The organism is Methylovulum psychrotolerans (assembly GCF_002923755.1).
Taxonomy (GTDB): domain Bacteria; phylum Pseudomonadota; class Gammaproteobacteria; order Methylococcales; family Methylomonadaceae; genus Methylovulum; species Methylovulum psychrotolerans.
Window position 1 is genome coordinate 57,672 of the sequence record NZ_PGFZ01000003.1, and the last position, 56,221, is coordinate 113,892.

General features: G+C 51.5%; 59 protein-coding genes (2 of these 59 only partly in view). 41 read left to right on the top strand and 18 right to left on the bottom strand.

The annotated features are described in order from the left end of the window. A protein-coding gene (locus AADEFJLK_RS08240) for a glycoside hydrolase family 3 N-terminal domain-containing protein (protein ID WP_249028005.1) crosses the window boundary here: on the bottom strand, window positions 1-900 show its beginning. The gene continues 1,341 nt to the left of window position 1, outside the view; only the first 900 of its 2,241 coding nucleotides appear in the window; its start codon is at window positions 898-900; its stop codon lies beyond the left edge, outside the window. 558 nt (window positions 901-1,458) lie between these two features. Here AADEFJLK_RS08240 and AADEFJLK_RS08245 point away from each other — a divergent pair. The 5 genes from AADEFJLK_RS08245 (at window position 1,459) to AADEFJLK_RS08265 (ending at window position 4,888) form a co-directional block, all read left to right on the top strand. Then, window positions 1,459-3,162, top strand: coding sequence for a glycoside hydrolase family 17 protein (locus AADEFJLK_RS08245; RefSeq protein WP_249028006.1), 1,704 nt, complete (start codon window positions 1,459-1,461; stop codon window positions 3,160-3,162). Between the two features lie 227 nt (window positions 3,163-3,389). Further along, complete coding sequence (locus AADEFJLK_RS08250) at window positions 3,390-3,848, top strand: hypothetical protein (RefSeq protein ID WP_088620119.1); 459 nt, start codon at window positions 3,390-3,392, stop codon at window positions 3,846-3,848. 2 nt (window positions 3,849-3,850) lie between these two features. After that, window positions 3,851-4,141 (top strand): type II toxin-antitoxin system RelE/ParE family toxin, encoded by a 291-nt coding sequence (locus tag AADEFJLK_RS08255; protein WP_088620118.1) that lies wholly within the window; start codon window positions 3,851-3,853, stop codon window positions 4,139-4,141. A gap of 193 nt (window positions 4,142-4,334) precedes the next feature. Beyond that, entirely contained in the window at window positions 4,335-4,598 is a 264-nt protein-coding gene (locus tag AADEFJLK_RS08260) for a type II toxin-antitoxin system ParD family antitoxin (RefSeq protein ID WP_103973925.1), read from the top strand. After that, the gene (locus AADEFJLK_RS08265) at window positions 4,598-4,888 is read left to right on the top strand and encodes a type II toxin-antitoxin system RelE/ParE family toxin (RefSeq protein WP_103973926.1); all 291 of its coding nucleotides are present in this window, start codon (window positions 4,598-4,600) and stop codon (window positions 4,886-4,888) included. The genes AADEFJLK_RS08260 and AADEFJLK_RS08265 overlap by 1 nt, the downstream gene beginning before the upstream one ends. A 147-nt stretch (window positions 4,889-5,035) precedes the next feature. Here AADEFJLK_RS08265 and AADEFJLK_RS08270 read toward each other — a convergent pair whose 3' ends face one another. Further along, complete coding sequence (locus AADEFJLK_RS08270) at window positions 5,036-7,486, bottom strand: FtsX-like permease family protein (RefSeq protein ID WP_103973927.1); 2,451 nt, start codon at window positions 7,484-7,486, stop codon at window positions 5,036-5,038. Continuing rightward, window positions 7,477-8,190, bottom strand: coding sequence for an ABC transporter ATP-binding protein (locus AADEFJLK_RS08275; RefSeq protein WP_088620112.1), 714 nt, complete (start codon window positions 8,188-8,190; stop codon window positions 7,477-7,479). The genes AADEFJLK_RS08270 and AADEFJLK_RS08275 overlap by 10 nt, the downstream gene beginning before the upstream one ends. A 545-nt stretch (window positions 8,191-8,735) precedes the next feature. On the opposite strand from AADEFJLK_RS08275, the gene AADEFJLK_RS08285 reads away from it, so the two are divergent. From AADEFJLK_RS08285 to queA, 7 genes are all read left to right on the top strand, one after another. Then, entirely contained in the window at window positions 8,736-9,245 is a 510-nt protein-coding gene (locus tag AADEFJLK_RS08285) for a methyltransferase family protein (RefSeq protein ID WP_146054540.1), read from the top strand. 70 nt (window positions 9,246-9,315) lie between these two features. After that, entirely contained in the window at window positions 9,316-10,821 is a 1,506-nt protein-coding gene (locus AADEFJLK_RS08290; RefSeq protein ID WP_088620110.1) for a phytoene desaturase family protein, read from the top strand. Then, a complete protein-coding gene (locus AADEFJLK_RS08295) occupies window positions 10,818-12,410 on the top strand; it encodes an aldehyde dehydrogenase family protein (RefSeq protein WP_103973930.1) in 1,593 nt (530 codons plus the stop codon). Before AADEFJLK_RS08290 ends, AADEFJLK_RS08295 begins: the two co-directional genes overlap by 4 nt. A gap of 616 nt (window positions 12,411-13,026) precedes the next feature. Continuing rightward, window positions 13,027-13,398, top strand: a complete 372-nt coding sequence (locus AADEFJLK_RS08305; protein ID WP_103973932.1) for a hypothetical protein — start codon at window positions 13,027-13,029, stop codon at window positions 13,396-13,398. 27 nt (window positions 13,399-13,425) lie between these two features. After that, window positions 13,426-13,821 (top strand): transposase, encoded by a 396-nt coding sequence (locus AADEFJLK_RS08310; protein ID WP_170065062.1) that lies wholly within the window; start codon window positions 13,426-13,428, stop codon window positions 13,819-13,821. A 165-nt stretch (window positions 13,822-13,986) separates the two neighbouring features. Then, window positions 13,987-14,970 carry a hydrolase gene (locus AADEFJLK_RS08315; protein ID WP_103973934.1) on the top strand — a complete coding sequence of 328 codons (984 nt, stop codon included), beginning with the start codon at window positions 13,987-13,989 and terminating at the stop codon, window positions 14,968-14,970. Between the two features lie 82 nt (window positions 14,971-15,052). Further along, window positions 15,053-16,069: a tRNA preQ1(34) S-adenosylmethionine ribosyltransferase-isomerase QueA gene (queA, locus tag AADEFJLK_RS08320; RefSeq protein ID WP_103973935.1), complete on the top strand. Its 1,017-nt coding sequence runs from the start codon at window positions 15,053-15,055 to the stop codon at window positions 16,067-16,069. Window positions 16,070-16,109: 40 nt separating this feature from the next. Here queA and AADEFJLK_RS25045 read toward each other — a convergent pair whose 3' ends face one another. The 11 genes from AADEFJLK_RS25045 to rpmH all read right to left on the bottom strand — a co-directional run bounded on the left by AADEFJLK_RS25045 (window position 16,110) and on the right by rpmH (window position 21,592). Beyond that, window positions 16,110-16,301 carry a helix-turn-helix transcriptional regulator gene (locus tag AADEFJLK_RS25045; RefSeq protein ID WP_249028007.1) on the bottom strand — a complete coding sequence of 64 codons (192 nt, stop codon included), beginning with the start codon at window positions 16,299-16,301 and terminating at the stop codon, window positions 16,110-16,112. Between the two features lie 41 nt (window positions 16,302-16,342). Then, complete coding sequence (locus AADEFJLK_RS23895; RefSeq protein ID WP_146054541.1) at window positions 16,343-16,516, bottom strand: PIN domain-containing protein; 174 nt, start codon at window positions 16,514-16,516, stop codon at window positions 16,343-16,345. Between the two features lies 1 nt (window position 16,517). Further along, window positions 16,518-16,787 carry a PIN domain-containing protein gene (locus AADEFJLK_RS08330; protein ID WP_103973936.1) on the bottom strand — a complete coding sequence of 90 codons (270 nt, stop codon included), beginning with the start codon at window positions 16,785-16,787 and terminating at the stop codon, window positions 16,518-16,520. Then, window positions 16,777-17,073: a hypothetical protein gene (locus tag AADEFJLK_RS08335; protein ID WP_103973937.1), complete on the bottom strand. Its 297-nt coding sequence runs from the start codon at window positions 17,071-17,073 to the stop codon at window positions 16,777-16,779. Before AADEFJLK_RS08335 ends, AADEFJLK_RS08330 begins: the two co-directional genes overlap by 11 nt. A 68-nt stretch (window positions 17,074-17,141) precedes the next feature. Further along, window positions 17,142-17,408, bottom strand: a complete 267-nt coding sequence (locus AADEFJLK_RS26050) for a helix-turn-helix transcriptional regulator (protein ID WP_428839024.1) — start codon at window positions 17,406-17,408, stop codon at window positions 17,142-17,144. A gap of 150 nt (window positions 17,409-17,558) precedes the next feature. Next, a complete protein-coding gene (locus AADEFJLK_RS24435; RefSeq protein WP_170065063.1) occupies window positions 17,559-17,711 on the bottom strand; it encodes a hypothetical protein in 153 nt (50 codons plus the stop codon). A 121-nt stretch (window positions 17,712-17,832) separates the two neighbouring features. Next, on the bottom strand, window positions 17,833-19,176 hold the full coding sequence (mnmE, locus tag AADEFJLK_RS08355; protein ID WP_103973939.1) for a tRNA uridine-5-carboxymethylaminomethyl(34) synthesis GTPase MnmE: 1,344 nt from the start codon (window positions 19,174-19,176) through the stop codon (window positions 17,833-17,835). Between the two features lie 8 nt (window positions 19,177-19,184). Then, window positions 19,185-20,876 carry a membrane protein insertase YidC gene (gene yidC / locus AADEFJLK_RS08360; protein ID WP_103973940.1) on the bottom strand — a complete coding sequence of 564 codons (1,692 nt, stop codon included), beginning with the start codon at window positions 20,874-20,876 and terminating at the stop codon, window positions 19,185-19,187. Further along, the gene (yidD, locus tag AADEFJLK_RS08365; RefSeq protein ID WP_088618261.1) at window positions 20,869-21,102 is read right to left on the bottom strand and encodes a membrane protein insertion efficiency factor YidD; all 234 of its coding nucleotides are present in this window, start codon (window positions 21,100-21,102) and stop codon (window positions 20,869-20,871) included. The genes yidC and yidD overlap by 8 nt, the downstream gene beginning before the upstream one ends. After that, window positions 21,084-21,449, bottom strand: coding sequence for a ribonuclease P protein component (rnpA, locus tag AADEFJLK_RS08370; RefSeq protein WP_103974159.1), 366 nt, complete (start codon window positions 21,447-21,449; stop codon window positions 21,084-21,086). The genes yidD and rnpA overlap by 19 nt, the downstream gene beginning before the upstream one ends. An 8-nt stretch (window positions 21,450-21,457) precedes the next feature. Beyond that, window positions 21,458-21,592 (bottom strand): 50S ribosomal protein L34, encoded by a 135-nt coding sequence (gene rpmH / locus AADEFJLK_RS08375; protein ID WP_088618262.1) that lies wholly within the window; start codon window positions 21,590-21,592, stop codon window positions 21,458-21,460. A gap of 167 nt (window positions 21,593-21,759) precedes the next feature. Here rpmH and dnaA point away from each other — a divergent pair, with 167 nt between their 5' ends. From dnaA to ccmB, 15 genes are all read left to right on the top strand, one after another. Then, window positions 21,760-23,076 carry a chromosomal replication initiator protein DnaA gene (gene dnaA, locus AADEFJLK_RS08380; protein ID WP_088618263.1) on the top strand — a complete coding sequence of 439 codons (1,317 nt, stop codon included), beginning with the start codon at window positions 21,760-21,762 and terminating at the stop codon, window positions 23,074-23,076. Between the two features lie 637 nt (window positions 23,077-23,713). Next, window positions 23,714-24,814, top strand: coding sequence for a DNA polymerase III subunit beta (dnaN, locus tag AADEFJLK_RS08385; protein WP_088618264.1), 1,101 nt, complete (start codon window positions 23,714-23,716; stop codon window positions 24,812-24,814). Between the two features lie 10 nt (window positions 24,815-24,824). Then, on the top strand, window positions 24,825-25,904 hold the full coding sequence (recF, locus tag AADEFJLK_RS08390) for a DNA replication/repair protein RecF (protein WP_103973941.1): 1,080 nt from the start codon (window positions 24,825-24,827) through the stop codon (window positions 25,902-25,904). A gap of 500 nt (window positions 25,905-26,404) precedes the next feature. Further along, a complete protein-coding gene (gyrB, locus tag AADEFJLK_RS08395) occupies window positions 26,405-28,819 on the top strand; it encodes a DNA topoisomerase (ATP-hydrolyzing) subunit B (RefSeq protein ID WP_103973942.1) in 2,415 nt (804 codons plus the stop codon). Window positions 28,820-28,821: 2 nt separating this feature from the next. After that, window positions 28,822-29,604, top strand: a complete 783-nt coding sequence (gene lgt / locus AADEFJLK_RS08400) for a prolipoprotein diacylglyceryl transferase (protein ID WP_103973943.1) — start codon at window positions 28,822-28,824, stop codon at window positions 29,602-29,604. 314 nt (window positions 29,605-29,918) lie between these two features. Beyond that, on the top strand, window positions 29,919-30,008 hold the full coding sequence (gene kdpF / locus AADEFJLK_RS08405; protein WP_088618268.1) for a K(+)-transporting ATPase subunit F: 90 nt from the start codon (window positions 29,919-29,921) through the stop codon (window positions 30,006-30,008). Then, window positions 30,008-31,825: a potassium-transporting ATPase subunit KdpA gene (kdpA, locus tag AADEFJLK_RS08410; RefSeq protein WP_103973944.1), complete on the top strand. Its 1,818-nt coding sequence runs from the start codon at window positions 30,008-30,010 to the stop codon at window positions 31,823-31,825. The genes kdpF and kdpA overlap by 1 nt, the downstream gene beginning before the upstream one ends. A 58-nt stretch (window positions 31,826-31,883) precedes the next feature. Further along, on the top strand, window positions 31,884-33,956 hold the full coding sequence (gene kdpB / locus AADEFJLK_RS08415; RefSeq protein WP_088618270.1) for a potassium-transporting ATPase subunit KdpB: 2,073 nt from the start codon (window positions 31,884-31,886) through the stop codon (window positions 33,954-33,956). A gap of 10 nt (window positions 33,957-33,966) precedes the next feature. After that, window positions 33,967-34,542: a potassium-transporting ATPase subunit KdpC gene (gene kdpC, locus AADEFJLK_RS08420; RefSeq protein WP_103973945.1), complete on the top strand. Its 576-nt coding sequence runs from the start codon at window positions 33,967-33,969 to the stop codon at window positions 34,540-34,542. Window positions 34,543-34,553: 11 nt separating this feature from the next. Then, complete coding sequence (locus AADEFJLK_RS08425) at window positions 34,554-34,847, top strand: hypothetical protein (protein ID WP_103973946.1); 294 nt, start codon at window positions 34,554-34,556, stop codon at window positions 34,845-34,847. A 103-nt stretch (window positions 34,848-34,950) separates the two neighbouring features. After that, window positions 34,951-37,701, top strand: coding sequence for a sensor histidine kinase (locus tag AADEFJLK_RS08430; protein ID WP_103974160.1), 2,751 nt, complete (start codon window positions 34,951-34,953; stop codon window positions 37,699-37,701). 2 nt (window positions 37,702-37,703) lie between these two features. After that, window positions 37,704-38,399 carry a response regulator gene (locus tag AADEFJLK_RS08435; protein ID WP_088618273.1) on the top strand — a complete coding sequence of 232 codons (696 nt, stop codon included), beginning with the start codon at window positions 37,704-37,706 and terminating at the stop codon, window positions 38,397-38,399. Between the two features lie 842 nt (window positions 38,400-39,241). Next, entirely contained in the window at window positions 39,242-39,985 is a 744-nt protein-coding gene (rlmB, locus tag AADEFJLK_RS08440) for a 23S rRNA (guanosine(2251)-2'-O)-methyltransferase RlmB (RefSeq protein ID WP_103973947.1), read from the top strand. Continuing rightward, window positions 39,982-40,605: a cytochrome c biogenesis heme-transporting ATPase CcmA gene (gene ccmA, locus AADEFJLK_RS08445; protein WP_088618275.1), complete on the top strand. Its 624-nt coding sequence runs from the start codon at window positions 39,982-39,984 to the stop codon at window positions 40,603-40,605. Before rlmB ends, ccmA begins: the two co-directional genes overlap by 4 nt. After that, on the top strand, window positions 40,605-41,279 hold the full coding sequence (gene ccmB / locus AADEFJLK_RS08450; RefSeq protein ID WP_103973948.1) for a heme exporter protein CcmB: 675 nt from the start codon (window positions 40,605-40,607) through the stop codon (window positions 41,277-41,279). Before ccmA ends, ccmB begins: the two co-directional genes overlap by 1 nt. Window positions 41,280-41,328: 49 nt before the next feature. On the opposite strand, the gene AADEFJLK_RS08455 is transcribed toward ccmB, so the two are convergent. Beyond that, window positions 41,329-42,078, bottom strand: a complete 750-nt coding sequence (locus AADEFJLK_RS08455; protein WP_103973949.1) for a hypothetical protein — start codon at window positions 42,076-42,078, stop codon at window positions 41,329-41,331. Window positions 42,079-42,412: 334 nt separating this feature from the next. Between AADEFJLK_RS08455 and AADEFJLK_RS08460 the strand changes: the two genes are divergently transcribed. From AADEFJLK_RS08460 to AADEFJLK_RS08495, 8 genes are all read left to right on the top strand, one after another. After that, window positions 42,413-43,306, top strand: coding sequence for a hypothetical protein (locus AADEFJLK_RS08460; RefSeq protein WP_103973950.1), 894 nt, complete (start codon window positions 42,413-42,415; stop codon window positions 43,304-43,306). 122 nt (window positions 43,307-43,428) lie between these two features. Then, window positions 43,429-44,193: a heme ABC transporter permease gene (locus AADEFJLK_RS08465; RefSeq protein ID WP_088618279.1), complete on the top strand. Its 765-nt coding sequence runs from the start codon at window positions 43,429-43,431 to the stop codon at window positions 44,191-44,193. Then, entirely contained in the window at window positions 44,190-44,354 is a 165-nt protein-coding gene (gene ccmD / locus AADEFJLK_RS08470) for a heme exporter protein CcmD (protein WP_103973951.1), read from the top strand. The genes AADEFJLK_RS08465 and ccmD overlap by 4 nt, the downstream gene beginning before the upstream one ends. Before the next feature lie 7 nt (window positions 44,355-44,361). Further along, the gene (gene ccmE / locus AADEFJLK_RS08475; protein ID WP_103973952.1) at window positions 44,362-44,802 is read left to right on the top strand and encodes a cytochrome c maturation protein CcmE; all 441 of its coding nucleotides are present in this window, start codon (window positions 44,362-44,364) and stop codon (window positions 44,800-44,802) included. A 29-nt stretch (window positions 44,803-44,831) separates the two neighbouring features. Further along, entirely contained in the window at window positions 44,832-46,202 is a 1,371-nt protein-coding gene (locus AADEFJLK_RS08480; protein ID WP_103973953.1) for a DUF3696 domain-containing protein, read from the top strand. A 3-nt stretch (window positions 46,203-46,205) separates the two neighbouring features. Continuing rightward, window positions 46,206-46,679, top strand: a complete 474-nt coding sequence (locus tag AADEFJLK_RS08485) for a hypothetical protein (RefSeq protein WP_103973954.1) — start codon at window positions 46,206-46,208, stop codon at window positions 46,677-46,679. Between the two features lie 40 nt (window positions 46,680-46,719). Further along, entirely contained in the window at window positions 46,720-47,085 is a 366-nt protein-coding gene (locus AADEFJLK_RS23900; protein ID WP_146054542.1) for a hypothetical protein, read from the top strand. Window positions 47,086-47,216: 131 nt separating this feature from the next. Continuing rightward, the gene (locus tag AADEFJLK_RS08495) at window positions 47,217-49,154 is read left to right on the top strand and encodes a heme lyase CcmF/NrfE family subunit (RefSeq protein ID WP_103973956.1); all 1,938 of its coding nucleotides are present in this window, start codon (window positions 47,217-47,219) and stop codon (window positions 49,152-49,154) included. A gap of 194 nt (window positions 49,155-49,348) precedes the next feature. On the opposite strand, the gene AADEFJLK_RS08500 is transcribed toward AADEFJLK_RS08495, so the two are convergent. The 3 genes from AADEFJLK_RS08500 to dxs form a co-directional block, all read right to left on the bottom strand. Further along, entirely contained in the window at window positions 49,349-49,552 is a 204-nt protein-coding gene (locus tag AADEFJLK_RS08500) for a hypothetical protein (protein WP_103973957.1), read from the bottom strand. A gap of 15 nt (window positions 49,553-49,567) precedes the next feature. After that, entirely contained in the window at window positions 49,568-50,005 is a 438-nt protein-coding gene (locus tag AADEFJLK_RS08505) for a hypothetical protein (RefSeq protein WP_103973958.1), read from the bottom strand. 84 nt (window positions 50,006-50,089) lie between these two features. Then, window positions 50,090-51,952, bottom strand: a complete 1,863-nt coding sequence (gene dxs / locus AADEFJLK_RS08510; RefSeq protein ID WP_103973959.1) for a 1-deoxy-D-xylulose-5-phosphate synthase — start codon at window positions 51,950-51,952, stop codon at window positions 50,090-50,092. 136 nt (window positions 51,953-52,088) lie between these two features. Here dxs and AADEFJLK_RS25050 point away from each other — a divergent pair, with 136 nt between their 5' ends. From AADEFJLK_RS25050 to AADEFJLK_RS08535, 6 genes are all read left to right on the top strand, one after another. Further along, window positions 52,089-52,355 carry a hypothetical protein gene (locus AADEFJLK_RS25050; protein WP_211299176.1) on the top strand — a complete coding sequence of 89 codons (267 nt, stop codon included), beginning with the start codon at window positions 52,089-52,091 and terminating at the stop codon, window positions 52,353-52,355. Next, complete coding sequence (locus tag AADEFJLK_RS08515; protein ID WP_249028008.1) at window positions 52,297-53,265, top strand: polysaccharide deacetylase family protein; 969 nt, start codon at window positions 52,297-52,299, stop codon at window positions 53,263-53,265. Before AADEFJLK_RS25050 ends, AADEFJLK_RS08515 begins: the two co-directional genes overlap by 59 nt. Before the next feature lie 47 nt (window positions 53,266-53,312). Continuing rightward, window positions 53,313-54,005 (top strand): tetratricopeptide repeat protein, encoded by a 693-nt coding sequence (locus AADEFJLK_RS08520; RefSeq protein ID WP_103973960.1) that lies wholly within the window; start codon window positions 53,313-53,315, stop codon window positions 54,003-54,005. A gap of 2 nt (window positions 54,006-54,007) precedes the next feature. After that, window positions 54,008-55,342: a putative O-glycosylation ligase, exosortase A system-associated gene (locus AADEFJLK_RS08525; protein WP_088618242.1), complete on the top strand. Its 1,335-nt coding sequence runs from the start codon at window positions 54,008-54,010 to the stop codon at window positions 55,340-55,342. A 191-nt stretch (window positions 55,343-55,533) separates the two neighbouring features. Beyond that, window positions 55,534-55,779 (top strand): acyl carrier protein, encoded by a 246-nt coding sequence (locus AADEFJLK_RS08530; protein ID WP_088618243.1) that lies wholly within the window; start codon window positions 55,534-55,536, stop codon window positions 55,777-55,779. A gap of 31 nt (window positions 55,780-55,810) precedes the next feature. Then, window positions 55,811-56,221: the 5' end (the start) of a hydrolase 2, exosortase A system-associated gene (locus AADEFJLK_RS08535; protein WP_088618244.1), read on the top strand. It continues 432 nt past the right edge of the window; the window shows 411 of its 843 coding nt (coding positions 1-411); it begins with the start codon at window positions 55,811-55,813; the stop codon falls past the right edge of the window.

Here is a 56,221-nt window from a genome sequence, read left to right on the forward strand (position 1 = left end):
AAAGCCCATTTCTTCGCGTAAAATCGTGGTTAGGTAACGGTAGTTGGCGTGGCCGGGAATACCGTCCACTTCGCCGGAATTGACCATCACGGTCGGCGACCCGGCTTTAATCCCAGCGGCAAACGTCGGCAGGAAATACTCGCGCAGCATCCGCTCGCCCAACCACGCGGGGGTGCGGTCGCGGCCAGTGATAGGGAAGCTATAACCGACAAAATGCTTAAGGCACGTCGCCGCCTTATCGGGGGCGGCAAAATCATTACCCTGATGGCCTTTTATATAGGCGCTGCCTAAGATACTGGCTAACTGCACATCTTCGCCGTAGGTCTCCCACAGGCGCGGCCATAAGGGTTGGCGGCCAATATCCATTACCGGGGAAAAATTCCATAGCAAACCCGCCGTGCGCAGTTCGCGGGCGGTGATTTCGCCTTCCTGAAAGCTTAGTTCAGGGTTAAAAGTCGCCGCCATATTAATGGCTTGCGGAAACAGGGTCGCCCCTTTTAGGTATGTCGCGCCATGAATGGCATCAATGCCATAAATGACCGGAATTTTTAGGCGGCTTTGGGCGGTGGTTTGCTGTACTGCCAGGCTGATTTGCCGCCAAGTCGCCAAGGGCTGGGCTTGGTCGTAAGGCGTGTTTAAAATAGAGCCGACATGGTACTTAAGGATGGCGGTTTCTAACTTTGCCGTATCAACCGGGTAGTCGGCCAGCTTATCTTTCGGCGCGGCGACCAAAGCAAAATCGACTTGGGTCATTTGCCCGACTTTTTCCGCCACGGTCATTTGCGCCAACAATTGGCTGACTTTAATGCTGACCGCATCTTCGGCGGGGGTTTTGGTCTTCAAAGCGCACGATGACAGGGCAAAGGCGGCAATGGCTAACAAGACACTCTTGATGTTCAACTTATTTTCCTTCAATTACAGGGTAATACAGGGTATGGGCATTCAGGTAGGTCGGGCAAGCGGTTCTGCCCGACATAAACTGTCGGGTTTATTGCACCTTTTGCCTGTGTAAGGTCTAATTAAGGCGAATAGGGTAAGTGGGAGTGCATATATCTTTTAACATTTAACATTTAACATTGGTATCTCTGTAACCCCCTCCCAGCCTCCCCCTTGCCAGGGGGAGGGGCTTTTCCCCCCCATTTTCGCCTGTTCGACGGGGAAGATACTCCCTCCTCTGTGAAGGGGAGGGCTGGGGTGGGGTTTAATTCGCGAATGTTAAAAGATATATGCACACCTACTTAATTCGGTGGCGGCGCTAAAACGTCGGGCAGAACCGCTTGCCCGACCTACCACGGCTAAAGCCCAAATAGGGCCCAAAATTATGCACACTGACTTATTGCTAAACAGGGGCAAAAGTATACACGATATTTGCCGTGCTAAAGCGTTCAAACCGCCCGCCTGTATAATTCCCCCATCTGCATCTTACCGTTAATCCGTCCCGCTATCTTTATGGAATCAATGAAAATCTGGCTATGTTTGCTGTTCATCACCCTTGTCTACGGCGGGGCGGCTTGGTTTACCAACCAGCCCCAAGAAGTCGGTGCCGATGTGCCGGCGGGTAAGCTGAAAAGCCTGTCTTTTGCCCCCTATCATGACGGTTATAGCCCGATAGACAATACCTTCCCTTTGCCCGAGCATATTGAAGGCGATGTGCGCTTATTGGCCGACAAAACCCACACCATCCGTACCTACTCGATTCTGGGCGGCTTAGAACCTACGCCCGGCTTTGCCCGCCAATACGGCGTAGAAATGATCCAAGGCGGCTGGTTAGGCGACGGCCCCGACGGCAACCGCAAAGAGATTACCGCCTTGATCCAATCGGTTAATGCCAATGCCGATGTCGTGAAGCGGGTCATTGTCGGCAACGAAGTCCTGTTGCGTAATGATATGACGGTGGAGCGGTTGGTCGCTTATATCCGGGAAGTCAAACAAGCCATCAAGCAGCCGGTATCGTATGCCGACGTGTGGTCCATTTATCTGAAATACCCGCAATTAATTAAAGAAGTGGATTTTATCACCCTACACATCCTGCCTTACTGGGAAGACGAGCCAGTAGCGATAGAAAACGCTTTGGCGCATATTGATAAAATCATCCTACAAGTCCAAGCGCAAATGCGCCGTATGGGTGAAAACAAGCCTATCCTGATCGGCGAGTCGGGTTGGCCTGCGGTAGGCCGCCAACGCGGCTTGGCCGTGCCCAGCGTCATTAACGAAGCCACCTTCATCCGTGGCCTGATCCGGCTCGCTGAGCACCGCCAGTTAGATTACAACATCGTCGAAGCCTTTAACCAAGCCTGGAAAAGCCATCATGAAGGGGTGGTGGGGGCTAACTGGGGCTTGTTCTCAACCTCGCGCCAAGCCGTCTTCCCGTTAACGGGCCCGGTCAGCGAACACCCGCATTGGCCGTTCAGTTTTGCCGCGGCCGTCTTATTGTGCGCCGTAGTGGTGGCTTTCAACCTGCACAAACTGGCCGTTTTACCGCTACCGCGCTTAGCGGCCTTGTTAGCCCTGCTGTTGCTTATGAGCTTGTGCTTGAGCCACTTGGCGGAATTTCTCTGGCGTACCAGCTACAATACTTGGCAGCACAGCTATGCGGTGTCGGTGGTGCTGGCGAATGCCGCCTTAGCGGCGGGGGTGGGCAGACGTTGTTACGATATACTGGCCAAACAGCCCCCAGCCCCCGTCTTGGCAGGCGGGTTACGGCTAGGTTATCTGGCCTTTATGGGCTTGGCGCTATATCAGTCTTATATCTTGGCGTTTAATGGCCGCTATATCAGCTTTCCGGTCGAGCAATTCACCATCCCTGCGTTAGGGATAGCCGCGCTCTGGCTCTGCCAACAGCTAAACCGCCCCGGCCTTAGCGGGCATAAGCTGGCATTTGCGCCCCTGCTGGGCATGGTCGCCCGTCACCCTTATGACGGCAACATCGCCATGTTATTGGCCTTAGGCATTCCGGCCTTAATCTTCGGCGAAACCGCCAATTTTATGAGCGGCGGCGACTTCATCCAAGCCCACCCCCAGTTTTGGCAAGCCCTACCCGTTGCTTTAGGCTACACGCTGTATAATCAGCAATTGCAACTTTGGCTGCTGTGTGTGCTTAGCTTGATTGTGCCTTTTTTGCCTTGGCGGTGGCAAACGGCTTTGGCGTTACCGCGTGCTTAAGTTTTTTGGGGGGACTAGCCTTAATATGATTTTACCCAGCTCTTCATGGCCTCTTTTGTCCTTAATTTATGACACAAATAAGCCATTGATTTATTGGGGCTGCTAACTTATGTCAAATATCTTGATTTGTGGCACAAAGAAAAACATTATCCAAAAGATTCCTATTGCATTTTATTATTAAATGCGGTAAAAATTATAAATCAGCAAACAATATCCGGGCTCTTCTTATGACCAGCAAAACAATAGACCACAGCACCCTATCCCGTTTAGTTGAAATTGGGGCAATCCATGCCGCCCATGTTATCGGTCAAGCGGGCGGCTGGGCGTTGTCGGTAAAATATGGTATGGCAGACACCTTTCTTGCCGCACAGCGTAGCGGAAAATTACGCCTGTTCCGCAAATTGGAAACTGTCATGCTCTATTTGCAAAAATTAGGCATTAGCCATTTTGATGTTGATGCCAGCGCCTACACTGCCGAAACAGACCGCAAACGCCCCGACCGTGCCGAATCCCTTAAACGGGTACATGAAGCCGCTGAACATGATGCTTGGTTTTGTGAGCAGGTGGAACAAGCCATTATTGAAGCGGATGCACCAAACGCGGTGTTTATTCCCCATGATGTGGTTATGGGCAACCTTAAAGCCAGATTGGATAAGATAGCCGCCCAAGCGAATAAGGATAGCTGATTTTGCTTATTCACTGGAAAGAACGGGCGGAAATAGAAATAGGCGATGTATTGGAATATATCGCACAGGACAGTATTACCGCAGCATACAGCGTTTATGACGCAATCCGTAATCAAGTCGGTTTGCTTAGTCAATACCCAGAAATAGGGCGGACAGGGCGAGTAAAAGGAACAAGGGAGCTTATCATTACGGCAACACCTTACATTGTCGCCTATAGGATTAAAAAAGATAGGGTGGAAATTCTACGTGTCCTGCATGGTTCACGAAAATGGAATAAACGCTTTCCAAAATAACCATAACCCATTTTAAGTCTGCCGACGGCCAACCGTTTTTTGTGTTGGCGGTTCCCAATGCCCGTCCCCGTAACACTTCCGACCCGAACAGCCAACACAAAAACGGTTCTCATTTTTATAGACTTTTATTGAAGAGCAGGCTATAACAGTAAATGCTATTTATTGTTATACGTCTGAATTGGAGTTTACATTTATGAACATTTCCCTGACCCCTCATTTTGAAGAGCTTGTTAAAAATAAGCTTGAAAGCGGCCATTATCATTCGGCAAGCGAGGTTATTCGTGACGCTTTGCGACTTTTGGAGGAACGGGACCAGATGCGTGAGTTACGCATGGGGGAGCTACGAAAAGAGATACAAAGGGGGATAGATAGCGGAGATTCCACCCCCCTTGACATTGAAGCTATCAAGGCACGGGGACGGCAACGGCTCGCAGAAAGAGAAAGCGGGGCATCTTAATGCCCCGTTTGTTGAAAAGCCCCCAAGCCGAAATAGACCTTGATAATATCTGGTTTTATATCGCCCAAGACAGCCCTAAAAATGCCGATAGGTTTCTTGATTTGATCCAAGAAAAATGCGAACTGATTGCCGACTTTCCAAGCTTAGGCGAAAGCTGTGCAGAACTCGTTGACGGTTTGCGAAGTTTTCCCGTTGGCAATTATCTGATTTTCTATTTTCCGCTGGAAGACGGGGCAGATATTGTCAGGGTTATGCACGGCTCCCGTGATGTAGACACCCTATTTCACTAAGCATTTTTATTGAATTTTAGCACAGAACGACGTTTTTAACCGCCCTGTTTTAAAAAGGCATAACGGACGCTAACCAGCAATTTTGGTAGGAATAAAAACTATTCCCACCCAAAATTGGACTTAAAAAAACACATAGACTTCAAACGGTCAATAATTCAAACTTTCCCGCACTACAATACGGGTGGCGGTGCGGGCGGGTAAGTAAGCGGCCACTACCGCCAGCAGCAACACCGCCCCCAGCCACAACGCCACCGCTGGCCACGCGAAGACAAAATCCAAATGGATGCCCAGCATGGTGATGCCGAGTTGTTTGGCTAAGGGTTCGGCGAGCAGGTAGGCGAGCGGGATGCTGAGCAGCCATGCTAATACGCCATGACATAGCCCTTCGAGCATAAATAATTTAAAAATAGCCGAAGACTTGGCCCCGATGGCGCGGAGTACGCCAATCTCACGCGTACGCTGCAAGACACCAATCGCCAAGGTGCCGGACAAGCCAATCGCCCCCACAGCGGCGATCAGTACCGCCAAGCCCAATAACATGGCGGTCATCGGGCGGAATTGGTTTTGCGCAAATTGGCGTTGTTCCAGCTTGGCGAAGGTGGTGTAAACATCCAGCTTAATCTGCGCTTGCCGGAAGGCGGCTTTTACGGTGTCGGCGTAGGCGGTTTCTGCCGCTAAGTCCTTGATGTCGGTCGCCCATAAGGCGAAAGAATGCCGCTGGCTGGTGTGGGTTTGCGCCTGTATGGTGCTTAACGGGGCATATACGGGTTCGACCGTATAGCCCGCCCCGGCAAACCAGCGGTACAGGCCTATCACTTGCCAATCTTGGGCGGGGGCGACTTTGCCGTTAATGGCGGGCGGCAGTAGCGTACCTTGCACCCAATCACCGACCTGAATGCCGTTCAGTTCGGCGGTGGCGGCGTTTAGCACCAGATGGTTTTGCTGTTCGTCACTGGCGTTAAACCACCGCCCTGCGGTAATCAGCGGCTGGTATAAGGTGGTGTCGGTGGGCAGGGCGAGCATTTGCACCCCCAAGCTGCCGGATTGGCGCAGCAATACGCCATTGCGGGAAAATTCGGCGGGCAGGCGGTTCCAGAATTCGACGGGGCTAGCGGGGCTTAGGCGATGGACAATATCCGTGACCGTGGCGGCTTCTTGGTCTTGGCTAAAGCCTAGGCGCAAGGTGTAGCGGCTACGCGCCAACTCCTTATCTAAGGTCAGGTTAACCGATGCGGCTAAGCTCATGATGACGATAAACAGCACCCCGGCAATGGTTAAGACGCTTTGTGTCCACAGTAACCGGGCTTTACGGCGTAGCAGATTAGCCAAGGCAACGGCGTACAGGGTCGGCAACCAACGGGTTGCCCACGCTTCCAAACGCCGCGCCAGCCCGCCTGTGCCGACAAAATCCGCTCCTAAGCCGTAACTGGCAAGGGCTTGCCGCACAGGCAAGGCCGCACCGCGCCATACCGGCCATAACGCCGCCGCCAGCGGGGCGAGCAAGCCACCCGCTAAGGTGAGGCCTAAGGCGCGGGGCGAATAGGCGAACCCGTCCAGGCTGATATTAAACAAACCTAACAGCCAGCGGCTGCTATAAAAAGCCCCTGCCCAACTGAGCGGCAAGGCAATGGCTAGGGCGCATAAGGCCAAGATCAGCACTTGCGCCAGATAGATTTTGGCGATGGTCCAGCGCCGCGCCCCTATCGCCTTCATAATGCCGATTTGCTCGGTTTGTTGGGTAATCAATGCCGCCACGGTGTTTAAAATCAGCACCGAACTTAACAGCAACGAGGCCCATGCCATAACGGTCAACACCAAATGGATGCCGGAAAAAATGCCCCGCCCCCAATGCTGTTCGGGGTCTTGTAATAAGGTGGCGTTGACGGCGATACCGTGCGCCGCCAAGGTGGTGCGGAGTTGCGCGGCGACCGTGCGGGCTTTTTCTATGCTATAAGGGGCTTGGATTTGCACCAGCACTTGCCGGAAAGTATGCGCCGGAATACCAAACAGTGGCCCCAATTCGGGGTCGAGGAAAAAATACAATTGCCCGCCAAAGGCGGGCGGTTTAACGAAAGGGTGGCGGATAATGCCATGCAGCGCGAAATCTTGCGACCCTGTTGCGGTAGCTAAGCTTATCTTATCGCCGCTATGCAGCCCCGCCGCTTGGGCGCTTAGGCGTTCGGCGGCAATGTCTTGGCCGCTGGGGAAAGCCCCCGACACTAAGGTCATGCGGTCATAACGTTGCGCAGCGTAGTCGGGGCGGAATAAAGCGGTGCCGGTTTGCCATTGCTCGGCATTTGGCAGTTTATATTGGACGGTAAACGGGGTCAGCACATCAATATCGGCCACCCCTTCGACGTGCTTGAGGGTGTCGGCAAGGGCGTTGTCGGCATCTTGGCGCAATATCAGGCTGATATGCGACGGCTGCGATTGGCGGTGGGCGCTGTCCATCTGGCTAAGCTGCAAATCCATCATGCCCAGCAACGTGCCGATAATAAATGCGCCTATGGCAATGCTGGTGATGGCTAAAGCAGTGCGGGATTTATGTATCAATAAATCGGCGGCAACTTTTTGCCAAAGATAAGTGCTTAAGAACATGGCGGCCCCATCGCCGGGGTTTGCTGGCCGTCGGTTTGGATACGTCCGTCCTGTAAGCAGATACGCCGCGTCGCCGCCTGCGCCAGCTCATCATTATGCGTCACCATCACCAAGGTTTTGCCCTCATGGCGCAAATCGGCAAATAAACGGAACACCGCTTCGGCGGTGTGGCTGTCAAGATTGCCGGTCGGTTCGTCGGCAATAATCAACGCCGGATCATTCGCCAAGGCGCGGGCTAAGGCCGCCCGTTGCTGTTGCCCGCCGGACACTTGCCCCGGCAAATGCTGGGCATGGGCTTCTAAGCCGACTAAGGCCAATAAATACCGCGCCCGTGCCAGCCGCTCACGCTTGGGTAACAGGCCGACAAAATCCATCGGCAATAACACGTTTTGCAATAAGGTCAAGGACGGCAATAATTGGAAAAACTGGAAGACAATGCCGACATTCAGACCGCGCCATACGGACAAGCGCTCTTCGCTCAAGCCTTCCAAGGCGCTGCCGTTAACAGTGACTTGGCCTGAGCAGGGGCGGTCTATGCCCGTCAGGATATTCAGCAAGGTCGATTTGCCATTACCCGAAGGGCCGACGATAGCGACAAACTCCCCCGCCGCCACCGTTAAGGAAATGTCATTTAACACAGGCCGTTTGAACTGCCCAAGCGCGTAAGCTTTATGGACATGGCTAAGCTGGATAAGGTCGGGCATAAATTAAACTGGTGTTCTCAAAAAAAACAGGTACATTCTAACATGCCTTGGCTATGATGCTGACTCATTACCCGAATGACCTTAACTGACGTTACGCAGTAACATGCTTTACCCCCGTTTGCCGCGCCGAGCATCGCAGGTTTTGTCGGGATTAGCCCGAATACCCATAGGGCATAAAGGGGCGCGGCATGGATGCCGCGCGTCGGTAAATGTACCCAAGGGCATAAAGGCAGGAAGCCCATTTTACCGACCCCCGACAAAACCGAGAAGCGCAGGAAGAAGCGGCAATCGGGCCGCCTTTTCTTTGGATACTTTCTTTTCGACTGCAAGGATGCAGGAGGTAGAGCAATGCAGGAGCAATTGCCGAGGCGGAGCAAAAGAAAGTATCTCGCCTTCGGGTGCGAGAACCCGATTAAAAAAACCGTCGCGATAGCGACTCAATATTTGTTTTTCAAATCGTAGAATATGTCTGCGTAACATCAGTGACCTTAATACAAACTTTTTGGCTGCTGCTAGGCAGCGCTTGGGCTGCGGCGGAAACCGTTATGGCCCTAAAAACCCGCATTCCCGATTTGTCGGTCAATCCAGCCCGTTTCCGTTCCGCTAGAGGGATATGGTGGGTTATACTAGGCGCATTAGCGCTAGCCTTGACCTTTAAGCACCTGCATTGGCTACCCTTACCGCTGGCTTACTTGCCGCGCCAAGCCTTGGCTTTAGGGCTAATGCTCATGGCCTTGGGCTTACGGTATTATGCCATTATCCGCTTAGGGCAATGGTTCAGTACCCAAGCCGTCATCCAACCCCAGCACTGCTTGATTGAGCAAGGCCCTTACCGTTACATCCGCCATCCGGCCTATACCGGGCTATTGGGTGCGTTTATTGCGGCGGGCATAGCAATGGGTGACGGTTTGGCGTTACTCGCCCTCGCCTGTCCATTGGCGTGGGCGCTAGAGCGGCGCATGGCTTATGAAGAAAACTTGTTAAACGGCCATTTTGGCCCCGCTTATAGTGCCTACCGCCAACGGACGAAAAAATGGCTTCCTTGGCTTTATTAACCCCTGATCCGCCGCCGCTTACCCCTTCATCAGCCAATACCCGTTTATTAATAGCCCTTACCTTGCCCCTATGCCAGAAAAAAAACATATCGTCATCATCGGTGCCGGCCCAGGCGGCTTGTGCGCCGGAATGCTGTTAAGCCATCATGGCTTTAACGTCACCCTTTTGGATAAAAATGCCGAAGTCGGCGGGCGTAACCGTCCGATCCGGTTGGGGGAGTTTGTCTTTGACACCGGTCCGACTTTTTTGCTGATGAAACATGTCTTAGATGATATGTTCGCCTTATGCGGACGGCGTAGCGATGCTTATCTGGATTTTATCAAGCTTGATCCGATGTACCGCCTGTTGTTTGCCGACCGCGCCGTCAATGTCTACTCCGACCGTGCCAAAATGCGCGAAGAACTGGCGCAAAGCTTTGCCGAAGGCAGTGATGGCTATGACCAATACCTGCAACGCGAAGGCCAGCGTTTTAAAAAACTCTATCCCTGCATCAAACGCGACTATAGCAGCCTGAAAGCCTTTTTCTCTTGGGATTTGCTCCGCGCCGTACCTAGCTTGGCGCTCAACCACAGCGTGTTTACTAATCTGGGCAAGTATTTCCAAGAAGAGAAAATGCGCCTGGTGTTCTCTTTCCAATCCAAATATCTGGGCATGTCGCCTTGGGATTGTCCGGCCTTATTTACCATGCTGTCTTATCTGGAGCATGAGTACGGCATTTACCATGTCAAAGGCGGCTTAAATAAAATCGCCGCCGCTATGGCGCAAGTCATCACCGAGCAAGGCGGGGTCATCCGCACCAATACCGCTGTGCAGTCCTTAATTATTAAAGACAAGGTGGTGCAAGGGGTGCGTTTGGAAGACGGCAGCGAGTTATTCGCCGATGAAGTGATTGTGAACGCCGATTTTGCCTACGCCATGACCCAACTCGTACCGCACGGGACACTGCGCCAGTACAGCCCAGAAAAAATCCAAGCCCTCGATTATTCCTGCTCGACGTTTATGCTGTATTTAGGTCTGGACACTTATTACGACCTGCCTCACCATACCATTGCCTTTGCTGACGATTACACCACCAATATCGATAATATTTTCCATAACAAAACCCTCAGCAGCGATTTTTCGTTTTATGTGCAGAACGCCTGCGCCAGTGACGACAGTCTGGCCCCGGCAGGCAAATCCGCCCTGTATATCTTAGTGCCTATGCCTAATAACGACAGCGGCTTAGACTGGCCTAGCTTATGTGCAGAAAAACGCGGGCAGATTTTAACGGTGTTGGAAGAACGTTTAGGCTTAGTCGGCATCCGCGACCATATCGAATGTGAAAAAATCATCACCCCGCAAACCTGGGCCAGCGATGAGAATGTTTATAAAGGCGCGACCTTTAGCTTGGCGCATAAGTTTAGCCAGTTGCTCTATTGGCGGCCACACAACCAATTTCAAGAATTGGGGCAATGTTATCTGGTCGGCGGCGGCACGCATCCTGGCAGCGGCTTGCCGACGATTTACGAATCGGCGCATATTTCCGCCAAACTGATTTGCCGTAAGCATCGGGTGAAGTTCGGGTCTGGGTTATGAGCGGTGTTATCACGGCTTACTCGGTCTTAGACGGGCAAGCCCAGCAAAATTACCCGATCAGCAGCCCCGCCGACATTGCTGCCGCCATGAATGCCGCCCGCCAAGCGGCGTTGGTGTGGGCGCAAATTGACGCTAAACAGCGTAGCCAACGCGTGGCGCGGCTGATTGCGGTGATGATGGCGGAGTTGGATGATATTATCGCCGTGCTGATGGCGGCGACCGGGAAAGTCAAAACCGAGGCCTTGCTGGGGGAAGTCTACCCGGTGTTGGAATTGTTGCGTTATTATCAGCGCCATGCCGCCGCCAGCCTTGCCCCTTGCCCTGTCCACACCGCGCCGTTGGCCTTTCCGCAAGCCCAAGCGGTTTATGAGCGCCGCCCTTATGGCGTAGTGGCGGTGATTTCGCCGTGGAATTTTCCCTTACAATTGACCTTAGCCCCATTAGTGACCGCCTTGGTCAGCGGCAATGCCTGTGTGTTTAAAATGTCCGAATTAAGCTTGCCCGTCGGTGCCTTGCTGATGCGCTTGCTGGGGCAACTGGATTTGCCCGACGGCTTGGTGCAACAAGTGATTGGCGCGGCACCTGAGGGGATGGCCTTAGTAGATGCGCGGCCTGATTTGGTGTTTTTTACCGGCAGTGTCGCCGCAGGCCGTGCCGTTATGGCGCGGGCGGCACAACACCCCATCCCGGTGCTTTTGGAATTGGGCGGTAAAGATGCCATGCTGGTGTTCGCCGATGCCGATCTGGAGCGGGCAGCTAATGCCGCCCTGTACGGCGCGTTCAGCAATAGCGGGCAAGTCTGTGTGGCAGTTGAGCGCTGTTATGTGGAAGCCGCCTGTTATGCCGATTTTGTCGCCCGGCTGGTGGCGGCCACGGCACAGCTTAACGTCGGTCACGGCCCGGTCGGTGATTTGGGTGCTGTAACCAGCCTAGCCCAAGTCGCCATTATCGAAGCCCATTATAATGATGCCATTGCCAAAGGTGCGCAAGCGTCCGGCCCCTTACGCTTGCAAGGCCGTTACCTGCATCCGGTTGTCCTTTGGGATGTCAACCACACCATGCTGCTGATGCAGGCCGAAACCTTCGGGCCGTTGTTGCCGATTATGGCCTTTAGCGACGGGCAAGAAGCCGTGCGCTTGGCGAACGCCAGCGATTATGGCTTAAATGCCAGCGTCTGGAGCCGCGATATAAACAAAGCCGAACGGATTGCCCGGCAATTGCAGGTCGGCAATTGGGCGGTGAATGATGTCATTAAGAATATCGGCCATGCGGGTTTGCCGTTCGGCGGGGTAAAAAACAGCGGCTTTGGCCGCTACCACGGTAGCGAAGGCCTACGCCAGTTTACCTACACCGTCGCTGGCCTTACCAGCCATAGCCGTTTACCGAAAGAGCCGAATTGGTTTCCTTATTCCGATAAGGGCTATCTGGACATGCGCGGTTTTGTCGATATGCTGTTCGGTGCGGGTAGCCTAAAGCAACGGCTGTTTAGGAATTGGTCGGCCTTACAGGCTTTTAGGGGCTATGCGTCGTTGAACCTGGCCCAGCATTGGCGTAATGGCTGGATTTTTATCCGGTGCTATCCGCGCTAAACGGGGTATGCTGTGCCGCGCTGCCGTCAAATTAAGGAACGTGCATAAACTTAACAACCACCTACTGAAAGTAGGTGGGTTAGCGCGGGACACAGAGGACTAAAGTCCACCCACATTGTGTCCCGCGCTGTCGAGTTGTTTTTTTGAACCTTAATGCTAAAGCTAACCGGCTAAAGCCGGTGGTTTTAACCTTAAATATTGAAATAAAATCTGTTGTAACTACAACCCGCTCCCAACCTCCACCTTACTGTATAGACCGGAGATATACTCCAAACGGTCAACTTTTCGGTTTCCCATTTTGCAAAAATATTGTAAAAAGGCCGGAAACTACCGCACTGGATGCCCATGATCACCCTAGAATTGACCGCACAACAACTGGACAAACTATATGACGGGCTGTCGTCAAACAGCAACCCGTCCGCCCGAAAAAAATGCCTGACCGTCTACCTCAGGGCGAAAGCTTACCCGCGCGAGGCGATTGCGGACATCACCCGGATCGCCCCCGGCACCGTGACCCATTATGTCAAAAGTTACTCCGAAGGCGACCTGGAAGGCTTGCTTAAAGACCGCTACCGCCAGCCGGAAAGCCAATTGGGACCCCATGCGGCGGAACTGAATGCGTTGTTTAAAAAAAGCCCCGCACACGGTCAACCAAGCGATAGAAATCATCTTCGAACAGACGGGCATCCGCGTGAAGCGCTCCGCTTGCCAAGCATTCCTGAAAAAGCTCGGCCTAAAATTCCGGCGGTGCGGACTGATACCCGGCAAGGTCTTGGACGAAGCCACGCAGCGGCAAGCACAGCAAACCTTCCACGACACCCAGTTGCAGCCCCGCCTGGAAGAGGCCAAACAAGGACGGCGCACCGTGTTGTTTGTGGATGCGGCACACTTTGTGATGGGGGCGTTCCTCGGCATGGTATGGTGTTTCGCCAGGGTGTTGCTGCCCTCCGCCAGCGGGCGGCAACGCCACAACGTCTTGGGCGCTTAAGACCCCATCCGCCACGAGGCCATCACCGTGACCAACGGAACCTACATCAACCAAGGGGTATTTTGTGAATTCCTTGACAAGATCGCGGCAGCTTACGCCGATACAGGACGGCCTATCACAGTGGTGCTGGACAATGCCCGTTACCAAAAATGCCGCTCGGTTGCCGACAAGGCCGCAGAACTGGGCATCGAACTCCTTTACCTGCCGCCTTACTCGCCCAACCTGAACCTGATCGAAAGGCTATGGCGCTTTGTCAAAAAAGAAGTGCTGTATAGCACCCACTATGACAAATTCCAAGTGTTTAAGGATAACATCGACTCTTGTATTGCCGGGCTTTATACTAGTTTCAAGGACAAAATGCAAACTTTAATGACCATGAATTTTCAACTGTTTTCTGAAAAAACCGAAAACTTGACCGTTTGAAGTATATATGGGAGGGAGCGCGGTCAGGATGACCGCGCTCCAAAAACTGAAAACCTGACCATTCAGAGTATACCAAGGAGAAGGCTGGGGGCGGACACGCTGAAGCGCAATGAACGCTTACTTAATTTCCTGCCCGTTCCTTAGTTTTTGCCCAAACCCTAGCCTATGCTGATTAAATCCACTTTTAAACCCGCCGGATGGTTGCGTAACGGCCACCTGCAAACCCTTTATCCGGCCTTATTACGCCGCCAACCCGTCGTGCCACAAGTAGAGCGCGAACGCCTGACCACGCCCGACGGCGACTTTTTGGACGTAGACCATTGCGGGCATACCGGGCCACGGGTGCTGATGCTGCACGGCCTGACCGGCAACTCGCAATCGGGTTATATTAAAGGCTTGCAAATCGCCTTCTTACAGCGGGGCTGGTGCAGCACGGTGATGAATTTTCGTGGTTGTAGCGGCCAGCCCAATAACAAAGCCCGCAGCTACCACTCCGGCGAAACCGAAGACATCCACTTTGTTTACCAAACCTTACGCCAACGCCACCCCGATACCCCCTGTGCCGCCATCGGTTTTTCCTTGGGCGGCAATGTGTTATTAAAATGGCTGGGCGAACAAGGCGATAAATTAACGCTAACGGCAGCAGTCGCTGTCTCTGTACCCTTGCTGTTAAACCTGTGTGCCAGCAAGCTCGATAAGGGTTTCTCGCAGCTTTACCGGGCCAATTTATTGGCCGAATTGAAAACCTATATGCACGTCAAACAACGCCATCTGGAACAAAATGGCTTTGCTGACGAAGCCGAAAAAATCCGCCGACTAGGCGATTGTTCCGCCATCCGCTCGTTCTGGCAATATGATGATATTGTCGTCGCAGGCTTGCACGGTTTTACAGATGTCCACGACTACTACCGCCGCTCCAGTTCCCGGCAATACCTCCAACATATCACCGTCCCCACCCTCATCATCCAAGCCGACGATGACCCGTTTATGACCCCCGCCGTACTGCCCACCGCCGCCGAATTATCCCCTGCCGTGCGTTTGGAAATCACCCACGGCGGTGGCCATGTCGGCTTCGTCGGCCACCAAGGCCTAAAGCCTGTGTATTGGTTGGAACAACGGATTCCGGCATTTTTGTCGGGGTATTTTTAAGGACTGAGCCTGTTTATGGGCTGGCAACCCAAACGCAGGATTTTTTTGCCGAATTGCCCCAAACTGGGTAATATGGCGAGCTATGAAAAAAAGTGACTTTTACTACGATTTACCCGACGCGCTGATTGCCCAGCATCCCTTAGCCGAACGTACTGCCAGCCGTTTATTGTGCATGGGGCGTGACACGGGGGAACTGTGCGATAGGCAATTTAATGATTTTATCGACTTGATCCATGCCGATGATTTGCTGGTGTTTAACGACACGCGGGTGATTCCCGCACGGCTATGGGGACATAAGGCCAGTGGCGGCAAGGTTGAGATCCTGATCGAACGGCTGCTCGACGAACACCATGCCATTGCCCATGTCCGTGCCAGCAAAGCCCCTAAGCCAGGGACGCTGGTCGAACTGCCTGAAGGCTTAGCCTGCACCGTCACGGGGCGCGATAATGACCTGTTCCACCTAGCCTTTCCCCAGCCTATCTTGGCCGTGTTGGCGCAAATAGGCCATATCCCCTTGCCGCCGTATATCACCCGTGCCGACGACAGCGGGGATTATAGCCGCTACCAAACGGTATTTGCCAAAACCGCCGGAGCGGTGGCGGCACCGACAGCCGGACTGCATTTCGACGAAGCCTTGCTGGATAAGCTGAAAGCTAAAGGGGTGCGGAGTGCGTTTGTGACCTTGCATGTCGGCAGCGGCACTTTTCAGCCTGTCAGGGTAGAAGACTTGGCGGCGCATATTATGCACAAGGAGTATTTCAGCGTCACTGAAGAGACCGTCACAGCGGTAGCGCAAACCCACGCCCGGGGCGGGCGGGTGGTGGCGGTCGGCACAACGGCGGTGCGGGCTTTGGAATCGGCGGCACGTTCGGGAAGCTTAACCGCCTCATTCGGCGACACCCAGTTGTTCATCACGCCCGGTTATACCTTCAAGGTGGTCGATGCCTTATTGACCAATTTCCATTTACCCGAATCGACTTTGCTGATGCTGGTCAGCGCGTTTGCGGGCTACCAGCCGATCATGGCGGCTTACCGCCATGCGGTAGCCGAAGGGTACCGTTTTTTCAGTTATGGCGATGCGATGTTTTTAAGCCGCTAGCTCGGCCTAAACGTTTACTGTTGCAATCATAATTCATCTGTCATTCGGCTGTTAACTTCGGAACACTTGCCCGCCGCACAGTGGACGGCATACCCGCTTGCCTAGCTTGCCAAAGGTCATAAGCGGCTTGCTGGCTGATCCATAAATCTGCCCTGCCACCGTTTTCTATGCCTAACCAACTTTCAAGCCCTAGGGCCATTTCTGGCGATAGTGCACCCTTAGCATTTAACACCCTAAAAATCCATAAACTTGTATTAATACCAGACCGGACAACTAAAAAACAGATTGCCAATCCTTCAACAAGACAACATGTCCGAACTGAGCCGTTTTTGATACATGCCTGTTGTCAGCGGTAATGAAGGTGCAGTCATTGGCGATAGCCAAGGCATGGTAGCTGGCATCGTAAAAGGACGGGAAACCCGATTTTGGATGGCCTGTTTCGCACATTTCAATGTGCCTTCAAAATACACGGCAGATCCAAGTCAACCAGCTTTAAATTGGCTTTTTGGTATAGCCCAATCAATTCATAAGCCTGTTGAGTCGGGAAATTGCTCACGCTGGCAATGGTCAGCACTTCGTAAAGAAACAAGCTAGGAACAATGACTTGATAATTTCTCTTACTGATTTCCGTTATAAGCTGGACAGCCTGTTCTTTGTCGTCTTCCTCTAAAAAGAGCTTATTGAAAACACAGGAGTCTAAAACGACCTTATTTTGCACGTTTCATTTTGTTATCAAGTAATTCCTGCTCTTTCCCTTCCCTGAGCATCCTGACCATTTGTTCAGATGAATACTCTGTTTTTACAGGCTGGATGGTGGCAAGCATTTTTAAAAATTTCTGTGCGTTCTCTTCGCGTTCAATTTCTTCAAGGGCATTAGCGATGGCCTTGTTCATTAAGGCCGTTTTTTGGCCTCTTGGGATACGGTCAAGCCGTTCCCTATTTTCTTGGGTAAGGTACAAAGTCGTCCTGACCTTGCCTTGTTCCGGTGCTGTTAGGGTAGCCATAATGGTGTCATTAAAAGTTAATAGCTGATAACACCATTATATGACACCTATTAAATTATCAACTATTTTTATAAAAAACCCGTTGCGCTAGTTCGGGGTAGTTTTTCATAATGGAACACTCTGCACATGACAAAAAATGCCCGTTGAAAATAGGGCAAAATACAGTTTTTTCTAGGTCGGACAATGCGGAATACTCGCCCGTTGCACGGTGGATGGCACACCCGTCTGTCTGGCTTGCCATTAAGGACACGGGATAAGGCGGTGCGGGTTACGCCAAGCTGCTTGGCGGCTTCGGTGATGGTTAGGCCAAGTGCGGGCAAAACGTCTTCGCGCAAAACTTCACCGGGATGTTAGGGAGTTAGGCTGTTAGTCTGTGGTTGCATCATCCAGCTTATCTTGAGCAATATAATTGTAAATATCCTGTAACCATTGCTCGGCTTCCGCCGTCCAATTTATTTCTGCCATATACGGATTCGCCGCGCCATTTATTCATTAGAAACCGTCCGGCCTTGGCGGGAATCCTCCAATCCACGTTCCACCCTGCGCGAAAAAGCCAATTCCTGCAAAATCTCATCAAAACTGCTATCGTCAGGTTGGGCACGAACAATATTAGCAACTTTTTCTTTAATTGCTGGCATATAAAACTCTCTCATGCTATTGATTATATTAAAAATATACATCAAAACACGGGTAACGCCTAGCTGTTCGACAAATTATTTAATCGTAATTTAATAAAGATAAGTAAAAAGCCCAGCCATTTCACTTCCCAATACAAAAACTAGAAAAAATCCTCCCCAATAAATCATCGGAAGTAAATTGTCCGGTAATCTCCGCCAAGCTGTGTTGGGCGGTGCGTAAGTCTTCGGCGACGAGTTCGCCGGCTTGGTTGATTTGTAATTGGCTTAAGGCGGTTTCGACGGCTTCGTAGGCGCGGGCCAGGGCCTCTAGGTGGCGGCGGCGGGCGATGAAGACGTTGTCGGTGGCTTCGTTAAAGCCTACGCTTTGTTTGAGGTGGCGGGCCAGCATGTCCATGCCGGCACCGGTTTTGACAGAGAGGTAGATGCGGGTATCCGCCGCGTTTTGCTCTAGGGTAGGGGGGATGTTAAGCAAATCTATTTTGTTGTAGATACGGGTGATTTCGACGTTATCCGGCAGGGTTTCCAGCAGGGCTTCGTCGTCGGGGTCGCGGGCATCGATCAGCAAGAGGATTTTGTCGGCTTTGCGCATTTCTTCCCGCGCCCGGCGGATGCCTTCTTGCTCGACGGGGTTGTCGCTATCGCGCAGGCCTGCGGTGTCGATGATATGCAGAGGCATTCCGTCAAGCTGGATGCGCTCCCTCAAGACATCGCGGGTGGTACCGGCTATAGCAGTGACGATGGCGGCCTCATGTCCGGCCAAGGCGTTCAGTAGGCTGGATTTTCCGGCATTGGGCTTACCTGCCAGGACGATGGTCATGCCTTCGCGCAACAGGCGGCCTTGTTGGGCGGTTTTTTGGATTTGCGCCAGCCGCCCTAATAAGCTGACGACGCGCTTTTCGACCACGCCGTCGGTGAGGAAATCGATTTCTTCATCGACAAAGTCAATGGCGGCTTCGACGTAGATGCGCAGTTCGGTCAGCTCTTCAACCAGTTGGTTGATTTGCTCGGAAAATACGCCCTGCATGGAGTTTTGCGCCGAGCGCACCGATTGTTCGGTACTGCTGGCGATCAAGTCGGCAACAGCTTCGGCTTGCGCCAAATCCAGTTTGTTGTTTAGGAAAGCGCGTTCGGTAAATTCGCCGGGCCGGGCCAGACGGCAACCTAAGGCGAGGACGCGCCGCAACAGCATATCCAAGACCACTGCACCGCCGTGGCCTTGCAGTTCGAGAATGTTTTCGCCCGTGTAGGAGGCAGGGGCAGGAAAGTACAGGCCTATGCCGGAGTCGATAACAGTGCCGTCGGCTTCTTTAAAGTTGCCGTAGGTGGCGTGGCGTGGCGCGAGGGGTTTGCCGAACAGGTGTTGGGCGATGGCAGGGGCAGTTGCCCCTGAGATGCGGATGATGCCGACACCGCCGTTACCCGGCGGTGTCGCAATCGCGGCGATGGTATCAGGATCAATAACCACGCGGGCGGTTAGGGTTCATTGGCAATGGTTTTGGTGATATACCATTGTTGGAGGATGGACAGGGTGTTGTTAACGACCCAGTACAGCACCAAACCTGCGGGGAAGAACAGGAAGAACACAGTGAACACCAGCGGGAACATTTTCATGACCCGTGCCTGGATAGGGTCTATCGGCGCGGGGTTCAGGCCTTGTTGGATTTTCATGGTGATGCCCATGATAATCGGCAAGATGTAGAACGGATCTTCGACCGATAAATCCTGTATCCATAACATGAACGGGGCTTGGCGGAACTCGACAGTTTCGCTCAGTACCCAATACAAGCACATAAAGACGGGAATTTGGATCAGTACCGGGAAACAGCCGCCTAAGGGGTTGGCTTTTTCTTTTTTGTACAGAGCCATCATTTCGGTGTTGAAGCGTTGGCGGTCGTCTTTAAAGCGCTCTTGCAGTTCTTTCAGACGCGGCTGGATTTTGCGCATTTTCGCCATGGACTTAAAGCTGGCTTGCGACAGCGGGAAGAACAGCAGCTTGATACACAAGGTCACGCCCATAATCGCCACACCCCAGTTACCCGTCAGGTCGTGGATTTGGTTCAGCAACCAGTAGATGGGTTTGCCGATAAAGGTCAGGACGCTGTAGTCAACGGTCAGTTCCAGGCCTTTGGCGACTTTTTCCATAACAGGCTGGACTTTGGGCCCGGCGTACAGTTGTGAGGTAAAGTCGGCGGCAGTGTTGTTGTCGACGGTAACCAGCGGCGAGTAAGAGCCGATAACGTAATGTTCGCTAGCCAAGCTTTTGGTGTAAAAATGGTTTTCTTGGTCAGCGGGCGGAATCCACGCGGAGGCGAAGTAATGTTTGATAAAGGCTGTCCAACCGCCTTGGGTGCCGACATCCAAGTTACCTTCTTGCATATCGTCATAGCTGATTTTTTTATACTTGTCTTTTTCGGTGTAAATCACTCCACCGTCATAAGCCCGCATACCGCCCATCATAAAATTGCCTTTGTTGCTATGGTCAGGCACACGCAACAGTTGGCTATATTGGCGGATCACCCAAGGTTTGCCGCTGGCGTTGTCGATATGTTGGTTAAGGGCAATGTCGTAGCTGCCGCGTTTGAAGGTGAACGATTTAGTGACGCTCAGGCCGCTGTTGTCCGTCCAGATCATCGGTACGGTCAGGGTGTCTTGGCCCGCGTCTAAGTGGTAGCTGTCTTGGCTGGTGGTAAAAATGCTGTAATGGTTAGCGATAGCACCGTTATCGGCGATTAAGCCGCTTTGGGCTATAAACTGTTTTTCCGGTTCGTTGTTGAACAGGCGCACAGGGGCGTGGTTTTTTTCGGAAACGGGCAGGCCGATCAAAGCACGGGCTTTATTGACGACGCTGTTGTCTTGTTCGGTGGGGTATTGCAGCAAGTCCATGCTGCGGATGGTGCCGCCTTGTAAATCAATTTCCAGGTCGATGACATCCGTTTTGACTGTTATTATTTTGCCGGATGTGCTGAGGCCGGGAACTGGGCTGGCGGTGCTGGCGACAGCAGGCGCACCAGTTGCGGGCAAGTCTTCGTGGCTGGCTTCCAAGTTGGGGGTGGTGACGGCGGCGACAGTAGCCGGCTTGGGGCCGTAATCTATCTGCCAGGCCTGCATCATCAATACGACTAGCATCGCAAATGTGACGACTAGTACAAATCTTAAATTATCCATTCTTATTTCTCAATTTATCTGGAACGGGATCAATGCCCCCTTCATGGAAAGGGTGGCATTTCAATAATCTTTTCAGGGTGAGATAGCAGCCAATGACAGCGCCATAGCGGGACAGCGCCTCTAAGGAATATTGGGAGCAGCTTGGATAAAAACGGCAGTTGGGCCCAAGCAAGGGGCTAACAAAGTATCGGTAGAACTTTATCAATGCTATGAGTATGAAGCGCATCGGGTTACCAACTTAAGCCAGTGTTTTTCCAATGACTTTCTTAATAGTTCCAGCGGGGCATCGACGGCTTCCCTGCGGGCTAAAACAACAATGTCAAGGTTTCCTAACTGTTGTTGTAACCGAAAATTTTCCCGAACAGTCCGCTTAATGATATTTCTGTGAACGGCTTTTTTGATATTTTTTTTAGCTATCGCCAATCCCAGCCGCGGATGATCTAAATCATTTTTTATCGCTAATAGGGTAAAATATTGGTCGCTGGACTTTACCGGTTTCGCAAAAACTTTTTTGTACTCAGCGGGTTTTTTTAACCGGGACTGTGGGGGGAAACCAAAATCGTTACTAAACAACCGCAAATCTATAGGGCCAATTTATGGCGGCCTTTCGCTCTACGCGAGTTTAACACCTTGCGGCCACCGACTGTCGCCATTCTGGAACGGAAGCCATGGGTTCTGACACGTTTGATTTTACTGGGTTGGTATGTTCTTTTCATTGTTGCTCAAGCCTACTGGGATAATATTATCAAAAACGGATAAAAAAGACGTTGGATGATAGAATAAAGCGCTTGACCTGTCAATTCTGTAATGACATGTTTTATTAATGCAGAGTGGCAAAAGCCCTGTTTCTCTTACCTCACAAATCAATATCTTATCTACTTCAATGAGTTCAATTTGGGATAACTGCCTTGCTAAACTTGAAAATGAAATCGCCAGCGCCGATTTTAGCACCTGGATACGGCCTTTGCAGGCGGTCGAAGGCGACGGGCGCATTACCTTGCTCGCGCCGAACCGTTTTGTCTTGGATTGGGTGAAACAACACCACTTTGCCAAGATTGAAGAGACTATCCATGAATTCTCTAACGGCAGTTTAGTGCTGAACATGGAAATAGGCTCGAAAAAGTCACCGTTGCTGACGATGGCGAAAATCGTCAAACCTGCCGAGACTAAAAAGGCCATCCCCAGTTTCCTGAACAAAACGTTCACGTTCGACACCTTTGTCGAGGGTAAATCCAACCAGTTGGCGCGGGCCGCGTCGATGCAAGTGACGGAAAACATCGGCAAAGCCTATAACCCCCTGCTGATCTACGGCAGTTCCGGCCTAGGCAAAACCCATCTGATGCAGGCCATCGGTAACGGGGTGCTACAAAAAAACCCGTCGGCGAATATTATTTATCTGCATTCGGAAAGGTTTGTCCAAGACATGGTGAAGGCCTTGCAGCAAAATTCCATCGACACGTTTAAGAGTTTTTACCGGACGATTGACGTGCTGCTGATTGACGACATCCAATTTTTCGCGGGCAAGGAACGCTCGCAAGAGGAGTTTTTCCACACCTTCAACACCCTGTTGGAAAAAAAGCATCAGGTGGTGCTGACCTGCGACAAGTACCCGAAAGAAATTATCGGCTTGGAAGACCGCTTAAAATCCCGCTTCGGCTGGGGCCTGCCAGTGTCGATAGAACCGCCCGATATGGAAACCCGCGCCGCGATTTTGATGAAAAAAGCCCAATTGGCCGGGGTTAACTTGACCCAAGAAGTGGCATTTTTTATCGCCAGACGCATTCCCTCCAATGTCCGGGACTTGGAAGGGGCTTTGCGGCGGGTGATTGCCAACGCCCAATTTACGGGTCGGGAAATCACGACCGAGTTTACCAAAGAAGCCCTGCATGATTTGATTTCTTTGCAGGATAAGCTGGTCAATATCGACAATATCCAACGCACTGTAGCGGACTATTACAAAATCCGCGTCGCTGATTTAGCCTCGAAAAACCGCAAGCAGATCATTACCCGCCCCCGCCAAGTCGCCATGTGTTTGGCGCGGGAACTGACTTCGCACAGCTTTCCAGAAATAGGCAATGCGTTTGGCGGTCGTGATCATACAACAGTGATTAATGCCTGTAAGCGTATCCGTGAGCTAAAAGAGGCCGACAGTAAGATGGCGGAGGATTACGCAAACTTATTGCGCTCACTATCCCACTAGCTGTGGATAACTGTGTGCATAAAGTGCGCTTTATCTGTGGATAACTCTGTGGATAAAATGTGGATAATTGTACCGACGCGCATTTGTTAAAGTTATCCACATTTTATCCACAGGATATCCACAGGATATTCACAGGCAAAATGTATATATAAGATTATGTTATTATTAATTAAATAGAAACTTATCCACAGTTTTTGCCTTTACTAATAATAATAGCTTTTAAAATCTTTATTTATTTATATTTAATTAATCCCCATTGTGCCGAAAAGTTTAATTTTAGGTAACCCATTAATTTAATAATACGGGGGGATGAAAAAACGGTTTGAAAAGTGTTGTACACTTCGCGATAAAAATTTTAAAAAATGGGTTCCTGAAAAATGGACGGACATAATCCGCCCAATTCCAGCTACAAAGCATGAACAGTAAAAATTCGGCCTGTGGATAACTTTGGGGATAAGCAAGGGTTTTTTTGCAATAAATGTGTATAAATCTCCAGCTTTTGTGGGGATAATCGTTACACATAATCCCAATAAGCCCTTATACAAGCGTTTGAAAAATTACAAGCTATTGAATTAAAATAAAATAAAAAGTTATCCACAGTTTTTTGTCCCGCTAATACGAATAAGATAAAAAGAGTATGAAATTCATTATTAACAGAGAAGTTTTGCTAACACCTTTGCAGCAAATTGTTAGCGTTATCGAAAAACGCCAAACTTTACCCATCTTAGCAAATGTTTTGATGGTGGTCCATGAAGGGCAATTGGTTTTGACGGGCACTGATTTGGAAATCCAGATTATTGCCAAGATTGCCATTGAACCCGCAACACCCGGCACGATTACCGTGCCGGCCCGAAAGTTATTAGATATCTGCCGCTTATTGCCTAAAGGTGCGGAAATTAAATGTGAACTGCAAGGCGATAAAGTAAAAATTTCTTCGCACCGGAGCCGTTTTTCTTTAAGCGCGTTGCCGGCCGACAATTATCCCGAATTTGCTGAATCGGCCTTAGAAAACCATTTCTTTATTAATGCCGGACAGTTTAAAAAGGCCTTGGATAAGACATTGTTTTGTATGGCTAACCAAGATGTGCGTTATTATTTGAACGGCCTGTTGCTGAATATTTCCAACAGCAAATTGAAATTGGTCGCCTCTGATGGCCACCGTTTGGCGATTTATGAAGACCAATTGCCGCAGGCGACAGGGTTTGAGGCGCGGATTATTTTGCCGCGCAAAGGCGTTTTGGAGTTAAACCGTTTGCTGGATGATCCAGAAACAGACTTAAAAGTTGAATTCTCCAGCAATAATATTCGGATTTTTATTAAAGATTTGGTGTTTTCGGCAAAATTGGTCGATGCCAAATATCCCGATTTTAGCAAAGTTTTCCAGCAAGAATTTTTCAATCCGCTGTATATCGACAAGCAATTGTTCCGCGAAGCTTTAACCCGTGTGGCGATTTTGTCGAATGAAAAATTTCGGGGCATCACGCTGGATGTCAGCAGCGAACGCTTAAGCATCAGCACCCATAATCCTGAGCAAGACGAGGCCGAAGAAGAGTTGGCGATTGATTATCAGGGCGAGCCGTTGACCATTTCTTTTAATGCCCAATATTTATTGGAAGCCGTCGCCAATTTGGATTCGGAAGTGGCCGCGCTGATTATCGCCAGCAATGCCAGCAGTTGTTTTGTCAATGAACAAAATGAGCGCACTTACCAGTTCATCGTTATGCCGATGCGCTTGTAACGTTCCTGTTATGAGTTTGCTAAAACTGGATATTTATCACGTCCGCAATATTCACAAGGCTTCTTTACAGCCTTGCCCGACGCTGAATTTATTGGTTGGCGACAATGCCAGCGGTAAAAGTTCGCTGTTGGAAGCGATTTATATTTTAGGCAGGGCGAAATCGTTTCGCTCTGCCAGCATTAAGCCGGTGATCAGCCTGGATCAGGAGCATCTGATTGTCTCCGCGCAAATTCAACAAACCGCCGAGGGCGGTGTCAGTCAGTTGGGCATCCAGCTTGACGGCAAAACCATGGCGATACGCATTAACCAAGAAACCCGCCAACAACGTTCAGAACTGGCTTATGCCTTACCCGTACAGCTTATTCACCCAAAAAGTTACGAGTTGCTGGATGGCGGGGCGCAACTGCGCCGCGAGTTTTTGGATTGGGGCGTTTTTAACGCCGACACCCGTTTTTTGCCGATGTGGCGACGTTTTAAGAAAGCCTTGGCGCAACGTAATGCCGCGCTAAAGATAAAACGCTTTGAGCAATTGGCGGTTTGGAACCAAGAGCTGGCGTATTACGGTACAATAGTGCAAGACTATCGGCAGCGTTATCTGGAAAAATTGCAGCCTGTGTTTATAGCGATTAGCCGCCAATTTTTGGCGCTGGACACCATCACCTTACAGTTGCTGTGCGGTTGGGACAGTTCTAAAACCTTGCTGGAAGCGTTAGAACAGGATATGGATAAGGATTTGCGCTATGGCTTTACCCATAGCGGCCCGCACCGGGCGGATTTTCAGGTTCGCGTGGAACAGCAATTGGCTAAGGAGTTTGTGTCACGCGGGCAGCTAAAGCTTTTGGTGTTGGGTTTAAAGCTGAGCCAAGTGCAATTGCTGGCGGACGGGCAACAGCCTTTAGGCTGTGTGCTGGTTGATGATTTTGCCGCCGAACTGGACAGCTGCAACCGTGTTAAGTTACTGGATTTTTTGGTGGCGCTCAATTGTCAGGTATTTATCACCGCCACCGCCGCTACCGATTTTGGCGATTTAAGCCATATACCTAATTATAAAATGTTCCGCATGGAACAGGGTTGTGTGAATCCGTATTAATGTTCCACATGGAACATGGCCATTTGGGTTTGTCCCGATGTTCCACGTGGAACATGGCCGTTCGGGATTGCCCCGATGTTCCACGTGGAACATGGCCGTTCGGGATTGCCCCGATGTTCCACGTGGAACATGGCCGTTCGGGATTGCCCCGATGTTCCATGTGGAACATGGCCGTTCGGGATTGCCCTGATGTTCCACGTGGAACATCAACCTAGTCTAAATGGCTTGATGTCTGATAAAACCACTTAATTTGAAATTGGGCGTTTTCGTAAGCTTGTTCACGAAGATTCGGTAAACGCTAGCTTATGCCCGATCTTTAAGCATATTTCACCTCGCCCCATACGCAGTCTATAGCTAGTGGTATAATTAGGCCACTATAACAAAGCACTTTATTCTCAATTTGAGGTTAATTAATGTTCCACGTGGAACATGGCACTAGCAAACCAATGTAATGTTTCACATGGAACATTCAGGCAACTACAGGAAAAAAGAAGAACCACATGAGCAACAATAACGATCAATACGATAGTACCAATATTCAGGTTTTGAAAGGATTGGATGCGGTACGAAAACGGCCGGGTATGTATATTGGTGATACCGATGACGGTTCCGGTTTGCACCACATGGTTTTTGAGGTGGTTGATAATTCTATAGATGAGGCGTTAGCGGGTTATTGTAAAGAAGTCCGCGTTATTATCCATAGCAACGGCTCAGTGACGGTGGCCGATGACGGGCGCGGTATCCCAGTCGATATTCATGAGGAAGAGGGCCGTTCTGCCGCCGAGGTGATTATGACGGTGTTACACGCAGGCGGTAAGTTTGACGATAATGCCTATAAAGTTTCCGGCGGTTTGCACGGTGTCGGGGTCTCGGTAGTGAATGCCTTATCGGAAGAGCTGAATTTGGAAATCCGTAAAAATGGCCAATTGTACAGACAGCAATATCTGATGGGCGAACCGGTTGCGCCTTTGGCGGCGGTGGGCCCAACTACTGGATCAGGCACACAAATCAATTTCAAACCCAGCAATAAGACCTTTACCGATGTCGAATTCCATTACGATATTCTGGCAAAACGTTTGCGGGAACTGTCCTTCCTAAATTCCGGTGTCCGCATCAGCTTAGAAGACGAACGTACCGATAAGCAAGATGTGTTCGAATTTGAAGGCGGCATCAGTGCCTTTGTGGTACATCTGAATAAAAACAAAATCCCGCTGTTCCCGGAAGTTTTTTATTTTAAGGCCGAGAAAGAAGGGGTGGTCGTAGAAGTGGCGATGCAATGGAACGACTCGTATCAGGAAAACGTGTTTTGCTATACTAATAATATTCCGCAACGCGATGGTGGCAGTCATTTGGCCGGATTCAGGGGCGCGTTGACGCGTACGGTTAACCAATATATTGAAACCAGCGGTATCGGTAAAAAAGAGAAAGTCGCCACTACGGGTGATGATGCCCGTGAAGGTCTGACCGCCGTATTATCGGTTAAAGTACCCGACCCTAAGTTCTCTTCGCAAACCAAAGACAAATTGGTGTCTTCCGAGGTTAAACCGTTGGTCGAATCGACCATGAACGAAAAACTGCAAGAGTTCCTGCTGGAAAAGCCGCAAATCGCCAAAGCCATTGTCGGAAAAATCCTGGATGCCGCACGGGCGCGGGAAGCGGCCCGTAAGGCGCGGGAAATGACCCGCCGTAAGACAACATTGGATATTGCCGGTTTACCGGGCAAGTTGGCCGATTGCCAAGAGAAAGACCCGGCCTTATCAGAATTGTTCTTAGTCGAAGGGGACTCGGCGGGTGGTTCGGCCAAGCAAGGCAGGGATCGGCGCACTCAAGCGATTTTGCCGTTAAAAGGTAAAATTCTTAATGTCGAAAAAGCCCGTTTCGACAAGATGATTTCCTCAGAAGAGGTCGGTACCTTAATCACTGCCTTAGGCTGTGGGATTGGCAAAGACGAATATAATTTGGCGAAATTGCGCTACCACCGCATTATCATCATGACCGATGCCGACGTAGACGGCTCACATATCCGCACTTTGTTATTGACCTTCTTTTACCGCCAGTTGCCGGAGATTGTCGAAAAAGGCTATATCTATATTGCCCAGCCACCTTTATATAAGGTTAAAAAAGGTAAGCAAGAGCATTATGTCAAAGACGATGCCGCGTTAAACGAATACCTGATCCAATTGGCTTTGGATAAGGCGCAGTTATTTACTGATGAAGCTGCACCGCCCATACAAGGCCCTGGGCTGGAGAAACTGGCTAAGGACTACGTTGCTATCGTCACCACCATTAACCGCCTGTTCAGACGCTATGATGAGGCTTTCTTGGAGCAATTGGTGGCGATGGCTGTCGTTAATGAAGCGCTGAAACAAGACCCGCAGCAATTGGCGGACTGGTTCGGGCAAATTATCCGGCAATTGAACGACAGTTTCGGCACGGCGGTGTTTAGCGTCGAGCTGGATTATAAAAGCAGCAGCGACTTTTCTGCCGTGGTCAGCAAACGCCTGCACGGCATTATCAAAACCTTTGTCTTGCCGTCGAACTTTTTCAACAGCAAAGACTATAAACAAATGGCGCAATATGCCGAAGACACGGCAGGGCTGTTTAATGATTACTCGCACATTAAAATGGGCGAACGCCAGCAGGGGGTCAGCAGCTTTAAGCAAGCGTTCGACTGGATGATGCGCGAAGTGAAAAAAGGCCAACACATCCAACGCTACAAAGGGCTGGGCGAGATGAACCCCGAACAGCTCTGGGAAACTACCTTAGATGCCAATAACCGCCGTTTACTGCAAGTCAGGATTGAAGATGCCATCGCCGCCGATGAAATCTTCACTACGCTGATGGGGGATGTCGTGGAACCGCGCCGCGACTTTATCGTTAAAAATGCCTTAGATGTAACCAATCTGGACGTTTAATTATGCTCACTTACCCGCAAATTGATCCTGTCGCCATTGCCCTTGGGCCCCTGAAAGTCCATTGGTACGGGCTTATGTATTTGGTCGGCTTTGTCGCCGTCTATTTCTTGGGGCAAAAAAACGCCCAAAAGCCCTGGTCGCCCATTCCACCCGAAGCTATCGAAGACCTAGTGACTTACGGGGCGTTGGGGGTGATTTTGGGCGGCAGGATAGGGTATGTGCTGTTTTACAAGTTCAGCAATTTTCTCCACGACCCCCTTATGCTGTTTAAGATTTGGGAAGGCGGCATGGCCTTCCATGGCGGTATGCTGGGGGTGTTTGTGGCGATGTGGTTCTACGGCAAAAAGCAGAACTGCACCATGATGCAATTGATCGATTTGATTGCCCCGCTGGCGCCCATCGGTTTGGGGGCAGGGCGGATCGGCAATTTTATTAACTCGGAATTGTGGGGTCGGACAACCGATGTGCCGTGGGCGATGGTGTTTCCGAACGGGGGCCCATTAGCCCGCCACCCCTCGCAATTGTATGAGGCGTTTTTGGAAGGTTTGGTGCTGTTTATCATTCTGCAACTCTATGCCAGCAAGCCCCGTCCGGTCATGGCGACGACAGGCTTGGCGGTGTTCTGTTACGGTTGCTTTAGGTTCTTTGTCGAATTCTACCGAATGCCCGACGCGCACCTGGGTTATCTGGCCTTTGACTGGCTGACCATGGGGCAGATACTGTCCACGCCGATGATTATTATTGGTGCGTTATTGTTTTATTTTGCCCATAGAAAATCTGCTTAAAGGCAGCAAAGGCTGACAAAAAAGGCTTACCTTTATGGTAGGCCTTTTTTTTTGCCTGCCTGTCAGCTTGTAGCGGCTACAAATTCTATCTAGGCACTTCACGCCTTACCAATAGCCACCCCAAATCTTTACAGTATTTTTACCCGATTTACGCTTACACTGAGCTTGTTTCCGACAACCATGCTGACGTTTACCGTTAGCTTTAGTCTAACTATAAGGTGATTTATGAGCTGGATTTTTCTCGTTTTGATGGTGGCTTTTTTCGCCGTCACCGGTTTCTTGGTACATGCCTTGGAAAAATTAAGGGGGCAATCATGAGTTGGGTTTATCTGTTAAGTGCGGCTTTAGTGGCGGGGATTTTCGTCTACCTGATTGCCGCGCTGTTTTATCCGGAGAAGTTCTGATGACTAGCAACAGCCTATTACAAATTGTCTTTTATATGGCCGTCTTAATCGCCTTGGCTAAGCCCTTAGGCAGTTATATGGCGAAAATTTATGACGATGAACCCGTGGTGATAAACCGCTGGTTGGCGCCGTTTGAAGCGTGGATTTATCGCCTTAGCGGGGTTAATCCCCAGCAAGAGATGCGTTGGACAGACTATGCCATAGCCCTGTTGGTCTTTAACCTGTTAGGGGGATTGGCGGTGTTCGGGCTACAAAGCTTGCAAGCCTCGTTGCCGCTTAATCCGCAAAACTTGCCTAATGTCAGTCCTGACTCGGCCTTTAATACGGCGGTCAGTTTTGCCACTAACACCAACTGGCAGGGCTACGGCGGTGAGGTGACCATGAGTTACCTGACCCAGATGCTGGGCTTGACCGTACAGAATTTTGTCTCCGCCGCTACGGGCATGGCGACACTGGTTGCTTTAATCAGGGGCTTTACCCGCCGCAAAGCCGATATTATCGGCAATTTTTGGGTGGATATGACCCGCAGCACCTTATATATACTGATGCCTTTGTCATTAGTTTTGGCTTTGGTATTGGTTGGGCAGGGGGTTGTCCAGACCTTTAGCCCTTACCAAACCGTATCCTTGTTGGAACGCGTCAGTTATGAGCAGCCTAAATTGGGGGCGGACGGAGTGGCTTTGCAAGATGCCAGTGGCAAGCCCGAGCTGGAAGCGGTTGAAGTAAAGGAACAAATGATAGCGGTGGGCCCAGCCGCCTCGCAAGTGGCGATCAAGCAACTGGGTACGAACGGCGGCGGCTTTTTTAACGTCAATTCCGCCCATCCCTTGGAAAACCCCACCCCGTTAAGTAACTTTTTGGAAATGCTGTCTATCCTGCTGATTCCGGCGGCGTTGTGCTACACCTTCGGCATGATGGTGGGCGATACCCGCCAAGGTTGGGCGATTTTGGCGGCGATGACGCTGATGTTGGTCGCGCTGATTTTTGTCACTGTCCCTGCCGAGCAAAGCGGCAATCCGGCTTTTAGTGCCTTAGGTGTTGACCAAATAGCCAGTGCCGAGCAGTCCGGCGGCAATATGGAAGGTAAGGAAACCCGGTTTGGCATTACGAATTCAGCTCTGTGGGCGGTAGTCACCACAGCCGCCTCCAACGGTTCGGTGAACGCCATGCACGACTCGTTTACCCCTATCGGCGGACTGGTGCCGATGTGGTTGATGCAGTTGGGCGAAGTGGTGTTTGGTGGGGTCGGTTCGGGGCTGTACGGCATGATAATGTTTGCGATAGTCGCGGTGTTTGTCTCCGGTCTGATGATAGGGCGCACCCCCGAATATTTGGGCAAAAAAATCGAAGCTTACGAAATGAAAATGGCGGCGATCACTATTTTAATTCCGCCGCTGATGGTGTTGGGTGGCACGGCGTTGGCGGTGTTGCTGGAGGTCGGCAAGTCCTCAATTTTTAACCCTGGGGCCCACGGTTTTAGCGAAGTGCTGTACGCGCTGTCCTCAGCGGGCAATAACAACGGCAGCGCGTTTGGCGGCTTGTCGGCCAACACCCCGTTTTATAACACCCTATTGGGCGTGGTGATGCTGTTTTCCCGGTATTGGTTGGCGGTGCCGGTATTGGCTATCGCCGGGGCTTTGGCGGCGAAGAAAATTGTCCCGGTGGGCCCAGGTACATTGCCGACGCATACACCCTTATTTATCGTTTTATTGATTGGCACGGTGCTGATGGTGGGGGCGTTGACATTTGTGCCTGCTTTGGCTTTGGGCCCAGTGGTTGAGCATTTGCAGATGCTGGGGGCTGTCGCCGCTAAATAATAGGCATTTGTCTGTTGTGCAGTCGGATTCAGTAGCCAATATCTATAAAGGAAATAACATGAATAACAAATCTGTTTTGAGGTCTTTAGGCGACCCGCAAATTCTCGGTGATGCCTTGGTCGAATCGTTCCGCAAACTGTCCCCGCAGCAGCAATGGAAAAATCCGGTGATGTTTGTCGTTTATATCGGCAGTATGCTGACCACCCTGTTGTGGGTGCTGGCTTTGAACGGCGAGGGGCAAGATCCGCCGCAATTTATTTTAGCAATCACCCTCTGGTTATGGGGTACGGTGTTGTTCGCCAACTTTGCCGAAGCGATAGCCGAAGGGCGCAGCAAGGCGCAAGCGGCGTTTTTGCGCAGTGCCAAACGTGATATCGCCGCAAAAAAACTCGACGAACCGCGTCATGATGCCAATTACTCTAAAGTGGCCGGTTCGAGTTTGCGGCGTGGTGATGTAGTGTTGATAGAAGCCGGAGATTTTGTGCCGGGTGACGGCGAAGTCATTGAAGGTGTTGCCTCGGTGGACGAGAGCGCGATTACGGGCGAAAGCGCCCCGGTTATCCGCGAATCCGGCGGCGATTTCAGTTCGGTGACGGGCGGCACACGGGTCTTGTCCGACTGGTTAGTGGTGCGTATTACCGCCAACCCTGGCGAGGCTTTTTTGGATAGGATGATTGCCATGGTGGAAAACGCCAAACGGCAAAAAACCCCTAACGAGATTGCCCTGACTATTTTATTGGTGGCCTTGACCTTGGTGTTCCTGATGGCGACAGTAACTTTGTTACCGTTTTCCTGGTATGCCGTAGCGACTTCAGGATCTGGGCAACCGATCACGCTTACCGTGTTGGTGGCCTTGTTGGTCTGTCTGATCCCGACCACTATCGGCGGTTTGCTGTCCGCCATTGGGGTGGCGGGCATAGGCCGGATGATGCAGAAAAACGTTATTGCCACCTCAGGCCGTGCCGTGGAAGCGGCGGGCGACATTGACGTGTTGTTGCTGGACAAAACCGGAACGATCACTTTAGGCAACCGTCAAGCCTCGGCGTTTATTGCTGTGGCCGGAGTCACCGAGCGCGAACTGGCCGATGCCGCCCAATTGGCTTCGATGGCTGATGAAACCCCCGAAGGCCGTAGTGTGGTGGTGTTGGCGAAACAAAAATACGGCTTTAGGGAGCGGGACGTGCAGTCTTTAGGGGCGACCTTTGTGCATTTCTCGGCGCAAACCCGCATGAGCGGCGTGAATATTGAAGGGCGGCAAATCCGCAAAGGGGCCGCCGATGCTATCCGTAGCCACATCGAAGAGCAGGGCGGCAAATTCCAGCCGGAGTTCCGCAAAGTGGTCGATGATGTGGCGCGGCGCGGCAGCACCCCGTTGGTGGTGTCGGAAGGCACACGGGTGCTGGGGGTGATTGAGCTTAAGGATATTGTCAAAGGCGGCATTAAGGAGCGGTTTGCCGAATTGCGCCAGATGGGCATTAAGACCATCATGATCACGGGCGATAATCGCCTCACCGCCGCCGCGATTGCCGCCGAAGCCGGGGTGGATGATTTTCTCGCCGAAGCCACCCCAGAGGCGAAACTGAAACTGATCCGCCAATACCAAGCCGAAGGCCGTTTGGTGGCGATGACCGGGGACGGCACCAACGATGCCCCCGCCTTGGCGCAAGCTGATGTTGCGGTGGCGATGAACAGCGGTACGCAAGCGGCTAAGGAAGCGGGCAATATGGTCGATTTGGATTCCAACCCCACCAAGTTGATTGAGATTGTCGAAACTGGTAAGCAAATGCTGATGACGCGTGGGGCTTTGACCACCTTCAGTATCGCCAATGATGTCGCGAAATATTTTGCGATCATCCCGGCCGCGTTCGCCACCACTTATCCGGTGCTGGATGTGTTGAACGTGATGGAGCTGGCGACCCCGGCCAGTGCGATTCTGTCGGCGGTGATTTTCAACGCCCTGATTATTGTCGCGCTGATCCCGTTGGCGTTGAAAGGCATCAAGTATAAGCCTGTCGGTGCCGCGACGCTGTTGCAAAACAATTTATTGGTGTACGGGGTGGGCGGTTTAATTGTCCCATTTATTGGCATTAAAGCGATTGACCTGATCTTGGTCACGCTAGGCTTAGTTTAAGGAGTTGGTCATGGTTAAGCATTTAAGACCTGCGGTGATGTTGTTTATCATCTTGAGCGTGTTAACCGGTGTAGTGTATCCGGCTTTGGTGACGGGGCTGGCACAATTGTTGTTTCCTGGTCAAGCGAATGGTAGCCTGATGAGCGCCGAAAATGGCAAAGTCAAGGGTTCTAGCCTGATCGGGCAACCGTTCAGCAGCCCAGACCATTTTTGGGGACGGCCTTCCGCCACCGGGCCTTTTCCTTATAATGCGGGAGCCTCTAGCGGCTCCAATCTGGGTCCTACCAACCCGGCGCTGGCCGATGCCGTAAAAGCCCGGCTTGAGGCTTTAAAGGCCGCCGACCCTGGCAATGAAACCCCCGTTCCGGTGGATCTGGTTACAGTTTCAGGCAGTGGTTTGGATCCGCATATCAGCCCGGCGGCGGCGGCTTATCAAGTTCCGCGTATTGCTAAAGCGCGTAAAATGTCTGCCGACAAACTCAGCGCTTTGGTGGCTGCCCATACCGAAGGCCGGCAATGGGGGCTATTTGGCGAGCCTAGGGTCAATGTTTTGGCTTTAAATTTGGCTTTGGATGCACTGCGCTAGGTGGGTGGGATATGAAATATAATTATGGCTGGTGTTTACTGGCGGTGGCTGTGCAGATGGCTCATGCGGGCAATATCGAAACCTATAATTTGCCGGCCAGCAAGGTTTACCAAGGCTATTGCCGGCAAGAAGCGTTACGGTTGCATCCGGGGGTGATTGCCCAACAACGGCTACTGCACAGCAACGGAGAATTCTTGTTGCGTAATGGAATACAGGCGGGTGACGGTTCGGAATGGTTTGTTGTCTGCGATTTAGCCAATGGCAACATAATCCGCGAGCAAAAACTGGCTGATGGTAAGATTTAAGCGACTGTTATCAATGAGTATTTTTCTTGCCCTTGCTTTTTTCCTGCTCTTTAAGGGGTAGTTTTATAAAAATCCTGTCTATCGGGTAAAAATGGTAAACATCATGCAAATCGAACGCCCTGATCCTGACGAACTGTTGGCCCGTGTCGAACGGGATACTATCCGGGCCAGACGCGGCCATTTGAAGATTTTTTTTGGCGCGGCGGCCGGGGTCGGTAAAACTTATGCCATGTTACAGGCGGCGAGGGAAAAGCGCGGCGAACATATCGATATTGTCGTCGGTTTGGTGGAGACCCATGGGCGTAAGGAAACCAGCGCCTTATTAGAGGGTTTGGAAGTGTTGCCCCCCAAACAAATCAATTATCGGGGGACGATTTTGCAGGAGTTTGACCTGGATGCCGCGCTTAAACGCAAGCCTTCGGTCATTCTGGTCGATGAGTTGGCGCATACTAACGCCCAGGGTTGTCGGCATCCTAAGCGTTGGCAGGATATTGAAGAGTTGTTGGAAGCAGGTATCGATGTGTATACCGCGCTCAATGTCCAGCATTTGGAAAGCCTGAATGACGATATTGGCCAAATCTCCGGGATTCGGGTCTGGGAGACTGTGCCGGACACCGTTTTTGAAGAAGCCGATGAAGTCGAACTGGTGGATTTGCCGCCCGATGAACTGCTGAATAGGCTGAAGGACGGTAAGGTGTATTTGCCGCAACAGGCCCAAGAAGCGGCGAAGAATTTTTTCCGCAAAGGCAACCTAATCGCCCTGCGCGAATTGGCCCTGCGGCAAACCGCCAGCCGGGTCGATGCCCAGATGCTGGACTATCGGGAAAACCATCGTATTCGGGATATTTGGCAGGTTAACGAGCGGATTTTGGTTTGCATAGGCCCTAGTGCCTTAGCTGAGCGCTTAGTCCGTGCGGGCAAGCGTTTTGCTACCAGCTTACGCGCGGAATGGATAGTCATTTATGTCGAAACGCCTGAACTACAACGTTTGTCCGCCGAAAAACGTGACGGTGTGTTACGGATTTTGCGCCTCGCCGAGCAATTGGGCGCCGAAACGGTCACCTTAAATGCCCCCGAAATGAGTTCGGCGATCATCAAATTTTCCAATGAACGCAATGTCACCAAAATTGTCATTGGTAAGCCGACCCGCCGGGGGTTACGGCGGGTGTTGCTGGGTTCGGTGGTGGATGTGCTGATTAGCGACGCGCACAACATTAACCTGTATTTGCTGGGCAGCCCTAGGCCAGGGCAGGACGGCGGCGACAAGCCGGAGCCCTCTTTATATCGGAAAAACCCTTTGCCGGGCTTGGGTAAACGCCCGGCACAGAAATACAATACGCGTGGCTATGCGTGGGCAGTGACCGTTACCGTTGCCAGCACTGCGTTGGCTTATCTGATGTTCGGGCGGTTTGAGCTGGCCAATTTGGTCATGGTGTTTTTGTTAGGCGTGGTGTTTATCGCCACTCGCTTTGGCCGCGGCCCGTCCATTTTTGCGTCATTTCTGGGCGTGGCAATTTTTGACCTGATGTTTGTTCCGCCTTATTTCAGTTTTACGGTCGGCGATAGCCAATATCTGGTGACGCTATTGGCGATGTTGACCGTCGCCATGCTGATCAGCAGTTTAATGGCGAATGTGCGCTCGCAAGCGAAGGTGGCCGGGCATAGGGAGCGGCGGGCGACAGTGTTGTATGCGATGAGCAAGGATCTGACCGCCAGCCAGAGCGAAGACGAAATCGTGCGCACGGCGGTGCATCACTTGTATGCCGAGTTTGGCAGTAAAAACGTCATCCTCTTTCCCGATGCCACAGGCCGTATCGTTTATCCCAGTGGCCCGGCACTGCCGGAATCCCTGCTCACTGCCGACTTGAGCGTTGCACAGTGGGTTATGGATCATGACGAGATTGCCGGGCAAGGTACCCATACCTTACCCGGTGCTGATGCGGTGTATTTGCCGTTAAGCGTCAAAGAAACCATGTTGGGTGTTTTGGTGTTGTTGCCCGTCAATTTACGCCGGGTGTTCTTGCCGGAACAACAAAAATTGCTGGAAACTTTCCTGAGCCAAATTGCCCAGGCGATCACCCGTGTGCGCCTGACCGAGCAGGCCCGAAAAACCCAAGTGGAAATGGAGGCCGAGCGTTTGCGCAACTCGCTGCTCAGTTCCATTTCCCACGATTTGCGCACCCCGCTGGCGACAATTGTCGGTTCCGCCAGCACCTTAGTCGAGGACGACAATGCGTTGCGGACACAAGATAAGTTGGAATTGAACCGGGCCATTTATGAAGAGGCGCAACGGATGTCGAATTTAGTCAACAATATCTTGGACATGGCCCGGCTGGACGCAGGGGCGGTGGTGCTAAACAGACAATGGTATCCGTTGGACGAAATCATTGGCGTGGTGCTGACCCGCCTGCAAAAACGCTGTATAGGCCGTCAAGTCAGCGTTAAATTGCCGCCGGGTATGCCTATGGTTTATGTCGATGCGGTGATGGTCGAACAAGTGCTGATCAATTTGCTGGAAAATGCGTTGCGTTACACCCCGACGGGTAGCCCTTTGGAGATTATGGCGGAAGGGGAGGGGGAAGCGATGGCAATCTCGGTGGCCGACCGTGGCCCGGGCTTGCCTAGGGGCAGCGAGAACAAACTGTTTGAAAAGTTTTATCGGGCGCAGAATGAAGCGGCACAAAGCGGTGTCGGTTTGGGTCTGGCGATATGCAAAGCCATTATTGAGGCGCATGGCGGTAGCATTCGGGCGCAAAACCGCCCTACTGGCGGGGCGGTGTTTTCCCTCCTGCTCCCTCAGGACAGCCCGCCGCCCTCAATGGGGCGGGAAGACAGCAACGGCACGGCTGACTAACTATGACCCAGACTAACCCTATTATTGTCATTATTGAAGATGATCCGGCTATCCGCCTATTTTTACGGACGGGTCTGGGGGCCCACGGTTTCAAAGTGTTTGAGGCTGAGCGCGGCCAACAGGGCATCATTGAAGCGGGGGTGCGTAAGCCCGATCTGGTTATTCTTGATCTGGGCTTGCCGGATATGGATGGCGTGGAGGTGATAAAAGCGATCCGCGCATGGTCGGTTATGCCGATTATTATTTTGTCCGCCCGCAGTGCCGAGCAGCATAAAATAGACGCATTAGATGCCGGAGCCGACGATTATCTGACCAAGCCTTTTGGTTTGGGCGAATTGTTGGCGCGGATACGGGTGGCCTTGCGCCATGCCGTTGGTGGGCCCGCACAGGATGAGGGCGGGGTTTTTGTTACCGGGGCATTAAAAGTGGATTTGCTTAAGCGGCAAGTGAGCATCGATGGGCAAGACATCCACCTTACCCCTATTCAGTACCGGCTCTTAACCCTGCTGATTAAAAATGCGGGCAAGGTTTTGACGCACCAATATATCCTTAAAGAAGTCTGGGGGCCGTCCTATAAGGACAATTCGCATTATTTGCGCATTTATATGAGCCAACTCCGGCAAAAATTGGAGATTGACCCTACGCAACCCCAATATTTGCTGACCGAATCGGGCATCGGTTATCGGCTTAAGGTCTGAACCTGCCCAATAGGGGGCATAAAAGGCCGGATAGGGCGGCTAACACTGCAAAAAAAGTAGTAAGACTGCAAAATTAGTAACAGCATTTTTTGCAGACAGGCTTAGGGTAGGGCAGTTAAAGACGCTGAAAGCCGTTAAAAAACATAAAATACTTAAAAATCAATTGGTTGTTTTTTTTGTAAAGTGATGGCATGAAATTCGCTTATATCAATAAGTACCCATCATTGTGTGCAGGATATTTATCCATTTATTTGCCGGAGCTCAGACCATGAAAAAAGAAATGTATCAAGCCGTAGGATTCACCGCCTTATTGGTGGCTTCATCTTTGCCCTTGTCGTTTGTGGCGATGCAGGCGCTTAATTTAGTTTTCGGCATGATTGCCGTCTAATGCTAATCTAAATTCGGGATAAAGTTTACGCCAACAGGCAGGGTTTGCCCTTGGCCAAATTTTATCCCGATGCAAATGGCAAGGCCATGAAACCATGTTTTCCTGGGCCCAAGTGTTCGGCTATCCCGCTAAAAGACTTGCAATAACTGAGTTATCGCAAGAAAATGTCCCCTCATAGAACCCGATTTTTGCAACCCCGCCACCCAAGCCAAACCGCTTGATGAAGCGTAGCAGGCTATCAATGCGTTTAGGGTCTCCTTGCCAAAAAAACAAGCCGGACAGTCAGTATTGAAGACGCTGTTTGCCGTTGGCCTACTAAACCGTCTATGATGCTAGCTTAGGATTGTATAAAGACCACTCAACTTATTCGTATAATGGCCATTTTAAGTCGGCAGACACGTTGCCGCTTGAATAACATCCTGGCACTTAGCGAAGACACTCTTTTTGAACACTCATGAAACCCACCAAACTCTACGGCCTGCATTCGGTGCAAGCGGCTCTTGATTATTCCCCCAAATCCATCAACAAAGCCTGGGTGGATACCCAACGCCAAGATAAGCGCTTGGCGCAAGCACTGGATGCCTTGCTGGATTTAGGCATCGAACCGGAAAAGGTCGAGCGTAAAAAGCTCGATAAACTCGCCGAGAGCAATAACCATCAAGGTATCGTCATTGAAGTGGACATGCCCGGCGAATTGTCCGAGCAGGAACTGAAAACGGCGGTGGAAAACCTCGACAGCACCGCCTTGTTTCTGGTGTTGGATAACGTCCAAGACCCGCACAATCTGGGCGCGTGTTTGCGTACCGCCGATGCCACGGGCGTACACGGGGTAATTATCACGAAGGATAACGCTACGGGCATTACCCCGACCGTGTGCAAAGTCGCTTGTGGGGCGGCGGAGACCGTACCCGTTTATCAAGTCACCAATCTGGCCCGCACCTTGCGCTGGCTGAAAGACCAAGGCGTATGGGTGATGGGCGCGGCGGGCGAAGCCACCCAAACCGCCTATCAGGCCGATTTTACCGTACCGCTAGCCTTGGTGGTCGGGGCGGAAGAAAAGGGGATGCGCCGCCTGACCCGTGAGCAATGCGATGTGTTGGTCAAACTGCCGATGTTGGGGCAAGTGGACAGCCTAAATTTATCGGTGGCGACCGGGGTGCTGTTGTACGAAGTGATCCGCCAGAGATTAAAGCCATGAGTTTAGCGCGGCCTGTGTCCTTGGTAGCCGAAGGCCTCAGCTGTATCCGTGATGACCGGGTATTGTTCAGCGATTTGGCGTTTCAGGTCACTAATCGCCAAGTTTTGTTATTGGAAGGCCGTAACGGCAGCGGCAAAACCTCGTTGTTGCGGATTTTATGCGGTTTCCGCGAACCGGATGCCGGGGAAGTGCGCTGGTGCGGCGAGCCGATTAGCGACGTGCAGTACCGTATTGATATGGCTTATGTCGGGCATCTGGAAGGCATTAAAAAAGAACTGACCGTGCTGGAGAATCTGCATGTCGCGCTGGCCTTGGCGCAGGCAGGGGCCTGTAGTATCGGTGCGGCGTTGGCGCGGGTACAGTTGGCGGGTTTTGACGATGTCCCGGCGCAAGCACTGTCTGCTGGGCAAAAGCGGCGGCTGTCGTTGGCGCGGTTACTGATTACCCATAATGCCTTATGGATATTGGACGAGCCGTTTACCGCCTTGGATAGGCAAGGCATTGCCTTAATTGAGCAATTGATGGCGGAACATTGTGACCAAGGCGGTATGATTGTGTTAACCTCACACCATGAATTAAACTTGCCTACTGTTGACGTACAACGTATCCGCTTAGCCTAATGTCCTTAACTGCCGCTTTTTTTGCTATTATCCGTCGGGATTTAATTTTAGCCTTGCGCCGCCGCTCGGAAATCGCCAATCCGCTGTTCTTTTTTGTCCTGGTCATCACCCTGTTTCCGTTGGGCGTAGGGGCTAGGCCGCAGCTTTTACAGGCGATTGCGCCGGGGATTATCTGGGTGTCGGCGTTATTGGCGGCCATGCTGTCACTGGACAGCCTGTTCCGCTCGGATTTTGATGACGGCTCGTTGGAGCAATTGTTGCTCAGCCCGCATCCGGTGTCGGTGTTGATTTTAGGCAAGGTGTTTGCCCATTGGCTAGTGACAGGTTTGCCTTTATTGCTGATCGCGCCGTTATTGGCAGTGTTTTTAGGGATGCCTAACCAAGCCTTAGGGGTATTATTGTTGACGCTGTTACTGGGTACGCCGGTGTTAAGCCTGATCGGGGCGATTGGGGTTGCGCTGACCGTGGGGTTGCGGCGCGGCGGGATGATTTTGTCGCTATTGGTGTTGCCCTTGTATGTGCCGGTGCTGATTTTTGCCAGTAATGCGGTAACGATGGCGGCGACCGGCTTGCCGGTCGTGGCGCAACTGAATATATTGGCGGCGATGCTCTTGCTGGCGCTGACCTTAGCCCCGTGGCCGACGGCGGCGGCGTTAAAAATGAGTGTCAGTTAACTGCGGCGGCTCTCTACCTGTGCAGGTAGCCGCCGCTAGAGGCCGCTAACTACTGGGCGCAATACTGCCAAGTCGGTATCGCTGTTTCGATAGTATAAGGCGTAGAAGGCGAGAGGATAAATTCGCTCGCGCCTTGCTCAGCCGCACCAGGGGTTTTGCTGGCGTATTTCCAATCGTAAGTATAACCTAAGCCTGTCCAAGGAACATTAGGCGAGTTACGGAAGCTGCCGTAATAGACGTTTTTGTAAAACGCCGGATAGTCCTTAATGTTTTTGACGGTCGGCACCGTGCTGGAAAAGTTCAGGTTACAGCTACTGTCGTTGGTTTCGGGGTCAACACAAGGGCGGAAGATGTCGCTAGGGTTTACCCACATTTCGACAAACACATCGTAAGACCAATCGGAATCCAAGCCTAAACGCTGTTTCAGGCGATAGTCCAAGTCGGCGGGCGTGGCATTGGGATGGTCTGTTAAGTATTGGTGGCAAAACGCTTGCATTTTCGGCGCTAAGGTCACCCAGGTCACAAAGCTTTCGCTAGATGAGGTTTGGGTATAGGGCAACAGGAAGTTTTGGTAACTGCTTTGCGATTTCCAAGTGACGACCTTAATTAAGGTCTTATCGGCATTCCAGACCAAGGTGTTATTGTTTGGGGAGATCACGTCAAGGTTAGTGACCAGTTCGCTGGCTTCGGGCAGGGCGGCATCGCGGTTAGCCACATTGTATTTGACGGGCGGGGTTGCCAAAGCGGTTTGGGCAACCAGCGCGGCTAGCAGGGCGGACAGCAATAAGGATTTTTTCATCGGACAGTCTCTAATTATAATGGAAAATAAGGTGCATAAAATTCATAGGTAAAGAATTTCTTTGCTAGGATAATGAAAAGCCCCGGCTATTTCTATGAACTATTACCATTTTGCCGATTTTTTTAATGCTTTTTGCCATCACGCATAAAAAACGCCCTTACCCATAGGGGCAGCAAAAGATGGGCGGGGCGACAGGTTGTCGGGCTATTTTGTCGTACCCTTGAGTGATGTTAGCCCGGCCATAATGATAAAAAACATAAATAATGCGCTTTAACCCGCGTAGATTAGCTGCGCACCCACATACCTTAATAACATTGATCTGGAGCAACGTATTATGGCATCATCGAAATACCTGTCGATTTTCTCCCCCGCGACCCCACAGCAACGCCAAGAGAACTTTGCCGATTATTGGCAATTCACCCAAAACCACGGCGGCGAACTGTTTGAGGCCGAGCGGGATTTGGCGAAAAAACGCGCTAAGCTACAGGCGTTTAAAGACAACCCCGTTAGCTTGCGTACACCCTTAGCGAATCCTGATGTCTTTTACCGCAATTATATCGAGATGCAGGACGATCCTAAGTCTTTAGACCGGATGACGTTAATGCTCACCAGTATGTACAAGTTCGCCCGCCATGAATGGGTCGGCATTAAAGGTGCGTGGGATGTGGTGCCGGACATGGCGAATTCGCACAGTGTCGAAGATAAGATTAGCCGCGTCCATTTGGCGGAAGAATTTTGCCATTGGCGCTTATTTGATGAAATGCTCCGTACTTGCGGCTTAGATAAAGTCGAATGGGTGCCGTTAACCCCGTTTAAGGAATGGGTTTACGAGCAATTCCCAAAAGTGCCGGGCATTTTTATGGACCCCCCTGCCTTTGTCACCGAACTGATGGGCGTGACCTATTATTTCCACCTGCACCGTCTGTTTGATGACGTGCTGGCGGACGAGCCGGAAGTGCGCCAGCGCCTGCATGAGTTGCTGGACGAAATCACCATTGACGAAATCGCCCATGTCGGCCAACGCCGTAACTTTATCGGCCCTATCGGCATGAAAGCCTCAAAATGGATGGTGCGGCCTTTATATAAACTGTTTTTTGCCGACATCCCCGAAGTGGCGGAGCTATTTGATGTCGAGCAAATGGTTAAAGACGGTGAAGCGTTTGATTTTAATGAAGTGCCGGAGTATATGGTCGAGCAGAGCTGGATACCTTCATACTGCAAAGCCTGAATAAAGCCGCACTGACACCCGAAAGGTTCAAAGTAAACCGAGTGTTTGCTTTGAACCTTTCTTAGTTTTGTGGGTAATACGTTTTTGTGGATGACCTTTCTTTTTAAAACACCTTAATTTATATGTTTCTAATTCCTGATCCGGTCGGCAGATTCTTTCATCGTATGGCCTCCCCCCCGCATTTCTACGCATTGACTGAAAAGCTGATGCCGTGGTTGGTAGGGATATTTTTAATCTTGTTGGCCTGCGGCCTGTACGGTGGCCTATATCTGGCCCCACCCGATTACCAACAAGGCGACAGCTACCGGATTATCTATATCCATGTCCCTAGTGCCTGGATGTCGCTGTTTATTTATATCGTCATGGCGGTCACGGGGGCAATCGGTTTGGTTTGGCGCATTAAGCTGGCGGAAATCGTCGCCATCAGCAGTGCCTCGGTCGGGGCGAGTTTTACTTTTATCGCCTTGGTGACCGGGTCTTTATGGGGCAAACCCATGTGGGGGACGTGGTGGGTGTGGGATGCGCGGCTAACTTCCGAACTGGTGCTGTTGTTTTTGTACTTGGGCGTGATCGGCCTGTACAATGCTATTGATGACAAACGCACCGCCTCCAAAGCCGTGGCGATTTTGGCCTTGGTCGGTGTCGTCAACATTCCGATTATCCATTATTCGGTAGAATGGTGGAGTACCCTGCATCAAGGCCCTACCGTCACGAAAATGGACAAACCGTCCATCCATGTCACGATGTTAGTGCCCTTATTGCTGATGGCGGTGGCGTTTAAATTCTATTATGTCATTGCTATGCTGCAACGGGCGCGGCTAGAACTGCTGCAACGCGAGCGCACCGCCAACTGGGTCAAAAAACTGCTGACGGAGCCGACACCATGAGTTTGCAAGAATTTTTCGCCATGGGCGGTTACGCCTTTTATGTGTGGACGGCCTACGGCATCTGCTTTGTGGTGTTGCTCGCCAACATCATCTTACCGATTATCCAGCGCAAACGCTTGTTACGGCACTTGGCGCTGAAACAAAAACGCCATAATTTATAAGCCTATTATGAAACCTGTAAGACGACAACGTTTAATCCTGATTGCCTTAATGGTCGTAGGCGCGGGTCTGGCGGCCGCCTTCGCGCTGAAATCCTTTAACGAAAATCTGATGTACTTTTTTTCCACCACCGATGTCAGTGCCGGCAAAGCCCCCCAAGACGCGCTGTTCCGCTTAGGCGGCATGGTCGTAAAAGGCTCGGTCGAACGCCCCGGCGATGGCCTGATGGTGCGCTTTAAACTGACCGATTTCAGCAAAGAAGTCACCGTCGAATACACCGGCATCTTGCCGGATCTGTTCCGCGAAGGCCAAGGCATCGTCGCCAACGGTAAGTTAGACGGGCGCGGCGTGTTCGTCGCCGAAGAAGTGCTGGCGAAGCATGATGAGAATTACATGCCGCCGGAGGTTAAGGCGAGTTTGAAGGCCGCCGCCGAGCAGAAAAAGCCCTAAGCAATTCACTTTACGTCAAATAGGCTACGATGCTAACCGAATTACACGTTGCAAATTTTAAAGCATGGCAAGCCTTGGATATTCGGCTAGGACGGGTTACGGGGCTGTTTGGTACTAATAGTTCGGGTAAGACCAGCATTTTGCAATTTTTGTTGTTGTTAAAGCAGACTAAAAATGCGACGGATAGAGGGATAGTTTTAGATTTAGGTAGCCAAGGCCAGTTGGTTAATTTGGGTACGTTTAAGGATTTGATTTATGGGCATGAAGAAAAGCAGCCTTTAACGTGGAAAATAAAATGGAAGCGGGACGAAACAGCAAAAAATGTTAAAAATAGCCAGTTTATAGGATTCGAAAGTGCTATTGATTTAGAAACAAATGCAAAGGTTTTGTTTAAAAATAAAGAAATGAAACTGCATTTTTTAAGCTATCGTTTTGGTGATCTTTATTTTGAAATGAAGCTAGAAAATGAACGCTATGTGTACAATTCTTATGAAAAGGACGAGCGTAAATCTGGGTATAGCTTTCGAACTCAAGAGAAAAACATATCCCCTAGCAAGACCCATTTATTCCCTAGCCAGCACCCTTTGCTTATTGAGGTGATACCTGGCTCCGACTTTAGCTCAGATTGGATATTATCAAGCCTTGAATCTGCATACGAAGATATGATGGATCAAATCTACTACCTTGGCCCATTGCGCGAATATCCAAAAAGGGAATATCAGTGGTCAGGTTCGGGGTCAACCGATGTCGGTTATCGTGGCGAAGGCACCATTAATGCCATCTTGTCTGCCACCTTTCGTGGTGAAACAAGAACGCTAAGCAATACCGACGAGCCTAAGCCTTTTCAAGAAGTCATCGCCTATTGGCTGAAACAATTGGGCTTGATTGATACCTTTGCCATTAAAGAACTGGCCGAAGGTTCTAGCTTATACCGGGCGATTGTCAAACGCGACCCCGAAAGCCCAGAAGCGTTTTTGACTGATGTCGGTTTCGGCGTTTCCCAAGTATTACCCGCCCTAGTCTTGCTTTATTATGTGCCAGAAGGCAGCACGGTATTAATGGAACAACCGGAAATCCATTTACACCCTTCGGTGCAAAGCGGTCTTGCCGATGTGATTTTACAAGTGGCGCAACACCGCAATATTCAGGTGATTGTCGAAAGCCATAGCGAACATTTGTTAAGGCGCTTCCAACGGCGTGTTGCCGAAGCGCACTATCCTGCCGAAGACATAAAACTGTATTTTTGCGCCAATAACGGCGGCAAAGCGACCTTAGCCGATTTAGATATTGATGAATTCGGCGATATCAGAAATTGGCCAGACAACTTTTTTGGTGATGAAATGGCGGAAATTGCCGCCACCCGTACCGCCGCATTAAAACGTAAAATGCAGGCCGTTTAGCCGATGCCGGAAAAACTCGTCATCGACACCAATGTGGCGATCAGCGCGAACGGTGTCAACACCCACGCCTCTTGGGCTTGCCGATTGGCCTGTATCGAGTTATTGCAAGATTGTAAAAACCGACAAATTGCCATTGATAAACCCGGATTAATCATGGACGAGTATCAAAGGCATTTAAGCTACGCAGGCCAGCCAGGAGTCGGCGATATGTTTTTTAAATATCTGCATGATAACCAATACAGCACCCATAATATCCTTATGGTTAACATCACCCCATCCGATGATGACCGTAAGGGCTTTACTGAATTGCCCGATAATCACCTGGATATGTCAGACCGTAAATTTTTAGCCACGGCTGTGGTGGCTAAAGCCACGCTAGTTAATGCCACCGATAGCGATTGGACGGAACAGTCTGGCTTACTGGATGATTTAGGCATTACCATTAAACAACTGTGTCCCGAACATAGTTGTAAGTGACCGCATACCTCACAAGGCATATAAGGGATTATCGGCAAAAATGAATAATACGCTTTTGCCTAAGCCAAAATACCTCTGGGTTCCTATCGGCATGGCATGGTCAATGGTCACTATGCGTCCAGAAGCGTTCTGCCTGACTGTGCTTTTGCTGATAACGCTGAGTTTGCCGACGTTCCGCCGCAAGGCTGGGCTGCTGGGCGTTATAGGGGTATTGCTCGCCTTGTTGCCTTTTGCGCCGATAGGGATTACCGCAACCGATGCGCCCGGCCCGCCTAAGCTTATCGAGTGCTGCCCTGGAATGCCGTTACGGTATAGGCAAGCGAAAGCGGCTGCACAACGCGGGGAATGTGTGTTCTGCTCCGACATTATCATGGGGTTTGCGGCAAAATACTATCTGGTTTGGTAACTTCTGACTGAGATAACAACGGCGGCACACAAAATCTCTACGATAGTTGGTATGATATAAACGGCTGCCCTTGATAGTTACCTAGCCCTCCAAATCCTAAACTCATTTAAAAACGACGACTTGCAAACGACATGATCCCAGAACTAGGCCACTTTTCCCTCATCCTCGCCCTGTGTATGGCACTGGTGCTAGGCACGTTACCCATCATCGGCGCATTCCGGGGCCAAGCGGGGTGGTTGGCGGTGGCGCGGCCCGCCGCTTTTGCGCAACTCTTATTCGTTGCCATTGCTTACGGCTGTTTGACCTATAGCTGCATTATCCACGATTTTTCCGTAGCTTATATCGCCCATAATTCCAATACCGCCTTACCGTTTTTATACCTCGTTTCCGGGGTATGGGGGGCCCATGAAGGCTCTTTGCTGTTATGGGCGTTGGTGTTGGCGTGTTGGACAGGTTTGGTCGCGCAGTTCAGCAAAACCATCCCCGAAGCCACAGTGGCGCGGGTGTTGGGAGTGATGGGCTTGGTGTCCATCGGCTTCTTGCTGTTTTTACTGCTCACCTCCAACCCATTCGAGCGCTTGTTTCCCGCGCCCCTAGAAGGCCGCGACTTAAACCCGTTGCTGCAAGACCCCGGTTTGGCGATCCATCCGCCGATGCTGTATATGGGCTATGTCGGCTTTTCGGTGGCGTTTGCCTTTGCCATCGCCGCTCTGCTAGAAGGCCGCTTAGATGCCGCTTGGGCACGCTGGTCGCGGCCTTGGACGAATATGGCTTGGACGTTTTTGACCTTAGGCATTGCCTTGGGCAGTTGGTGGGCGTATTACGAACTGGGCTGGGGCGGCTGGTGGTTTTGGGATCCGGTCGAAAACGCCTCCTTTATGCCTTGGCTGGTCGGTACAGCGTTAATGCACTCACTGGCGGCGACCGAAAAGCGCGGCGTGTTTAAGACTTGGACGGTATTATTGGCGATTTTTGCCTTTTCTTTAAGCCTGTTAGGCACCTTCCTAGTGCGTTCCGGCGTGTTGACTTCTGTCCACGCCTTCGCCAGCGACCCGACCCGTGGCTTGTTTGTTCTGATCTTCTTGGCTATCGTCGTCGGCGGCTCCTTATTGCTGTACGCCATCCGCGCGCCATACGTCAAAAGCAGCGCAACTTTTGAACTGGTCTCTAAAGAATCGGCGATTTTATTAAATAATGTCTTACTGGTCGTCACCGCCTCCAGCATTTTGCTGGGGACACTGTACCCGCTGGTCATTGACGCGCTGGGCTTGGGGAAAATCTCCGTGGGCCCACCGTATTTTAACGCCGTGTTTATCCCGCTGATGGCACCTTTGTCGGTAGCGGTTGGGGTCGGCGTATTGCTGCGTTGGAAAAAAGACAGCTTGGCGGCGTTGGGTTTGCGCCTACGCTGGATCATCGGTGGCTGTGCCGCTGGCGGCCTTGCCTTGCCTTTACTGATGCCGTTTTATTCCTGGGGAGCGGCGTTGGGATTAACCTTGGCCTTATGGACAGTCGCCATTGCCGTTTTGGCCTTTAGCGAGCGCTTGGGCGTTAAAGGCTTGTCTTGGCAGCGATTGGCAGCGATTCCGGCGGGCTTTTACGGCATGACCATCGCCCATTTAGGGATAGCCGTGTTCGTGGTCGGTATTACCTTAACATCGGTGTATAGCGTCGAAAAAGACGTGCGCCTTACGCCTGAGGAAACCCTGGATATGTCGGGGTATATTTTTAAGTTCCACGGGGTCAAAGAAACTCAAGGCGCGAATTACGTTGCCCAACAAGCCTTTATCACCGTCAGCCATAACGGCCAGCAAATTGCCCAGTTGGAACCGCAAAAACGTGTTTATCAGGTGCAGACTATGCCCATGACCGAAGCGGCGATTGATGCCGGACTGTTCCGGGATTTGTTCGTCGCCATCGGCGAACCGCTAGGCGACGGCGGCGCGTGGAGCTTGCGGATTTACTATAAATCCTTCATCCGCTGGATTTGGTTGGGGGCGGTGTTTATGGCGGTGGGCGGTTTGTGTGCGGCTTGCGATCGGCGTTATCGGGTGACTAAAACCGTTTGATGAGGGATAGCGATTGCTTGCTATTCTTCTAGCTGCTGCGGTGTCGGTTTATTTTGTGCACAGATTTAGGCTGGATTTTCCATGAAAATGATTACAGGTTTGGGGAAATCAGGAATATCGCGGATTTTGCTGGTCAATCTCTGCATAATGGCCTCATTGTTTGTGGGTGGCATGTTATCCTCTTGATGCCGTGGTTACTGTTTGGCCTCTATTCCAATGTACCGTCCTTCAGAATCAAGATCAGACAGAGACACTTCTAATGTATTGGCTTTAGGACTTATGATTAGTTTGCAACGCGTGATGTATTCCATCGTAGCCCACTTGCCGTGGTTTTTATATTCATCGACTTGAATATCGTAGCTTTCGTAGTTAAAGACGGTTACTTTTTCCGGTGTCATCTTTTAATCCTTAATTTAAGATTCGATAATTTGATTCTTAGAAATGGCAACGCCAGCAACAAATGCAAGATGGAAGTCATTGGCTAACTGGCCTTCTGTGAGCGTGCCAGGAATAAGTAATGATTGACTGATATTGCGAGCCTCCTCAATTTCTTTTAGCCTTCGATTGGCATAGGCAACGTAATCATCTTGAAATAATCCAGAATCAATTAAAGTCTGGAAATAAAAATTCAAAGCTCCGGCAGCGGCCTCGTCAAGAAGCACAAAATACCGCCCAACCGGAATTGCTTTTGTTGGATATTCTTGCTTAAGCCATTCGCGGATTTTGTTTATTCCACCAGGATCATCGGGTGAACAATTGTAAATGGCAAAAAAATAAGCCGCGAACCGCTCATCACTTCCATCAAGTTGCCGCTCCAGTTCGGAGGTTGATATGAACCGTAAATTAGTCATTGGCTACCCGTTTTTTTTAGCACTTTTCGTGGATATAAGGCCTGATTGTAAGCAAAATCGGTTACAAAGGCATCTTTTCCGCCATTATTCACAAAACGCCCGGATGCTGGCCAAAATCCCCGCGACATCCAAGCCGCAGATTTCCAGCAATTCCTCGCGGGTGCCCTGTTCGACGAAGCTGTCGGGCAGGCCGAGGTTGAGGACGGGCTTGAGCTGTTTGCGCGCTTGCAGGAGCAGGTTGACGGCGCTGCCCGCGCCGCCGGACAGGACGTTTTCTTCCAACGTCACCAGCAGGTCGTGGCTGGCGGCCAGTTCCAAAATGAGGGCCTCGTCCAGCGGTTTGACGAAGCGCATGTTGGCGACGGTCGCGCCCAAGGCTTCGGCGGCGGCGAGGGCGGGGGTGACCAAACTGCCCCAGGCGAGCAGGGCGATGCGCTGGCCGTGGCGGCGGATTTCGCCCTTGCCGATGGCCAGGGTGTCCAGCCCGGGCTGCACCGCCGTGCCGGGGCCTTTGCCGCGCGGGTAGCGCACGGCGGCGGGGCCGGGGTGCAAAAACCCGGTGCTGAGCATCTGCCGGCATTCGTTCTCGTCGGCGGGGGCCATGACCACCAGGTTGGGGATGCAGGCCAGGTAGCTGTGGTCGAAGCTGCCCGCGTGGGTGGGCCCGTCGGGGCCCACCAGCCCGGCGCGGTCGAGGGCGAACAGCACGTCGAGGTTTTGCAGGGCGACATCGTGGATGAGCTGGTCGTAGCCGCGTTGCAGGAAGGTCGAGTAGATGGCGACCACGGGCTTGGCGCCTTCGCAGGCCTGCCCGGCGGCGAGGGTGACGGCGTGCTGTTCGGCGATGGCGACGTCAAAATAGCGGTCGGGGTATTGCTGGGAGAACTTGACCAGCCCGGAGCCTTCGCGCATCGCGGGGGTAATGCCGAGCAGGCGGCTGTCCTGCGCGGCCATGTCGCACAGCCAGTTGCCGAACACTTCGGTGTAGGACGGGTGCGGCGAGGGCGCGGACTTGGGCAGGCATTCCTTGCCGGGGTCGAAGGCGGGCACGCCGTGGTAGGCCAACGGGTCTTTCTCGGCGGGCGGGTAGCCCTTGCCCTTTTTGGTGACGATGTGCAAAAAGCGCGGCCCTTGGATGTGCTTGAGGTTCTCCAGCGTGCCGACCAGGCTGTCCACGTCGTGGCCGTCGATGGGGCCTATGTAGTTGAAGCCCAACTCCTCGAACAGCGTCCCCGGCACGATCATGCCCTTGACGTGCTCTTCGGTGCGCCGCGCCAATTCCCACACCGTCGGCATCTTGCTCAGCACCTTCTTGCTCTCCTCGCGCACCGACGAATACAAACGGCTGGTCAGCACCTTGGACAGGTAGTTGTTCATCGCCCCGACGTTCGGGGAGATGGACATGTCGTTGTCGTTGAGGACCACCAACAAATTCGCGTCGATGGACCCGGCGTGGTTCATGGCCTCGAAGGCCATGCCCCCGGTGATGCTGCCGTCGCCGATGATGGCGACCATCTGGCGGTCCTCGCCTTTCAGGCGGGCGGCGATCGCCATGCCCAACGCCGCGCTGATCGAAGTGCTCGAATGCCCCACCCCAAACGCGTCATACTCGCTCTCGCTGCGGTTCGGGAACGCGCAGATGCCGTCGCGGCTGCGGATCGTCGTCATCCGCCCCTTGCGCCCGGTCAGGATCTTATGCGGGTAGGCCTGGTGGCCGACATCCCAGACCAGCTTGTCGGACGGGGTGTCGAACACATAATGCAGCGCCACGGTCAGCTCCACCGTCCCCAGCCCCGCCGAGAAATGCCCCCCCGACACGCTCACCGATTGGGTCAGGAATTCGCGCAGCTCCTTGGCGAGCGGCTTGAGCAGGTCTTTCGGCAGGCGGCGCACATCGGCGGGGCTGGCGATGTCGTCGAGCAGGGGGAAGCGGGCGGAGGTATTCATGTAGACAAAAGTTCCTTAAGAAGTCGGGGCAATGGTAAAGGATGGGCTGAAAATAATGTAAGGGTTAAGGGCTTGCTTCGGCCACGGCTAGGGATAAGTTCAGCCCCAACCGGGCATATCCTGAATTTGCGCCATAATGCTTAGCCAAATCCTCGGCAGACGGGTGATTATCCTGATTAATTTCCGAGCAATCAAGTGGGTAATGCCCGGCAAGGCAAAATGCCGTTGCTTTATCGTGCCACTTTATGCCGAAAAGCCGCAATCTTTGACAAAGGGCCGCTACAAAATCCAGTTAGCGTTTATAATAGCCGCTTTTAGGTTATTTTACCCTGAATGGATCGGCAATGATGCAAGCTTTGGCACTTTCTCTCCTTACGCATTGCGCAACCTGGGCATCGACTAGGGGCGGACAGAATAAGCTGTTTATCCTAATTTATCACCAAGTGCTGGACGCGCCGGATGTTATGCGTCCTGGTGAGGCGGATATCGCCAGTTTTAGCTGGCAAATGCAGCTGTTGGCGCGGCACTTTAATGTCCTGCCGTTGGCTGAGGCGGTGGCCCGCTTACAAGACCGGAGCTTGCCGCCACGTGCCGTCACCATTACTTTTGATGACGGTTACGCCGATAACCTACGCAACGCCGTGCCTATCCTTAAGCAGCAGAATTTGAGCGCAACGTTTTTCATCGCCTCCGGTTACTTGGAAGGTGGGCGGATGTGGAACGATACCGTTATTGAGGCTATCCGTAACCTCCCGCAACCCGAAGTGGATTTGAGCGCTTTCGGTTTGGGCGTAATGCCGCTGGTTAGCCCCGCGCAACGGGCCGCCACCGCCCGCACCTTGCTCAAGTGCCTTAAACATTTGCCGCCCGAACAACGCTTGGCGCATAGCCAAGCGCTTGCCGCACAGGCCACGGCGTTGCCCGACGACCTGATGCTTACCCGTGCGCAACTGCGCGAACTGCACGCGCAGGGTATGGAAATTGGTGGCCATACCGTTAACCATCCGATTTTGGCGACTTTGGACAAGGCTACCGCCACGGCAGAAATTGCCGAGAACAAAGCCTACCTGGAGCAACTGTTAGCCGCCCCGATCCGATTTTTTGCCTACCCTAACGGCAGGTTAGGCGATGATTACTTACTTGCCCACCGGGACATTGCCAAAGCGTGTCCCTATCAGGCGGCTTTCTCGACCCATCCGGGTGTGGCGACGGCGGCCAGTGATGTATGGCAATTGCCGCGCTTTACACCTTGGGATGCCACACCGCTCAGATTTATGTTGCGGATGGTCTGGCTGTACCTTAAGGGCGGCTAAGCGTAACCGCACACTCTTTGCATAGACCATTTTTTAGGTGACACCCTATGACTGCCAAACATTATAATCCTCTCTGGCTATGGGCGTTGGGCTGTTGCCTAGCGGTCGGCGGGACTGCCGCCTTGGCCGCCTCCACCCTCGCCCCCTGGGTAGGGGTGTCCTTAGACGGCGAACGTTGTAGTGGCCGCGAGATAAGTTACGGGCCATTTGATTATACCAATGCCGCGAACAAGGGGGACAAACTCAATATTGTCGAAACGTACCATTACACCAAAGATATCCAAATGCTCATTAAAGGCAATACCGGTTATTTGGGTGAAGACCTTGATTATACCGTAACGGCTTTCCCTAACCACCATAAGGCCTTAGGCACGCTGATGCACTACCAATTGATTTATCAGCACGACATTGCCACAAAAGCCAAGCGGCCTTTACCTTCCCCTGTGGAATGTTATTTCCAGCGGGCAATTCATTTTGCTCCGCAAGACCCCCTTAATTATATAATGTACGGGACGTATTTGCGCAAAAGCCAACATCCGCAAGAAGCCAATGAGCTGTATAAAAAAGCCTTGCAGGCCTTACCTAATGAGCTTAGCATCAACTACAGCTACGGCCTGTTTTTGTTTGAAAGTAAAAAATATCCCGAAGCGTTGGCGCAAGCCAAGTTGATTTATGCGCAAAATTTCCCTAAACAAAAGCTCAAAGAATTGTTGATAAAATCAGGGCATTGGCAAAAATAACCATGAGAGATATTGCGGTCACTTTATTATTTGCCTTGGGATGCTTTTATACCTTAAAAAGGCCTTATGTCGGCATTTTAGTCTGGTCATGGCTAGGTTTTATGAACCCGCACCGGCTCTGTTATGGGTTCGCCTATACCTTGCCGTTTTCCTATATCATCGCCTTGTTGACTGTTGTGGTTTACGCCATTTCAAATGAGCCTAAGGCCTTGCCTAAAGATAAGCTGGTGGTGCTGATCATTGTGTTTTTGCTCTGGATGAGCGTCTCGACTATTTTTGCCATGAACCCGGTAGACGCGAATGAATATTATATCCGCGTCCTGAAAATATTTTTTCCGGTCCTCTTATCAATGACTTTGTTCAAAAGCCGCGAACGTATCCACCAATTGCTCTGGGTGATTATTGTCTCGATTGGTTTTTTTGGTGTTAAAGGCGGCATTTTTACCGTGTTGAGCGGCGGTAGCTTCCACGTTTTTGGCCCACCCGAATCATTTCTCGAAGAAAATAACGCTTTGGCGGTTGCCGAATTGATGGTGATTCCGCTGATGGTGTATATGCGCGGCCAGCTTGAACAGCATTGGCAAAAGCAATTGATGCTATTTTGTATTGTCGCCATGGCGTTTTCTGCATTAGGCTCGCAATCGCGCGGGGCTTTTTTGGCTATGAGCGGGTTGGGCGGCTATTTTTGGCTGCAAAGCAAGCGTAAAGTGCCGGTGACGCTGGCATTAATCATTTTGGTGTCAGTGCTCTACCAATTCCTGCCCGAATCTTGGTATCAGCGCATGGACACCATCAAAACTTACGATCAGGACGAGTCCGCGCAAGGACGCATCCGAGCTTGGACGTTTGCCTATCACGTCGCTAATGACCGTTTGTTCGGCGGCGGTTACCAGCTATGGGCGCGGGTTATTTACCGGCAATATTTGCCTGGCTATACCGACGAAATGCCAGCCTATGTCGCCCACAGCATTTATTTTCATGTATTGGGCGAACATGGCTGGATAGGCTTGCTGCTGTTCTTGACGATTTTTTTTCTGGCTTGGCGTTATTGTTCACAGGTTGCTAAGCTGACGAAGAATAATCCTGAAAAAAAATGGCAGGGGGATTTGGCGACCATGATTAAGTTGAGTTTGCTGTCTTATCTGACGGGTGGGGCGTTTTTAAGCCTGTCTTATTTGGATTTGACTTGGCAATTGGTAGCCATAATCATTTTGTTGAAAGAAATGGCCACGCCCATTACTAAAGTCCCCGGCTTGATTGACCGTAAACTGAATCCTGACCTTGAAATACAGACAAAGAAGGAAAAGCAGCGCCGCTTGTGGCATAACCCCGAATAGAGCACCACCCTTTCAGGGCAAAAATCGTGTCAAAAATCGGCTGATGACAAAATAGCCTCCCCTTTGGGAGCGAATAAACGGTAAAATCACCCTTTGTAAAGGGCTAGGGAGCCACACGCATTTGCAAATGCGCGGTCTGGCAAGTAAGGGGCATCCGATGACAATTTATAGCACTATTGAGTAAGCACATTATGGCAATTGAACAAATGGTAAAAAATATCTTACGGCAGCATCTCCAGTTAGGCGATGCGGTGGACAGCTATCAGGCTGATACGCCCTTGCTTGGGGCGTTGCCTGAGCTGGATTCAATGGGGGTCGTTAACCTCATTACCGCCATTGAGGAAAATGTAGGCTGTGTCATTGACGATGACGAAATCAACGCTGACGTGTTTACCACCTTTGGCAGCTTGGTCACCTTTGTGGCATCGAAAAGTTGAGCATTAGCCCTTCCTTTATTGAGTCCTAATTATGAACCCTAGTTATTTGGGTGTTACCCTCACGCCTTTCTTCATTGACGGTAGCCAAGGGCCATTATTTTGCCTGTTCGTGCCGCCTAAAGATCCGCAGGGCGAAGTTTTACTGTTTTTACCCTCTTTTGGCGAAGAGCTGAACCGTTGCCGGGTGATGGTCGCCATGCAGGCGCGGATGCTCGCCGAAGCCGGGGTGGGATGCCTGTTGTTGGATTACTATGGCACGGGCGATAGTGCCGGCGATTTTAGCGAAACCCGTTGGGAACAATGGCTGCGTGATGCCGAAACGGCTTGTGCGTGGTTGATAGGGCAGGGTTACACCAAAATAGGTTTATGGGGTTTGCGCTTGGGGGCAGTGGTCGCGGCAGAACTGGCGGCAGCAATCCCTGGACGGTTTACCCGTCTGTTG

Coding starts and splice junctions, on each gene's coding strand:
- AADEFJLK_RS08290 (WP_088620110.1), top strand. CDS start 9,316: ATGCCAGAAAAAAAACATATCGTCATCATCGGTGCCGGCCCAGGCGGC.
- AADEFJLK_RS08485 (WP_103973954.1), top strand. CDS start 46,206: ATGCCGGAAAAACTCGTCATCGACACCAATGTGGCGATCAGCGCGAAC.
- AADEFJLK_RS08455 (WP_103973949.1), bottom strand. CDS start 42,078: ATGAAAAAATCCTTATTGCTGTCCGCCCTGCTAGCCGCGCTGGTTGCC.
- AADEFJLK_RS24435 (WP_170065063.1), bottom strand. CDS start 17,711: ATGCCAGCAATTAAAGAAAAAGTTGCTAATATTGTTCGTGCCCAACCT.
- AADEFJLK_RS08515 (WP_249028008.1), top strand. CDS start 52,297: ATGATGCAAGCTTTGGCACTTTCTCTCCTTACGCATTGCGCAACCTGG.
- ccmA (WP_088618275.1), top strand. CDS start 39,982: ATGAGTTTAGCGCGGCCTGTGTCCTTGGTAGCCGAAGGCCTCAGCTGT.
- lgt (WP_103973943.1), top strand. CDS start 28,822: ATGCTCACTTACCCGCAAATTGATCCTGTCGCCATTGCCCTTGGGCCC.
- AADEFJLK_RS08480 (WP_103973953.1), top strand. CDS start 44,832: ATGCTAACCGAATTACACGTTGCAAATTTTAAAGCATGGCAAGCCTTG.
- AADEFJLK_RS08315 (WP_103973934.1), top strand. CDS start 13,987: ATGCTGATTAAATCCACTTTTAAACCCGCCGGATGGTTGCGTAACGGC.
- AADEFJLK_RS08530 (WP_088618243.1), top strand. CDS start 55,534: ATGGCAATTGAACAAATGGTAAAAAATATCTTACGGCAGCATCTCCAG.
- AADEFJLK_RS08335 (WP_103973937.1), bottom strand. CDS start 17,073: ATGGCTACCCTAACAGCACCGGAACAAGGCAAGGTCAGGACGACTTTG.
- AADEFJLK_RS08460 (WP_103973950.1), top strand. CDS start 42,413: ATGGCATCATCGAAATACCTGTCGATTTTCTCCCCCGCGACCCCACAG.
- rpmH (WP_088618262.1), bottom strand. CDS start 21,592: ATGAAAAGAACATACCAACCCAGTAAAATCAAACGTGTCAGAACCCAT.
- AADEFJLK_RS08435 (WP_088618273.1), top strand. CDS start 37,704: ATGACCCAGACTAACCCTATTATTGTCATTATTGAAGATGATCCGGCT.
- AADEFJLK_RS08520 (WP_103973960.1), top strand. CDS start 53,313: ATGACTGCCAAACATTATAATCCTCTCTGGCTATGGGCGTTGGGCTGT.
- dnaN (WP_088618264.1), top strand. CDS start 23,714: ATGAAATTCATTATTAACAGAGAAGTTTTGCTAACACCTTTGCAGCAA.
- kdpA (WP_103973944.1), top strand. CDS start 30,008: ATGACTAGCAACAGCCTATTACAAATTGTCTTTTATATGGCCGTCTTA.
- AADEFJLK_RS08295 (WP_103973930.1), top strand. CDS start 10,818: ATGAGCGGTGTTATCACGGCTTACTCGGTCTTAGACGGGCAAGCCCAG.
- AADEFJLK_RS08245 (WP_249028006.1), top strand. CDS start 1,459: ATGAAAATCTGGCTATGTTTGCTGTTCATCACCCTTGTCTACGGCGGG.
- ccmB (WP_103973948.1), top strand. CDS start 40,605: ATGTCCTTAACTGCCGCTTTTTTTGCTATTATCCGTCGGGATTTAATT.
- AADEFJLK_RS23900 (WP_146054542.1), top strand. CDS start 46,720: ATGAATAATACGCTTTTGCCTAAGCCAAAATACCTCTGGGTTCCTATC.
- queA (WP_103973935.1), top strand. CDS start 15,053: ATGAAAAAAAGTGACTTTTACTACGATTTACCCGACGCGCTGATTGCC.
- yidD (WP_088618261.1), bottom strand. CDS start 21,102: ATGCGCTTCATACTCATAGCATTGATAAAGTTCTACCGATACTTTGTT.
- yidC (WP_103973940.1), bottom strand. CDS start 20,876: ATGGATAATTTAAGATTTGTACTAGTCGTCACATTTGCGATGCTAGTC.
- kdpC (WP_103973945.1), top strand. CDS start 33,967: ATGGTTAAGCATTTAAGACCTGCGGTGATGTTGTTTATCATCTTGAGC.
- ccmE (WP_103973952.1), top strand. CDS start 44,362: ATGAAACCTGTAAGACGACAACGTTTAATCCTGATTGCCTTAATGGTC.
- AADEFJLK_RS08285 (WP_146054540.1), top strand. CDS start 8,736: ATGGCCCTAAAAACCCGCATTCCCGATTTGTCGGTCAATCCAGCCCGT.
- AADEFJLK_RS25050 (WP_211299176.1), top strand. CDS start 52,089: ATGCTTAGCCAAATCCTCGGCAGACGGGTGATTATCCTGATTAATTTC.
- AADEFJLK_RS08260 (WP_103973925.1), top strand. CDS start 4,335: ATGAACATTTCCCTGACCCCTCATTTTGAAGAGCTTGTTAAAAATAAG.
- AADEFJLK_RS08465 (WP_088618279.1), top strand. CDS start 43,429: ATGTTTCTAATTCCTGATCCGGTCGGCAGATTCTTTCATCGTATGGCC.
- AADEFJLK_RS08275 (WP_088620112.1), bottom strand. CDS start 8,190: ATGCCCGACCTTATCCAGCTTAGCCATGTCCATAAAGCTTACGCGCTT.
- dnaA (WP_088618263.1), top strand. CDS start 21,760: ATGAGTTCAATTTGGGATAACTGCCTTGCTAAACTTGAAAATGAAATC.
- rlmB (WP_103973947.1), top strand. CDS start 39,242: ATGAAACCCACCAAACTCTACGGCCTGCATTCGGTGCAAGCGGCTCTT.
- gyrB (WP_103973942.1), top strand. CDS start 26,405: ATGAGCAACAATAACGATCAATACGATAGTACCAATATTCAGGTTTTG.
- kdpF (WP_088618268.1), top strand. CDS start 29,919: ATGAGTTGGGTTTATCTGTTAAGTGCGGCTTTAGTGGCGGGGATTTTC.
- AADEFJLK_RS08500 (WP_103973957.1), bottom strand. CDS start 49,552: ATGACACCGGAAAAAGTAACCGTCTTTAACTACGAAAGCTACGATATT.
- AADEFJLK_RS08525 (WP_088618242.1), top strand. CDS start 54,008: ATGAGAGATATTGCGGTCACTTTATTATTTGCCTTGGGATGCTTTTAT.
- recF (WP_103973941.1), top strand. CDS start 24,825: ATGAGTTTGCTAAAACTGGATATTTATCACGTCCGCAATATTCACAAG.
- kdpB (WP_088618270.1), top strand. CDS start 31,884: ATGAATAACAAATCTGTTTTGAGGTCTTTAGGCGACCCGCAAATTCTC.
- AADEFJLK_RS08265 (WP_103973926.1), top strand. CDS start 4,598: ATGCCCCGTTTGTTGAAAAGCCCCCAAGCCGAAATAGACCTTGATAAT.
- AADEFJLK_RS23895 (WP_146054541.1), bottom strand. CDS start 16,516: ATGTGCGAAACAGGCCATCCAAAATCGGGTTTCCCGTCCTTTTACGAT.
- AADEFJLK_RS08430 (WP_103974160.1), top strand. CDS start 34,951: ATGCAAATCGAACGCCCTGATCCTGACGAACTGTTGGCCCGTGTCGAA.
- AADEFJLK_RS08250 (WP_088620119.1), top strand. CDS start 3,390: ATGACCAGCAAAACAATAGACCACAGCACCCTATCCCGTTTAGTTGAA.
- AADEFJLK_RS08425 (WP_103973946.1), top strand. CDS start 34,554: ATGAAATATAATTATGGCTGGTGTTTACTGGCGGTGGCTGTGCAGATG.
- AADEFJLK_RS08495 (WP_103973956.1), top strand. CDS start 47,217: ATGATCCCAGAACTAGGCCACTTTTCCCTCATCCTCGCCCTGTGTATG.
- AADEFJLK_RS08270 (WP_103973927.1), bottom strand. CDS start 7,486: ATGTTCTTAAGCACTTATCTTTGGCAAAAAGTTGCCGCCGATTTATTG.
- ccmD (WP_103973951.1), top strand. CDS start 44,190: ATGAGTTTGCAAGAATTTTTCGCCATGGGCGGTTACGCCTTTTATGTG.
- dxs (WP_103973959.1), bottom strand. CDS start 51,952: ATGAATACCTCCGCCCGCTTCCCCCTGCTCGACGACATCGCCAGCCCC.
- AADEFJLK_RS08305 (WP_103973932.1), top strand. CDS start 13,027: ATGCGTTGTTTAAAAAAAGCCCCGCACACGGTCAACCAAGCGATAGAA.
- AADEFJLK_RS08505 (WP_103973958.1), bottom strand. CDS start 50,005: ATGACTAATTTACGGTTCATATCAACCTCCGAACTGGAGCGGCAACTT.